Origin of the sequence: Proteus sp. HMSC14B05 (genome assembly GCF_001808035.1) — a bacterium.
In the GTDB taxonomy this organism is placed as follows: Bacteria; Pseudomonadota; Gammaproteobacteria; order Enterobacterales; family Enterobacteriaceae; genus Proteus; species Proteus mirabilis.
In genome coordinates, this window is record NZ_KV791969.1 from 56,597 (window position 1) to 114,267 (window position 57,671).

General features: G+C 38.4%; 48 protein-coding genes and 6 tRNA genes (1 of these 54 cut by a window edge). 35 read left to right on the plus strand and 19 right to left on the minus strand.

Going from position 1 to position 57,671, the window contains the following annotated elements; genetic code table 11:
• Positions 1 to 161 precede the first annotated feature (161 nt).
• The 10 genes from HMPREF3129_RS02695 to HMPREF3129_RS02740 all read left to right on the plus strand — a co-directional run bounded on the left by HMPREF3129_RS02695 (position 162) and on the right by HMPREF3129_RS02740 (position 5,885).
• Positions 162 to 725 carry a LuxR C-terminal-related transcriptional regulator gene (locus HMPREF3129_RS02695; RefSeq protein ID WP_109024023.1) on the plus strand — a complete coding sequence of 188 codons (564 nt, stop codon included), beginning with the start codon at positions 162 to 164 and terminating at the stop codon, positions 723 to 725.
• A complete protein-coding gene (uvrC, locus tag HMPREF3129_RS02700) occupies positions 709 to 2,541 on the plus strand; it encodes an excinuclease ABC subunit UvrC (RefSeq protein WP_004243286.1) in 1,833 nt (610 codons plus the stop codon). Before HMPREF3129_RS02695 ends, uvrC begins: the two co-directional genes overlap by 17 nt.
• A gap of 55 nt (positions 2,542 to 2,596) precedes the next feature.
• Positions 2,597 to 3,145 carry a CDP-diacylglycerol--glycerol-3-phosphate 3-phosphatidyltransferase gene (gene pgsA / locus HMPREF3129_RS02705; protein ID WP_004243285.1) on the plus strand — a complete coding sequence of 183 codons (549 nt, stop codon included), beginning with the start codon at positions 2,597 to 2,599 and terminating at the stop codon, positions 3,143 to 3,145.
• A gap of 141 nt (positions 3,146 to 3,286) precedes the next feature.
• A tRNA-Gly gene (locus tag HMPREF3129_RS02710) sits at positions 3,287 to 3,362 on the plus strand.
• A gap of 25 nt (positions 3,363 to 3,387) precedes the next feature.
• Positions 3,388 to 3,461, plus strand: a tRNA-Cys gene (locus tag HMPREF3129_RS02715).
• Between the two features lie 5 nt (positions 3,462 to 3,466).
• A tRNA-Leu gene (locus HMPREF3129_RS02720) sits at positions 3,467 to 3,553 on the plus strand.
• A gap of 113 nt (positions 3,554 to 3,666) precedes the next feature.
• Positions 3,667 to 3,753, plus strand: a tRNA-Leu gene (locus HMPREF3129_RS02725).
• 197 nt (positions 3,754 to 3,950) lie between these two features.
• Positions 3,951 to 4,037, plus strand: a tRNA-Leu gene (locus tag HMPREF3129_RS02730).
• Positions 4,038 to 4,227: 190 nt separating this feature from the next.
• A complete protein-coding gene (locus HMPREF3129_RS02735) occupies positions 4,228 to 4,893 on the plus strand; it encodes a DUF1007 family protein (protein WP_036907901.1) in 666 nt (221 codons plus the stop codon).
• Positions 4,884 to 5,885: a nickel/cobalt transporter gene (locus HMPREF3129_RS02740; protein ID WP_036918462.1), complete on the plus strand. Its 1,002-nt coding sequence runs from the start codon at positions 4,884 to 4,886 to the stop codon at positions 5,883 to 5,885. Before HMPREF3129_RS02735 ends, HMPREF3129_RS02740 begins: the two co-directional genes overlap by 10 nt.
• Before the next feature lie 73 nt (positions 5,886 to 5,958).
• Here the strand turns inward: HMPREF3129_RS02740 and copM are convergent, their stop codons facing one another.
• Positions 5,959 to 6,339, minus strand: coding sequence for a CopM family metallochaperone (copM, locus tag HMPREF3129_RS02745; protein WP_020945778.1), 381 nt, complete (start codon positions 6,337 to 6,339; stop codon positions 5,959 to 5,961).
• Between the two features lie 409 nt (positions 6,340 to 6,748).
• Here copM and HMPREF3129_RS02750 point away from each other — a divergent pair, with 409 nt between their 5' ends.
• The 4 genes from HMPREF3129_RS02750 to HMPREF3129_RS02765 all read left to right on the plus strand — a co-directional run bounded on the left by HMPREF3129_RS02750 (position 6,749) and on the right by HMPREF3129_RS02765 (position 9,676).
• A complete protein-coding gene (locus tag HMPREF3129_RS02750) occupies positions 6,749 to 7,168 on the plus strand; it encodes a hypothetical protein (protein WP_135050041.1) in 420 nt (139 codons plus the stop codon).
• 470 nt (positions 7,169 to 7,638) lie between these two features.
• Positions 7,639 to 8,865, plus strand: a complete 1,227-nt coding sequence (locus HMPREF3129_RS02755; RefSeq protein WP_004248248.1) for a sugar transporter — start codon at positions 7,639 to 7,641, stop codon at positions 8,863 to 8,865.
• A gap of 137 nt (positions 8,866 to 9,002) precedes the next feature.
• Complete coding sequence (locus HMPREF3129_RS02760) at positions 9,003 to 9,335, plus strand: SMR family transporter (protein WP_004243278.1); 333 nt, start codon at positions 9,003 to 9,005, stop codon at positions 9,333 to 9,335.
• A 35-nt stretch (positions 9,336 to 9,370) separates the two neighbouring features.
• Positions 9,371 to 9,676, plus strand: a complete 306-nt coding sequence (locus tag HMPREF3129_RS02765) for a putative hemolysin (protein ID WP_004250912.1) — start codon at positions 9,371 to 9,373, stop codon at positions 9,674 to 9,676.
• 130 nt (positions 9,677 to 9,806) lie between these two features.
• Here the strand turns inward: HMPREF3129_RS02765 and dsbB are convergent, their stop codons facing one another.
• The gene (gene dsbB / locus HMPREF3129_RS02770; protein WP_004248244.1) at positions 9,807 to 10,331 is read right to left on the minus strand and encodes a disulfide bond formation protein DsbB; all 525 of its coding nucleotides are present in this window, start codon (positions 10,329 to 10,331) and stop codon (positions 9,807 to 9,809) included.
• A gap of 171 nt (positions 10,332 to 10,502) precedes the next feature.
• Positions 10,503 to 12,047, minus strand: coding sequence for a sodium/proton antiporter NhaB (gene nhaB, locus HMPREF3129_RS02775; protein WP_004243275.1), 1,545 nt, complete (start codon positions 12,045 to 12,047; stop codon positions 10,503 to 10,505).
• A gap of 235 nt (positions 12,048 to 12,282) precedes the next feature.
• On the opposite strand from nhaB, the gene fadR reads away from it, so the two are divergent.
• From fadR to HMPREF3129_RS02800, 5 genes are all read left to right on the plus strand, one after another.
• Positions 12,283 to 13,002: a fatty acid metabolism transcriptional regulator FadR gene (gene fadR / locus HMPREF3129_RS02780; RefSeq protein WP_004243274.1), complete on the plus strand. Its 720-nt coding sequence runs from the start codon at positions 12,283 to 12,285 to the stop codon at positions 13,000 to 13,002.
• Between the two features lie 541 nt (positions 13,003 to 13,543).
• A complete protein-coding gene (locus HMPREF3129_RS02785; RefSeq protein WP_004243273.1) occupies positions 13,544 to 14,848 on the plus strand; it encodes a D-amino acid dehydrogenase in 1,305 nt (434 codons plus the stop codon).
• A 13-nt stretch (positions 14,849 to 14,861) separates the two neighbouring features.
• Positions 14,862 to 15,974 (plus strand): alanine racemase, encoded by a 1,113-nt coding sequence (alr, locus tag HMPREF3129_RS02790; protein WP_036918459.1) that lies wholly within the window; start codon positions 14,862 to 14,864, stop codon positions 15,972 to 15,974.
• A gap of 49 nt (positions 15,975 to 16,023) precedes the next feature.
• A complete protein-coding gene (gene hypF / locus HMPREF3129_RS02795) occupies positions 16,024 to 18,324 on the plus strand; it encodes a carbamoyltransferase HypF (protein WP_036918457.1) in 2,301 nt (766 codons plus the stop codon).
• A 99-nt stretch (positions 18,325 to 18,423) separates the two neighbouring features.
• A complete protein-coding gene (locus HMPREF3129_RS02800; protein ID WP_004243270.1) occupies positions 18,424 to 19,176 on the plus strand; it encodes a MipA/OmpV family protein in 753 nt (250 codons plus the stop codon).
• A gap of 89 nt (positions 19,177 to 19,265) precedes the next feature.
• On the opposite strand, the gene HMPREF3129_RS02805 is transcribed toward HMPREF3129_RS02800, so the two are convergent.
• Together HMPREF3129_RS02805 and gapA are read right to left on the minus strand one after the other, a co-directional pair.
• Positions 19,266 to 20,150 (minus strand): D-hexose-6-phosphate mutarotase, encoded by an 885-nt coding sequence (locus tag HMPREF3129_RS02805; RefSeq protein WP_004243269.1) that lies wholly within the window; start codon positions 20,148 to 20,150, stop codon positions 19,266 to 19,268.
• 114 nt (positions 20,151 to 20,264) lie between these two features.
• Positions 20,265 to 21,260 (minus strand): glyceraldehyde-3-phosphate dehydrogenase, encoded by a 996-nt coding sequence (gene gapA / locus HMPREF3129_RS02810; RefSeq protein WP_004243268.1) that lies wholly within the window; start codon positions 21,258 to 21,260, stop codon positions 20,265 to 20,267.
• A 341-nt stretch (positions 21,261 to 21,601) separates the two neighbouring features.
• On the opposite strand from gapA, the gene msrB reads away from it, so the two are divergent.
• Positions 21,602 to 22,039 carry a peptide-methionine (R)-S-oxide reductase MsrB gene (gene msrB, locus HMPREF3129_RS02815; RefSeq protein ID WP_004243267.1) on the plus strand — a complete coding sequence of 146 codons (438 nt, stop codon included), beginning with the start codon at positions 21,602 to 21,604 and terminating at the stop codon, positions 22,037 to 22,039.
• A gap of 79 nt (positions 22,040 to 22,118) precedes the next feature.
• Positions 22,119 to 22,400, plus strand: a complete 282-nt coding sequence (locus HMPREF3129_RS02820) for a YeaC family protein (protein ID WP_004248238.1) — start codon at positions 22,119 to 22,121, stop codon at positions 22,398 to 22,400.
• A gap of 136 nt (positions 22,401 to 22,536) precedes the next feature.
• Here HMPREF3129_RS02820 and pncA read toward each other — a convergent pair whose 3' ends face one another.
• The 3 genes from pncA to sppA form a co-directional block, all read right to left on the minus strand.
• Positions 22,537 to 23,178 (minus strand): bifunctional nicotinamidase/pyrazinamidase, encoded by a 642-nt coding sequence (gene pncA / locus HMPREF3129_RS02825; RefSeq protein ID WP_017827786.1) that lies wholly within the window; start codon positions 23,176 to 23,178, stop codon positions 22,537 to 22,539.
• A gap of 21 nt (positions 23,179 to 23,199) precedes the next feature.
• Positions 23,200 to 24,222, minus strand: a complete 1,023-nt coding sequence (gene ansA / locus HMPREF3129_RS02830; RefSeq protein ID WP_004243262.1) for an asparaginase — start codon at positions 24,220 to 24,222, stop codon at positions 23,200 to 23,202.
• 206 nt (positions 24,223 to 24,428) lie between these two features.
• A complete protein-coding gene (gene sppA, locus HMPREF3129_RS02835) occupies positions 24,429 to 26,285 on the minus strand; it encodes a signal peptide peptidase SppA (RefSeq protein ID WP_070486765.1) in 1,857 nt (618 codons plus the stop codon).
• Positions 26,286 to 26,843: 558 nt separating this feature from the next.
• Between sppA and HMPREF3129_RS02840 the strand changes: the two genes are divergently transcribed.
• Genes HMPREF3129_RS02840 through HMPREF3129_RS02850 form a run of 3 tightly spaced genes read left to right on the plus strand, consistent with a single transcriptional unit; the run spans position 26,844 to position 30,425 of the window.
• Positions 26,844 to 27,395 (plus strand): NAD(P)H nitroreductase, encoded by a 552-nt coding sequence (locus HMPREF3129_RS02840; protein ID WP_004243260.1) that lies wholly within the window; start codon positions 26,844 to 26,846, stop codon positions 27,393 to 27,395.
• 14 nt (positions 27,396 to 27,409) lie between these two features.
• A complete protein-coding gene (gene selD / locus HMPREF3129_RS02845; RefSeq protein ID WP_070486766.1) occupies positions 27,410 to 28,453 on the plus strand; it encodes a selenide, water dikinase SelD in 1,044 nt (347 codons plus the stop codon).
• Positions 28,454 to 28,457: 4 nt separating this feature from the next.
• A complete protein-coding gene (locus tag HMPREF3129_RS02850; protein ID WP_004248229.1) occupies positions 28,458 to 30,425 on the plus strand; it encodes a DNA topoisomerase III in 1,968 nt (655 codons plus the stop codon).
• 91 nt (positions 30,426 to 30,516) lie between these two features.
• On the opposite strand, the gene xthA is transcribed toward HMPREF3129_RS02850, so the two are convergent.
• The gene (gene xthA, locus HMPREF3129_RS02855) at positions 30,517 to 31,323 is read right to left on the minus strand and encodes an exodeoxyribonuclease III (RefSeq protein ID WP_036918449.1); all 807 of its coding nucleotides are present in this window, start codon (positions 31,321 to 31,323) and stop codon (positions 30,517 to 30,519) included.
• Positions 31,324 to 31,766: 443 nt separating this feature from the next.
• On the opposite strand from xthA, the gene HMPREF3129_RS02860 reads away from it, so the two are divergent.
• On the plus strand, positions 31,767 to 32,630 hold the full coding sequence (locus tag HMPREF3129_RS02860) for a helix-turn-helix domain-containing protein (RefSeq protein WP_017628061.1): 864 nt from the start codon (positions 31,767 to 31,769) through the stop codon (positions 32,628 to 32,630).
• Positions 32,631 to 32,654: 24 nt separating this feature from the next.
• Here HMPREF3129_RS02860 and HMPREF3129_RS02865 read toward each other — a convergent pair.
• The 3 genes from HMPREF3129_RS02865 to HMPREF3129_RS02875 all read right to left on the minus strand — a co-directional run bounded on the left by HMPREF3129_RS02865 (position 32,655) and on the right by HMPREF3129_RS02875 (position 34,394).
• Positions 32,655 to 32,739 (minus strand) — tRNA-Tyr (locus tag HMPREF3129_RS02865).
• A gap of 276 nt (positions 32,740 to 33,015) precedes the next feature.
• Entirely contained in the window at positions 33,016 to 33,864 is an 849-nt protein-coding gene (gene purU / locus HMPREF3129_RS02870) for a formyltetrahydrofolate deformylase (protein ID WP_004243254.1), read from the minus strand.
• 38 nt (positions 33,865 to 33,902) lie between these two features.
• Positions 33,903 to 34,394, minus strand: a complete 492-nt coding sequence (locus tag HMPREF3129_RS02875; RefSeq protein ID WP_004243253.1) for a YchJ family protein — start codon at positions 34,392 to 34,394, stop codon at positions 33,903 to 33,905.
• Between the two features lie 122 nt (positions 34,395 to 34,516).
• Here HMPREF3129_RS02875 and rssB point away from each other — a divergent pair, with 122 nt between their 5' ends.
• From rssB to HMPREF3129_RS02890, 3 genes are all read left to right on the plus strand, one after another.
• Positions 34,517 to 35,536: a two-component system response regulator RssB gene (rssB, locus tag HMPREF3129_RS02880; RefSeq protein WP_012368013.1), complete on the plus strand. Its 1,020-nt coding sequence runs from the start codon at positions 34,517 to 34,519 to the stop codon at positions 35,534 to 35,536.
• Between the two features lie 181 nt (positions 35,537 to 35,717).
• The gene (gene galU, locus HMPREF3129_RS02885; RefSeq protein WP_004243251.1) at positions 35,718 to 36,623 is read left to right on the plus strand and encodes a UTP--glucose-1-phosphate uridylyltransferase GalU; all 906 of its coding nucleotides are present in this window, start codon (positions 35,718 to 35,720) and stop codon (positions 36,621 to 36,623) included.
• Between the two features lie 255 nt (positions 36,624 to 36,878).
• Positions 36,879 to 37,886 carry an NAD-dependent epimerase gene (locus HMPREF3129_RS02890; RefSeq protein WP_036918448.1) on the plus strand — a complete coding sequence of 336 codons (1,008 nt, stop codon included), beginning with the start codon at positions 36,879 to 36,881 and terminating at the stop codon, positions 37,884 to 37,886.
• Between the two features lie 229 nt (positions 37,887 to 38,115).
• On the opposite strand, the gene hns is transcribed toward HMPREF3129_RS02890, so the two are convergent.
• On the minus strand, positions 38,116 to 38,520 hold the full coding sequence (gene hns, locus HMPREF3129_RS02895) for a histone-like nucleoid-structuring protein H-NS (protein ID WP_004243249.1): 405 nt from the start codon (positions 38,518 to 38,520) through the stop codon (positions 38,116 to 38,118).
• A 509-nt stretch (positions 38,521 to 39,029) separates the two neighbouring features.
• Here hns and HMPREF3129_RS02900 point away from each other — a divergent pair.
• Positions 39,030 to 39,626 (plus strand): thymidine kinase, encoded by a 597-nt coding sequence (locus HMPREF3129_RS02900; protein WP_004243248.1) that lies wholly within the window; start codon positions 39,030 to 39,032, stop codon positions 39,624 to 39,626.
• Positions 39,627 to 40,802: 1,176 nt separating this feature from the next.
• Here the strand turns inward: HMPREF3129_RS02900 and adhE are convergent.
• The gene (gene adhE, locus HMPREF3129_RS02905; RefSeq protein ID WP_070486767.1) at positions 40,803 to 43,466 is read right to left on the minus strand and encodes a bifunctional acetaldehyde-CoA/alcohol dehydrogenase; all 2,664 of its coding nucleotides are present in this window, start codon (positions 43,464 to 43,466) and stop codon (positions 40,803 to 40,805) included.
• A 514-nt stretch (positions 43,467 to 43,980) separates the two neighbouring features.
• Between adhE and HMPREF3129_RS02910 the strand changes: the two genes are divergently transcribed.
• On the plus strand, positions 43,981 to 44,625 hold the full coding sequence (locus HMPREF3129_RS02910; RefSeq protein WP_004243244.1) for a YchE family NAAT transporter: 645 nt from the start codon (positions 43,981 to 43,983) through the stop codon (positions 44,623 to 44,625).
• A gap of 92 nt (positions 44,626 to 44,717) precedes the next feature.
• Here HMPREF3129_RS02910 and HMPREF3129_RS02915 read toward each other — a convergent pair whose 3' ends face one another.
• From HMPREF3129_RS02915 to HMPREF3129_RS02935, 5 genes are all read right to left on the minus strand, one after another.
• Positions 44,718 to 45,431 (minus strand): ABC transporter ATP-binding protein, encoded by a 714-nt coding sequence (locus HMPREF3129_RS02915; protein WP_004243243.1) that lies wholly within the window; start codon positions 45,429 to 45,431, stop codon positions 44,718 to 44,720.
• Positions 45,421 to 46,257 (minus strand): ABC transporter ATP-binding protein, encoded by an 837-nt coding sequence (locus HMPREF3129_RS02920; RefSeq protein ID WP_004243241.1) that lies wholly within the window; start codon positions 46,255 to 46,257, stop codon positions 45,421 to 45,423. Before HMPREF3129_RS02920 ends, HMPREF3129_RS02915 begins: the two co-directional genes overlap by 11 nt.
• Positions 46,250 to 47,080, minus strand: coding sequence for an ABC transporter permease (locus HMPREF3129_RS02925; protein WP_036918445.1), 831 nt, complete (start codon positions 47,078 to 47,080; stop codon positions 46,250 to 46,252). The genes HMPREF3129_RS02920 and HMPREF3129_RS02925 overlap by 8 nt, the downstream gene beginning before the upstream one ends.
• Positions 47,080 to 48,120, minus strand: a complete 1,041-nt coding sequence (locus HMPREF3129_RS02930) for an ABC transporter permease (RefSeq protein WP_070486769.1) — start codon at positions 48,118 to 48,120, stop codon at positions 47,080 to 47,082. Before HMPREF3129_RS02930 ends, HMPREF3129_RS02925 begins: the two co-directional genes overlap by 1 nt.
• A 74-nt stretch (positions 48,121 to 48,194) precedes the next feature.
• A complete protein-coding gene (locus tag HMPREF3129_RS02935; protein ID WP_170827679.1) occupies positions 48,195 to 49,760 on the minus strand; it encodes an ABC transporter substrate-binding protein in 1,566 nt (521 codons plus the stop codon).
• A 334-nt stretch (positions 49,761 to 50,094) separates the two neighbouring features.
• On the opposite strand from HMPREF3129_RS02935, the gene nirB reads away from it, so the two are divergent.
• From nirB to oppA, 5 genes are all read left to right on the plus strand, one after another.
• Complete coding sequence (gene nirB / locus HMPREF3129_RS02940; RefSeq protein ID WP_004243235.1) at positions 50,095 to 52,641, plus strand: nitrite reductase large subunit NirB; 2,547 nt, start codon at positions 50,095 to 50,097, stop codon at positions 52,639 to 52,641.
• On the plus strand, positions 52,638 to 52,970 hold the full coding sequence (gene nirD, locus HMPREF3129_RS02945; protein ID WP_004243234.1) for a nitrite reductase small subunit NirD: 333 nt from the start codon (positions 52,638 to 52,640) through the stop codon (positions 52,968 to 52,970). Before nirB ends, nirD begins: the two co-directional genes overlap by 4 nt.
• Before the next feature lie 26 nt (positions 52,971 to 52,996).
• A complete protein-coding gene (gene cysG / locus HMPREF3129_RS02950) occupies positions 52,997 to 54,379 on the plus strand; it encodes a siroheme synthase CysG (protein ID WP_004243233.1) in 1,383 nt (460 codons plus the stop codon).
• Between the two features lie 650 nt (positions 54,380 to 55,029).
• Positions 55,030 to 56,670, plus strand: coding sequence for an ABC transporter substrate-binding protein (locus tag HMPREF3129_RS02955; RefSeq protein WP_004243232.1), 1,641 nt, complete (start codon positions 55,030 to 55,032; stop codon positions 56,668 to 56,670).
• 268 nt (positions 56,671 to 56,938) lie between these two features.
• Positions 56,939 to 57,671, plus strand: the start of a protein-coding gene (oppA, locus tag HMPREF3129_RS02960) for an oligopeptide ABC transporter substrate-binding protein OppA (protein ID WP_004248215.1). The gene runs 905 nt beyond the window's last position; only the first 733 of its 1,638 coding nucleotides appear in the window; the start codon lies at positions 56,939 to 56,941; the stop codon falls past the right edge of the window.

The window sequence follows — 57,671 nt, forward strand, 5'->3', positions numbered from 1 at the left end:
CATTATAAATTTTATTACCTTGATTTATTTTTAATTTTATTAAATATTTTTAAGGATTGATATCGTTGATAAATACTCTAGTAATCAGTCAAGTTGAAATATTTAGTTTAGGTATAGAAAAATTACTTTGCCAGATTAAAAAAATTAACATTCGTAAGATTATGAATGATGAAAGTGAAGCTTTTCGTTATTGCAGACAATATTCTGTCAATCTTATTATTTTTTATTCTTTACCTACTGTCTCTTTAATAGATGTAATAAAAAGAATTAAACGTTTTTCTCCCATTATAAAAATAGTGGTTATTTCGCCTAAAATAGACTCAATACTTTCCGTCACATTGCTACAGTTAGGTATTGAAGGGTTTATCGTTATAGATTCCTCTGCTGCGAATGTGCTTCAGGCCATTCGACAAGTCTGTATTGGTCAACGTTATATTAGCCCAGAAATTGCTATGGATATTGCATTAACGAAAGTTCAAGCAGACTTAAATCCGCTACATCATCTTTCTGAAAGAGAGTTACAGATAATGTCGATGATTATAAGAGGGAAAAAAATAGCACAAATTGCACAAGAGCTGAATATCAGCACTAAAACAGTAAATAGCTATCGTTATCGAATGTTTAGTAAACTTAAAATCTCAGGTGATGTAGAATTAACTCATATAGCAGTTCGTTATGGGTTAATCGAGATAGAGAGTTACTTACAAAGTGGAAAACATATTTGATGCTAAAGCATTTCTAAGTCGAGTAACGAGTCAACCGGGTGTGTATCGAATGTATGACGCCTCAGGCACCGTTATTTATGTTGGAAAAGCAAAAGATCTGAAAAAACGATTATCAAGCTACTTTCGTGCTCAGGTGAATAGTCGTAAAACAGAAGCATTAGTAAAATGTATTGCCAATATTGATGTTACCGTGACACATACGGAGACAGAAGCGCTACTTTTAGAGCATAGCTATATTCAGCGTTATCAGCCTCGCTATAATGTGTTACTACGAGATGATAAGTCCTATCCGTATATTTATTTAAGTGCAGACAAACACCCAAGATTGGCGAGTTATCGTGGTGCTAAACATGCTAAAGGGGAATACTTTGGCCCTTTCCCTAACTCTTTGGCGGTGAGAGAAACATTAGCTTTGATGCAAAAATTATTTCCTATTCGTCAATGTGAAGATAGTGTTTACCGCAATCGCTCACGCCCTTGTTTGCAATATCAAATAGGCCGTTGTCTCGCCCCTTGTGTAAAAGGTTATGTCTCTGATGAAGAGTATGCACAGCAAGTCAATTATGTGCGTCTTTTTTTATCCGGCGATGACAGCCAAGTGATTGAAGGCTTAATTAAACGAATGGAAGAGGCAAGCCAAGCGTTACGCTTTGAAGAGGCTGCGCGTATTCGTGACCAAATTCACGCGGTAAGACAAGTCACTGAAAAACAGTTTGTGGCTAATATTGGCGATGATCTCGATGTGATTAGCGTGGCATTTAATGGTGCGATTGCTTGTGTGTATGTGCTCTTTTTCCGTCAAGGTAAAGTGCTTGGTAGTCGTAGTTATTTTCCTAAAGTACCGGCAAATACATCATTAGACGAAGTGGTACAAACCTTTATTGGACAATTTTATTTACAAGGCAGTGCGATCCGCACTTTACCCACAGAAATTTTGCTCGATTTTAATCTTGAAGATAAAACGATTTTAGCGGAGTCAATTTCTTCGATAGCAGGACGTAAGATCCATATCCAAACTAAACCCCGTGGTGATAGAGCACGCTATTTAAAACTAGCACGAACTAATGCAGCTACGGCATTAGCCACTAAGCAAGTTGAACAATCAACCATTTCTCAACGTTATAACTCGTTAATGTCACTTTTAGAGATGAAAGAGATAAAACGAATGGAATGTTTTGATATTAGTCACACTATGGGAGAGCAAACTGTGGCTTCATGTGTCGTATTTGACATGAATGGCCCATTAAAATCGGAATACAGGCGCTATAATATTAGTGGGATCACTCCGGGGGATGATTATGCCGCGATGAATCAAGTATTGACTCGTCGTTATGGCAAGTCATTAGAAGAGAGTAAAATACCTGATATTATTTTTATCGATGGTGGTAAAGGGCAATTAGCACAAGCCATTGACGTATTTCAATCACTTGATGTTGATTGGGATAAATCACACCCTAAATTAATTGGTGTCGCGAAGGGGAGTGATCGTAAAGCGGGGTTAGAGACACTATTTTTTAAACCAGAAGGCGAAGGTGTGGCACTTCCTTCTGATTCACCCGCGTTACATTTGATCCAACATATTCGTGATGAGTCGCATCGTCACGCAATAACGGGGCATCGTCAGCGTCGTGCTAAGGTTAAAAACACCAGTTCTCTAGAATCGATTGAGGGGGTGGGACCAAAACGACGTCAAATGCTATTGAAGTATATGGGTGGTTTACAAGCTTTACGTGATGCAAGCGTTGAAGAAATTGCGAAAGTTCCCACAATTTCGACCGCGTTAGCAGAAAAAATTTTTAATGCGTTGAAACACTAAGTGTATTGATGCACCATATTAATAACTCTCACTTTTCTAGGTCGTGTAGAACGCTATGCAACTAAATATTCCAACTTGGCTAACTTTATTTCGTGTCGCTTTAATTCCATTCTTTGTTCTGGTGTTTTATTTACCATTTAAAGATGCTCCCCTTATTTGTGCCATTATTTTTATGGTAGCAGCCGCCACAGACTGGTTTGACGGTTTTTTAGCCCGCCGTTGGAAACAAACCACTCGCTTTGGGGCTTTCCTTGATCCGGTTGCGGATAAGGTAATGGTTGCTACAGCATTAGTATTAATTACTGAACACTATCATGTATGGTGGATCACTTTACCGGCAGCGACCATGATCGCACGTGAAATTATCATCTCATCACTAAGAGAGTGGATGGCTGAATTAGGTAAACGTAATAGTGTGGCAGTTTCTTGGATCGGAAAAGTGAAGACTACCGCACAAATGGGTGCACTTGTTGTGCTATTATGGCGTCCGACTATTGAAGCTGAGTGGTTCGGATTTGTATTGTTATACATTGCGACGGTATTAACATTCTGGTCTATGTTCCAATATTTGAGTGCTGCATGGTCAGATTTGCGTGAAGCTTGATCGAAATGACTGAAAATTCACCGAACAGTCAAAAAGATGCAAATATAGTGTTGACTAGATTCAGGAAATCAGTAGAATGCAACGCATCGAAAGGCACAACGGTTTACAGAAATAAATAAGTAAATCAGCAAGTTCGGTAAAGCGGGAATAGCTCAGTTGGTAGAGCACAACCTTGCCAAGGTTGGGGTCGCGAGTTCGAGTCTCGTTTCCCGCTCCAATCTCTTAAGAGATTGAGCAGTTGAGGCGCGTTGGCAGAGTGGTCATGCAGCGGATTGCAAATCCGTGTACCTCGGTTCGATTCCGGGACGCGCCTCCATAAATGCCCAGGTGGTGAAATCGGTAGACACAAGGGATTTAAAATCCCTCGGCCTTTAGGCTGTGCGGGTTCAAGTCCCGCCCTGGGCACCACTCCTAATTGAGAGAGTGGTGTAAAAAGACCATAAATAATGGCATTGGGAAGTAGTTAGTCGTCCTTACCAGTAAAAATTAGTTATAATTTTACGGACGCACCACAGAATTTAGCCCAGGTGGTGAAATCGGTAGACACAAGGGATTTAAAATCCCTCGGCCTTTAGGCTGTGCGGGTTCAAGTCCCGCCCTGGGCACCATATAAAATACGGACCTTAATTTAGGTCCGTTTTTTCTTCTAACCACAACGCTGATGGTTGGTATAGGAAAAGTAGTTTTAGCGTAATAAATATTGTTATTAGCTACATAAAGTTAAAACAAAAAAATGATTTAAGTTTATTTATTATGTACTTAACTAATAAATAAGTACCAAAAATAAATAAATAAATACAATTTAGCCCAGGTGGTGAAATCGGTAGACACAAGGGATTTAAAATCCCTCGGCCTTTAGGCTGTGCGGGTTCAAGTCCCGCCCTGGGCACCATATAAAACTTTACTACTACTTTAGTAAGTTAAAAATACTAAGCCATCCAATAGGGTGGCTTTTTGCTTTCTAAACACCTCGCTTTCACTAAACCAAGTTATAACACACCTAGAATAATTTCATAAAATGACTATCATTTTATAAATCCGTGATGTTATATTATAACAAAATGTCATGGGTGGTTTTGTTTATGTGGATAGTTAATTTTAAAAATTTCTCTTGGCGAGCAGTTTCGATATTGATGTCTTTCTTTTTATTGATGACTACACCAAAAGTTTTAGCACATCCTCATAGCTTTATTGATATGCAAACAACTTTTAATACACAAGATGATAAGTTAATTGGATTAACTTTTTCTTGGGTTATGGATCCGATAACCTCAATGGATATTCTGTACGATATATATAATGCGCAACCAGAAAGTGATATTTGGAAAAAACAGGCGGCGAGATTAATGAGCAATATATTGTCTCAGAACTATTTTTCCGAGTTTTATATGGATGGGAAAAAACAAAAGTTTCGTCGTATACCAAGCCATTACACTCTTATAAAAGAGAAGTTACAGGTGAAGTTTAGCTTTGATGTGCTATTTATCACCCCATTGCCATTCGCTAAACATCATTTTGAACTTTTAACTTATGATCCCACTTTTTATGTCAGCATGACCTATCGTGACAATACACAGATCATATTGCCTTTAGAAATGATCGCTGATTGTAAACACAAACTGATTGAACCTTTTGCTGATGAAAGTTTAAAAGAATATGCACAATCATTAGATATCAATGGCTCTGCTGATAGTGATTTAAATTTAGGGCTCTCTTTTACACAACGAGTACAAGTATTATGCCAATAAATATAACGAAGGAAAGGGGATTACTAATTAGCTTACTCACAGTGATAGCCAGTTGTTTGTTATTGATTGCTTATTATTGGTCTGAACTAACTTATTTTAATGTTCAATGGCAAAAAGTTATCAATAGCTATCTTGCAGAATTAATGCAAGATATTAGCGAAAATAATTGGCAAGTAGGCTTTATATTAATAGGTGTTAGTTTTTTGTATGGGTTACTGCATGCTGTTGGCCCTGGGCATGGAAAAGTCATTATTAGTACTTATATTGCTACTCACCCGACTAAATTAAAACAAAGTGCGTGGTTAAGTGTCCTTGCTTCATTGCTACAAGGTACAGTTGCCATAGTTATCATCACTGTTATATTAATAATATTAAACCTATCAAGCTCTCATTTAAAAATAGCGAGTCATTACATTGAAAATAGTAGCTATTTATTAATTTCATTATCTGGCATTATTATTTTTATCCAGTCTATTCGTCGTTTATTGTCAGACTATAAAAAGCGAGCTTTTTATATTAAACAGGCAACACCTATCATCAAGCGATCTAGATATCTCTATAAACATAAAAGCAACCAAACAATCTCACAAACATCATGTTGTGGTCATAAACATGTGGTGACTTCCAATGAATTACAAGGGAATTGGTCGGCACAATTGTTGGTACTATTCGCTATTGGCAGCCGCCCTTGCTCTGGCGCATTGTTAGTATTGTTATTTTCTTATGCATTAAATATCTATCTTTGGGGAATAGCGGCTGTCATTGCAATGGCAATAGGAACGGCTTTAACCATTACTGCAATTGCATTAACAGTTTATTATATGCGAAATGTTGCTTATCGGTTTTCGGTAAAAAATACTAACTTATCTTTTAGGTATATGGCGGAGTTACTACGTCTATTAGCAGGAATATTGTTTATATTTTTAGGTATAGTTATGTTTAATAGTGCAATAACGTTAAATAGAGAAGATATAATGCCGTTATTTCGCTAATAGTTACAGGTTAATGACATGGCAATGTAAGAAAACGCAGACTTTCCTTAATAGAACGCCTGCGTTTCAAATATTAGTTATTTTGCATATTGGTATTATTTTTTTCTAACCATTTTTGCATTTGTTCAATTTCAGGGCCTTGTGCATCAATAATAGCTTGTGCTAATTTGCGCATTTCAGGATCAGTACCATACTTTAGCTCGATTTTTGCCATATCAATTGCTCCCAAATGGTGAGCGATCATTCCCTGCGCAAATGCAACATCTGCATTATCACTATTCATTCCTTTTGCCATATTTTCATGCATTTTATTCATTGAATCCATGAGCTCTTGGTTCATAGGAGAGTTACTCTGTGCCACATTAGTACTCATATTCATATGTGAATTATTGGCTATTGCACCAAAAGAGAGTGAACCCATTAAAACGATGGCGATAGGTAAAACTTTTTTCATCAGTGTTCCCTTTATATTGTATGAATTATTCTTATTCTAAAGATCCCCCTTAGGGGAAGGTCAAGGTTACAACTAAAAGTTTAGAATACTTTACTTTTAATGACATTTTATCTTATAAAGTATTATCAATAGACTTGAATAAATAATTGTTATAATAGCTATAATGAAAACCAGATATACTTGCGATAAATCTTATTTTTAACGCATGTCCAAATAATAATTAAAATCAGAATTTAAGTATAATAACTTAACAATATTTAAATTATAATAATAAATTATTTCTTATGCCAATAGGGCTACATGTCTGCGTAATAAAATGTAAAAATTAAAAAGAATTGTAATCAATATTGAATATGAATGACTTTAATTATATATAGATATAAAGGTGATTAGTGATGTGGGGGCTTTCATGAAACAAATAATTATTATTGCAGGAGGAATTATATCATTGACTATTATGATTGCTATTTTTGTTGCAATCTTAGTTGTTTCTGTATTTAAAGAAGATACCGTTGCTGCTTGGAATAATAGCCGTAATGTTATTGAAAACTCCTCAACACAAATCAACGATATGTTTTCTTTTGTCAAAGGTAAGCGTGATGATGTCATGGCACGTTATCAATCATTAGAAAACAGTGAAAGTTGTAATCAACTCGTGTCTAAATTAGACAGTGTTGAAAAAGCACTAGCGGAAGGTAGTTTGTTACTTCCTCGGTCATCAATTGAGCAAATTTTTGCTATTAAAAATAGCCTTAATGATAGCTCATCTCCAGCCCAAAGCTTTGCCTGTGAGCAAGCTATTCAATTTATAGACAGAATTAATCCATAAGTATTAAGCTACTGTATAGTTATTCTCTTTATTTTTATAATATAGACTCTCTATTATTAGACTAACTGCAACAATAAGCCCGTGAAGATCTATTTATAATAGCATGAAATGGTTATCATTTTTTATTAATAAAAATGTGATTCAGTAACGCTATTTTTCCTTGCCAATCTCCCTTTTGCGATCTAAATAAAATGTTAACGTTAAAAAGAAGCCAATGTAGGGATTTAATTTAGCGTTATGCCTATGCTAACATAATAGGCTGATTCGTTTTAGTCAGATGTTTTTCTATTCATTAGTTTGTTTTTATCTTTACTTATCGCTTTATAAAACACACTTTATTATCTATTCTATTTAGATGTTATAAAATATAACGATGGGTATTTGCGCTTCTTTTTATGAAATTCACTGGCAGTAGTACATAAGTATCTTTTATCTATTTATAAAATTCACTGAAAAGTATTTAAACAATTATGAATATCACCACACCCAATAGCGTTAATGAAGTAAGCCGTAAAACGGCGTGGATCAGGGTAATTATTCTATCATTTGCTGCTTTCGTATTTAATACGACAGAGTTTGTACCTGTTGCATTGTTAAGTAATATTTCTGAAAGTTTTGCCATGGTGCCGGCTCAAACAGGGTTGATGATCACTATTTATGCTTGGGTTGTTGCCCTAATGTCTTTGCCATTAATGATAATGACCAGCAAAGTAGAGCGACGTAAGCTACTGATTATTTTGTTTATTGTATTTATTCTAAGCCATGTCTTATCTGGCGTGGCATGGGATTTTAATTCGCTAATTGTAGGTCGGGTTGGAGTCGCCTTTGCTCATGCTGTTTTTTGGTCGATTACTGCCTCATTAGCAATAAGAATGGCACCCCATGGTAAAAAAGCACAAGCATTAAGTTTATTAGCAACCGGTGTTGCACTAGCTACCGTGCTGGGTTTACCTCTGGGAAGGGTGGTTGGACAATGGTTAGGATGGCGAGCTACCTTTTTGGGTATAGGTGTACTGGCGCTGATAACCATGCTTGCTTTAATGCGCTATTTACCTTTATTACCTAGTGAACATTCCGGCTCGTTAAAAAGTGTCCCAATATTGCTAAAACGAGCACCATTAGTGGGTATTTTCTTACTAACGGTGATCGCAGTAACCGCTCATTTTACTGCTTATAGTTATATTGAGCCTTTTGTTATTGATATTGCAAAATTAGATGAAAATTTTGCCACTATTGTATTACTGATTTTTGGCGGTGCAGGAATTTTGGGGAGTGTGTTATTTAGTCGCTATAGTACCAAAATGCCAACCTCATTCTTATTCTTTGCACTTATTCTCTTAACCGTATGCTTAAGTACGCTGATGATGAGTAGCCAACATACACTCACATTTATTGCCTTAATCATCTTTTGGGGGATAGGCTTTATGTGTATTGCGTTAGGATTGCAGGTTAAAGTGATTGACTTAGCACCTGATGCAACAGATATCGCCATGTCGATCTACTCAGGTATCTTTAATATCGGTATTGGGGCAGGGGCTTTGTTAGGTAATCAAGTAATATTGCACGCGGGAATGCCAAATATCGGCTATGCAGGAACAGCCTTAAGTATTATTGCACTAGCGTGGTGTGGCTTTATTTTTACCCGTTATCGTGTTGCGATGGGAGGCAAACCTCGCGAAAAAAACCGGCTCCATTAAACAAAATCTATAAATAGCATTTTAAGGCATCTATTGCGCTGAATAGATGCCTTTTTTGTTGTTCTAAAATAGATATCACAGAAATATCTTGTGATAGAATTCACAAAATTGAATTTGGATCTTAGTAGGGCGAAGAAATGAATGGATTAACTTACCTAATATTAGCCATTATATCTGAAGTTATTGCAACAACGGTGTTAAAAGCATCCGATGGCTTTAGTCGATTATATCCATCTATTGTCGTCGTGGTGGGGTATTGTTTTTCTTTTTGGGCGCTATCTCAGGTTGTGAAAGTCATGCCACTGGGTATTGCATATGCAATTTGGAGCGGATTAGGTATTGTTTTAGTTTCTGTTGCGGCTGTTTTTGTCTATCAACAAAAACTCGATTTACCCGCCATCGTCGGTATGACATTAATTATTGCCGGCGTCTTAGTGATTAACTTACTTTCCAATAGCACCTCACACTAATCAGAGATAACAGAGATAATTTAGGTGTTTTTATAATGCAAAGAAAAATGAAAGCAACGTGTTTTTTGTTGATGTTGACCAGCTTTGCGTTGCTTACTGGTTGTAGTCAATCTAAACAAGCACAAAATACCACCGCTCAAGTGATTAATAGCAATAAAACGATAGCGACCACACCTTCTATTCCTTTAGAGGAACCAGCAAAAGAGACCTGTATATTTTCTGGTGGAGTGCCTGCGTTAACTTATGAATTACACGGCGGTCAAACACCCGTTTGTCAATTTGCTAATGGTAAACGTTGTAGTGAACAAGCGTTGATTGATGGTGCCTGTATTCCAGGTTAATACGCTTGGGGATATGCATAAATAAATGATAATTAGAAAAATAGGCGCTTAATGTCTGATTAAGCGCCTATTTTTGTGATGATAATAATTTATCTGCACTCTATCTTTCTATAGCTAACAGTAGCGTATGTTAGTCTTTTTTGGAAAAAGAAGAGGTGACTTGGCTGATTAATACTAATAAACCAACAATAAAATAAGCAGAAAAGATAATTAACATCCATTGTGGCATTTCTAATGACAAGAACCGCCATTGGCTAACAGAACAATCCCCTGATGCTTGGAATACGGCAGGGAACCAATCTTGCAATGCAAACCAAGAAGGCAAGGTAACAAAGAAATCACAAGTTGCAAAAGGTGATGGATTAAGAATAAGTTGCGTATGTTCCCAAGCTAGCTCAATACCGCGGTATGAGGCATAAAGCCATAAAAAACTACCCGCCATGCGCATTAGTGTCAGTTTTGGCGAAGAAAAACCAATTAATGCGGCAACTAAGATCCCTAATACAGCAATGCGCTGATAAACACACATCACACAAGGCATTAATTCCATTCCGTACTGAAAATACAATGCCGCACCTTCAAGACCAATTGCCGTTAATGCCAGCAGTAACCATGAAAAACGACTTTGTGACCAGTGACGAAGAGCACTCAACATAACAATGTCCATGATAATATTGAAATAAGTTGTTATTCTGCCTAAAAACTAGACTAAAAAAAAGGTAAAATCTCTTATTTCACAAATATTTACATTAATAGGTGTTTTTATGAAAAAATAGGGCTTTTAAACATTAAAAGCCCTAAAAAATACTCATTTCATGATGGTTTTTTATGGAATAGCGATTAAGCCAATTTCATATAACCAATGTGTCATAGGCACGAGCCAGAATTCTACAGCCAGTAATCCTAACAGTGTCATAACGATGGTATAAGGAAGTGCCATCATCACCATACGTCCATAAGATAAGCGGATCAGCGGGGATAATGCAGAAGTTAATAAGAATAAGAAAGCCGCTTGTCCGTTTGGCGTTGCCACTGACGGTAAGTTAGTCCCAGTATTAATTGCGACACCAATATGTTCATATTGAGATTGGCTAATTAATCCTTCTTGCAATGCGCTTAATGCTTCACTGATATAGACCGTACCCACAAATACATTATCTGAAATGGCAGAAAGTAGGCCATTAAAGAGATAAAAGAGTGACAGTTGTGAAGATTCTGATGCCTGTAGAACAAATTGAATAATAGGACCAAATAGCTGTTGATCAATAATCACGGCAACAACGGAGAAGAATACCGTAAGTAATGCGGTGAAAGGCAGTGCTTCTTCAAAAGCTTTACCTAAAGCGTGCTCTTCAGTGATACCACAGAAAGTGGTGGCTAAGATAATAACAGAAAGACCAATAATACCAACCTCAGCAAGGTGTAAGGCCAGTGCAACAATTAACCAAATACCAATTAATGCTTGGATTAATAACTGGGCTTTTTCTTGTTGAGTTCGTTTTTCACTGTTCTTTTTATCGTAGTCAGTGAGAACTTTACGCACTAATTCAGGTAGCTCGGCACCATAACCAAACAGCTTAAAGCGCTCAACCAAATAACATACTGCAAGTCCAGCAAAGAAAACGGGAATAGTAACGGGTGACATCCTGATAAAGAAGGTGACAAAATCCCATTCTAAGTGTTTTGCAATGATCAAGTTTTGTGGCTCACCAACCATCGTCATCACACCACCTAATGCTGTACCAACACCGGCATGCATCATTAAGCTACGTAAGAAAGCACGAAATTGTTCTAAGGTCTGTTTTTTCTCTGTGCTATCAATAAAGCCATCATTGCTTAACTCTGCATCAGCCTGGTTAGAAGCAAAGTTATGGTAGATGGAATAGAAGCCTAAAGAAACACTGATCACCACGGCAATCACGGTTAAAGCGTCTAAAAAAGCAGATAAAAAGGCACTAGCAAAACAGAATGCTAATGATAATAAGCGTTTAGATCGAATAGAGAGGAGTAATTTTGTAAAAGCAAATAGAAGTAATTGCTTCATAAAATAAATACCCGCAACCATAAAGACCAGTAATAAAATGACTTCAAGGTTGTTGGCTATTTCATGACCTATTTGTTTCGGCGTTGTCATACCAATAATGACGGCCTCAATAGCAAGTAATCCCCCTGGTTGTAGCGGATAACATTTTAATGCCATGGCTAAAGTGAAGATAAACTCAACAACGAGTAGCCAGCCAGCAATGAAAGGGTCAACAAAGAAAAAAATCAGTGGGTTGATGATTAAAAAAGTAATAATAGCAAGCTTATACCAATCAGGGGAGTTCCCCATGAAATTTTTCAGTAATGCTTGTCTTATACTCATATCCATTATGTTTTTTATCCTCCGAATAGAGATTTTAGGCGCCTAAAATGCGCAATCTAGTCATAATACGCTCTAATCGCTGTGAAATTAAGCGTATTCGTAAATAATAAATTGATAAAACAGTGTCATGTTTTATGATGCCATTCACTATTTAGCGATGGTTGAGCTATATCAAAATTAAGCATTCTGATATTATCTTTTCTATTATTAGCAGAAAAAACGCTTCGGAAGAAATAAAAATATGGTTATTAAGGCTCAAAGCCCCGCAGGTTTTGCGGAAGAGTACATTGTTGAAAGTATTTGGAACAACCGTTTTCCACCAGGTTCTATTCTGCCCGCAGAACGTGAGCTTTCCGAATTAATTGGTGTGACAAGAACGACATTGAGAGAGGTTTTACAACGTTTAGCTCGTGATGGTTGGTTAACTATCCAGCATGGAAAACCAACCAAAGTGAATAACTTTTGGGAAACGTCAGGTCTTAATATTCTTGAAACTGTCGCGCGTCTTGATCATGATCGCGTGCCACAATTAATCGATAATTTATTAGCCGTAAGAACGAATATCTCAGCAATTTTTATTCGCACGGCATTTAAAAATAATCCAGAAAAATCCCTAGAAGTGCTGACTCATCAACTAACGACTGAAAATAGTGCTGATGAGTTTAGTGAGTTGGACTATAACATTTTCCGTGGTTTGGCATTTGCCAGCGGTAATCCTATTTATGGATTGATCTTAAACGGACTTAAGGGATTATATACCCGTGTAGGGCGTTATTATTTCTCTAATGTTCAGGCGAAAGAGTTGGCGCTATCATTTTATAAAAAATTGGCGTTGCTATGTGAACAAAAAGATACTGAGCATGTTATGGACTGCGTTCGCCAATACGGAAAAGAGAGTGGCATTATTTGGCATGAGCTTCAATCGCCACTACCTAGTGACTTAGAAGAAGTAAAACGTTAATTCATCGCGTTTATCCTGTCTTAACATCAGCATTGGATCTTATTGATCCAGTGCTGATTTTTTATTATCCAGAAAATGGTAGTAATAGAAATATGATGACTATTATTGGAGAAGTGAAAGAATAGCGGGCTAAAAACAGCAAGCCTAGTTTAACCATCCATTTTTAGGTGATACTTTAATTTGGCTATTTTTAGTAAAAAAAATTTGAAACATATCTCATCTTAATATTATATTCTGATAATAATAATTTTTTTGGTTTTTAATAAAAATCGCATGATGGGTTTTTATTAGCTTATTTCATTTATATTTGAATAATATATTTATGTATTATTTTTATAAAAAGTGCTAAATACTCTATCAACTTGATTTTTAAATAGAATTAATAATTACTCTGCAAAACTAACACTGTTATTACTAATTAAATGTGATTTGACTCTAAAATTTGCTTTTTTGTGGTGCTAGATGATTATTCTGTGCTGGCTTTTTGTGTATGGAATATTATTCTTATGTTATATCAATGTAAATTATTTGGAGTCTAGCCATGAAAGTGATCATCTTAGGTGGCGGCGTTATTGGTGTAACAAGTGCGTGGTACTTAGTACAACAAGGGCATGAAGTCATTGTTGTCGATAGGCAAAGTAGTGCGGCAGAAGAAACGAGTGCAGGTAATGCAGGGCAAATATCTCCGGGTTATGCAACACCTTGGGGTGCTCCGGGTATTCCATTAAAAGCAGTAAAATGGATGTTTCAAAAACATGCACCTTTAGCGATCCGACCTGATGGCTCACTGTTCCAATTACGCTGGATGTGGCAAATGCTACGTAATTGTGATGCTTCTCATTATGCGATGAATAAGAGTCGTATGGTGCGTATTGCTGAGTATAGTCGTGATTGTATCCGTCAATTACGCCAAGATACCGGTATTGAATACGAAGGGCGCCAAGGGGGAACGTTACAGCTATTTCGTGATCAAAAACAATTTGATAATGCCGCTAATGATATTGCTGTATTAAAGCAAGAAGGTGTGGCTTATGAACTGCTAACAGCCGAGCAACTAAAATCAGCAGAACCCGCTTTAGAGCATGTGAGTCATAAACTTACCGGAGGATTACGTCTTCCTAATGATGAAACGGGTGATTGCCAAATCTTTACTAAGAAGCTGGCTAAAATGGCTGAAGAGGCAGGGGTTACTTTCTTATTTAATAAAGAAATAAAACACCTACTTTTTGATGGTGATAAAGTCACCGGTGTGCAATGCCATGATGGTTTATTGACCGCAGATCACTATGTTGTCGCCATGGGATCGTACTCGACTGAATTTTTGAAAAACAAAATCACAATTCCGGTTTATCCTTTAAAAGGCTATTCATTAACCATGCCTATTATTGATGCAAGCAGAGCACCAACATCCACTATTTTAGATGAAACATATAAGATTGCGGTGACTCGCTTTGATAATCGCATTCGTGTGGGCGGTATGGCGGAAGTGGTAGGTTTTAATTTGAATATTTTAAAATCACGTTGTGAAACGCTCAAAATGGTTGTTCAAGATCTCTATGAGGGTGGTGGTGATATCAGTAAAGCGACATTCTGGACAGGCTTAAGGCCAATGACGCCAGATGGTACACCGATAGTTGGGCCAACCGCATATCGTAATTTATCCCTAAATACGGGGCATGGTACATTAGGATGGACGATGGCATGTGGCTCAGGACAACTGTTAGCTGATTTAATATCAGGTAATAAAACGGCAATTGCTGCAGATGATCTCTCCGTGTTCCGTTATATCGATGGATTTAATACTAAATTGCTCCGTCCAGGGCAAAAACTTGACGCTGTTTATTAATTAAGGAGAGACGATGTCCAGACCTGCCAAAATTAGCATAAATTTAGATGCGCTGAGTCATAATCTTTCGGTGATCAAATCGAAAGCGCAGGGAAGTAAAGTATGGTCAGTGGTTAAAGCTGATGCTTATGGACATGGTCTTTCTTGTGTTTGGCCTGCATTAAGTCATACCGATGGTTTTGCCTTAATTGAATTAGATAAAGCAATTATGCTAAGAGAGCAAGGATGGGTAGGCCCCATTCTTTTGCTTGAAGGTTTTTTCAAACCAGATGATGTGTATTTATTAGAGCGTTATTCATTAACGACGGTTGTGCATGCTGATTGGCAATTTGAAGCCATTGAGCAAGCGCAATTAGAGCGGCCTATCAATATTTATCTGAAACTCAATAGTGGCATGAATCGGTTAGGTTACCGACCAGAAGACTATCAGCAAGCCATACAAAGAGCAAAACGCATAACTAATATTGGCTCTATTGTACAAATGTCCCATTTTGCCAATGCTGATACAGGGCTGAATATGGCGACACAAAAACAGATTATTGATAGCTCAATGGTAAATGATTTACCGCGCTGTTTAGCCAATTCTGCGGCTATTTTATTTGAACCACAAACCCATCATTCATGGGTTCGTCCCGGTATTATTTTATATGGTGTATCCCCCTCTGGGGTGTGGCAAGATATTGCTGATTTTGATTTGCAACCTGTGATGACCTTTAACAGTGAAGTATTAGCTATTCAGTCAGTAAAAAAAGGTGAGCAAATTGGTTATGGTAGCCGATATACCGCACAACGTGATATGAGAATTGCTGTTGTCGCTTGTGGTTATGCTGATGGTTATCCAAGGCATGCCCCAGATGGTACACCCGTTATCGTTAAAGGACATAAAACACAATTAGTTGGGCGTATTTCAATGGATATGCTTACTATTGATGTAACCGATTTGCCGGATGTTGAACATGGAAGCCCTGTTGAGTTATGGGGAAATCAATTACCGGTTGATGAAGTTGCACTGGCTTGTGGCACTATTGGTTATGAATTACTGTGCGCTATTGCACCGCGAGTGGCGGTTGAGGTGACGATAAATGTAGCAAACTCTACTTTTTCTGATCTAAATGAAAGTTGTTAATAATCACTAAACTAGAATAAGCTTAAACTTATTTTGATTTGGTGATCCTATGAGTAACGGCATTACATTGCGTGTGAAAGGAAAGGTTCAAGGTGTTGGCTTTCGCCCCTTTGTTTGGCAATTAGCACATCATTTTGGTTTATTAGGGCAGGTGAGTAATGATAGCTTAGGAGTATTGATACACTTAACATTATCACCGCAAAATCAACACTTTATTAATGCATTAACGGCTCAATGTCCTCCTCTTGCACGCATTGAACGTATTGAACAAACACCTTATCAATGGGAGCAACTCCCCACGAACTTTACTATTGTAAAAAGTGGTGGTGGAGAAATGGATACACAAGTTGTACCTGATGCAGCGACTTGTCAGGCTTGTATTGATGAGTTGTTTGATCCACAAAATCGTCGTTATCATTATCCTTTTATAAACTGCACCCATTGCGGCCCCCGTTTTACTATTATAAAAAAAATGCCTTACGACAGGCCTTTTACCTCTATGTCTGCGTTTCCATTTTGTCCGATTTGCCAACATGAATATCAAGATCCCGCAGATAGACGTTTTCATGCACAACCTAATGCCTGTCCTGTCTGTGGACCTCATATTTGGTTGGCAGATCATCAAGGGCAACAACTTGCAATAAAAGAGCGGGCATTAACGCAAGCTTGTCAGGCGTTATTAGCGGGGAAAATTGTTGCTGTAAAAGGCATTGGTGGCTTTCATTTAGTCTGTGACGCACGCAATAGTGAAAGTGTTGCGCGTTTAAGAGCGCGTAAACATCGTCCAGCCAAACCACTTGCGGTGATGTTAACCGGGACTGAGCAGATCCAAAAACCGGGCGATAATGCCGAGTTTTACTCAAAAGTGATAGAAACATTAACCAGTACCGCAGCACCTATCGTACTTATTCCTAAAGAAATCGCCCCTATTTCATTAAGTGAACTTATTGCACCTGGATTAACAGAAGTGGGTGTTATGTTACCAGCTAATCCTTTGCAACATCTTCTCGCACATGAAACACAAATTCCATTAGTCATGACCTCTGGTAATGCGACGGGGCACACTCCTGCATTAACCAATGAAGAGGCGTTAATTCAGCTTGGTGATATTGCAGAATTATTTCTAATGCATAATAGGGAGATTATACAAAGAGCGGACGATTCATTAGTGCGTATTGAAGATGATCAGTGTGTGATGATCCGCCGTTCACGGGGTTATGTACCAGATGCTATCGCATTGCCAACCACTTTTGATGCACAACCTGCAATTTTGGCTTTAGGAGGGGATCTGAAAAATGTGTTTTGTCTCTTAAAAGAGCACCAAGCTATTATGGGGCCGCATTTAGGTGATTTAGATGATTTAAGTGTGAGGCAACAATTACTGAAATCACTCACGCTGTTTCAACAGATCTATCGTTTTACGCCCAAAGCGATTGCCATTGATGCTCATCCTAATTATATCAGCCATCAAATAGGTAAACAGCTAGCTGAACAGCAACAGATCCCTGTTATAGAAGTTCCCCATCACCATGCACATATTGTCTCTTGTTTAGCAGAGCATGGACATACACAGCAACAAGGCGCAGTAATTGGTATAGCCCTTGATGGTCTAGGGTATGGACAAGATGGCTCTTTATGGGGAGGCGAGTGTTTGCTGGTGGATTATAAAAAATCCCAACGTATTGGCGGGCTACCTGCGGTTGCTATGCCGGGAGGAAATTTAGCTTCAATACAGCCTTGGCGAAATTGGTTCGCACATTTAGCTACTTTTACAAAAGATTGGCAAGGTAGTGTTATCACCCAAGCAATTCCGCTCACTGAGTTACAGATTTTGAGTAAGGCAGTGGCTCGTGGTTTAAATTCACCGCTAGCATCATCTTGTGGACGATTATTTGACGCAGTTGCTTGCTCTTTGGGATTATCACCTAAACAAATAAGCTGGGAAGGCGAAGCGGCATGCTACTTACAAAGCGTTGCGTTACAGTGTCACGTAGATCGGTATGCTGATATCATCAAGCAATATGGACATTTAATGCCTGTAAAAGATAAGCATGTTGATTTGTCCATTTTCTGGTCACAATGGGAAAGCATCACATTGAATACCAGTGAGAAGGCTTGGTTATTTCACTATTTATTAGCCGAAAGTTTGGGTGATATTGCTCTGCAAGCTGCGCAAGAACATCAGATTGATACTATTGTTTTAACAGGAGGGGTATTCAATAATATCTTACTTAAGGATCTGTTTAAGCAAAAATTAAACAATAAAAAGGTATTAACCCCTATGATATTGCCATCTGGTGATGGTGGAATTGCATTAGGACAAGCACTTATTGCCAGTCATTTTATGTAAAAAATAAAATGATTGTAATCTATTAGCTAACTTTTAGTGCACCATAACAACAGTCGTTTTTTGGTCACTGTTTTATCAAAGACAATATGGAAAATCATCGTGAGTAAAAAGAAAATTGTTATTTCTTTAGCCATAATCGCTGGATTGAGTACACCGACAGCCTTCGCGGGAGAATGGTCAATAGGGGGTTCTGTATTATCACAAGTAACACCTTATAAGGGTGCTAAATCTAAAGACTATTTATTACCTGTACCTTTGGTTAATTATCAATCTGAAAATTTCTATTTTGCGACATTAGCCGCAGGATATTATTTATGGAATTCACCGAAAGATCAGCTGTCTGTCGATGTTCACTATTACCCACAAGCATTTAAACCAAGTGACTCTGATGATGAGCAGATGAAAAAACTTAATCGTCGCCGTGATACCGTCATGGGTGGATTTACCTATAAACATCATGAGTCATGGGGAAGTTTACGAGGGATTATTTCTGGTGATCTTTTAGGTAAAAGTAATGGCATTATTGCTGATGCTGCTTACCTTTATCCTTTTGAACTAGGCAATTGGTCACTTCAACCGGGAATTGGTGCTGTTTGGGAAAATAAAAAGCAGAATCGTTACGCATATGGGATTAGTCAGGGAGAATCTCAGCGTAGTGGTTTAGCTGAATATCGACCAAATGATAGCTGGAGACCTTATGTTGAAATCTCAGCTAACTATAAGTTTGCTGAAAACTGGGATTTCTTCGCGATGGGACGAGTGGATCGCTTACCCAGCGAAGTTAAAGATAGCCCGATGGTAAATAAATCGGTAACGGCTATTTTATGGACAGGTGTCACTTATACTTTCTAACGGTAAAACGGTAAGTTAAGTTGCTTTCGATAACTAAAAGCTTCGAATTTGTTCGAAGCTTTTTTCGTTCGACAAAGTAGAGTGGCAAACTATTTTTCAGCAATATTTTTGCGTACGCGTATTACAGCAGATAAACGTCCAGGATGAACATTATCCGGTTTAAGTGGACGATGAATACGAGCTGTTTCAACACATGCCATTTTACGGTAACCACCTGAGCTCATATCTTTCATTGAACTGGCGAGTTCTGCACCCGGATTCCAACAAACGACATCACTGTGATGATAATGGTGAACCTCAATAGTACGATCCCAACCATCATCATGAATAAGATTAAAATCTTCAGGTTCAGTATAAAGTCTGTCAGTACGGCCGTTAAAGCGTAGGGCTGTTTCGTCGGTATAAACTTCTTTATCCGCCACTGTGTCAATATAGTGACCACCAAGGCCTGTAATGGAAACTTTATCGATATCACTGACATTAAAATAGGAGTGTAGCGCCGCAGTGGCTTCATAGTCACCGTATGACTCTAATTCAATTTCACAGGTATCACCTAATTTAAATCGAGCAATAACAGTAAATTCATGAGGCCAATACTTTTGAGTTTGTGCACTTTCTTTGAGTGTCATGGTGATAAGCACTCCGTCTTCTTGTTCAGAATGAGCACTAAATTCCCAAGGTAAGATACGTGCAAATCCATGGCTTGGGGTTCCCGCTGAGGCAAACCAAGGCCAACAAATAGGGATACCACCACGAATAGCAACACCGGGAGTAAATAAGGCATCTTCACTGAGCCACAAAACGGGATGCGTTTGTGCGGGTTGCCATGCGATAAGATGGGCACCTTGAAGACTAATAGCCGCACGTACTTTGGGGTGAGAGATCACCAGAATAGGGAGTTCACCTAATTGGCGTCGACTTAAGTAAGGTGATATTTGTTCAATAACCGGCAAAGAAAAAATTTTCTCATTCATTATTTTATAACCTTATGTCGCGGACTATTTGAATACAATAAACTGCCGAGTAAAAAAATAAAAGAGCCACCGAAAGGGTGGCTCTAAAATCAATCTTGGCTTTCTAAACTCTAATTATTTAGAGATATGAGAAATCAGATCTAGAACTTTGTTTGAATAACCAACTTCGTTATCGTACCAAGAAACTAATTTAACAAAGTTGTCATTCAGCGCGATACCTGCTTTAGCATCGAATACTGAAGTTAATACTTCACCGTTGAAGTCAGTTGAAACAACTGCATCTTCAGTGTAACCCAGAACGCCTTTCAGTTCGCCTTCGGCAGCTTCTTTGATTGCTTCACAGATTTGAGCATAAGTTGCTGGTTTTTCCAGACGTGCAGTTAAGTCAACAACAGAAACGTTAGGAGTAGGAACACGGAAAGACATACCAGTCAGTTTGCCGTTCAGTTCAGGAATAACTTTACCTACTGCTTTAGCAGCACCAGTTGATGAAGGGATGATGTTTTGAGAAGCACCACGACCACCACGCCAGTCTTTCATTGAAGGACCATCAACAGTACGTTGAGTTGCAGTTGTTGCGTGAACAGTTGTCATCAGACCTTCAACGATACCGAATTTGTCGTTGATAACTTTTGCTAAAGGCGCTAAGCAGTTAGTTGTACAAGATGCGTTAGAAACGATATCTTGACCTGCATATGATTTGTGGTTTACACCCATAACGAACATAGGTGTGCTGTCTTTTGAAGGACCAGTCAGAACAACTTTTTTCGCACCAGCTTGGATGTGTTTACGTGCAGTTTCGTCAGTTAAGAACAGACCAGTTGCTTCAGCAACAACATCAACACCAATTTCGTTCCATTTCAGGTTTGCTGGATCTCTTTCTGATGTTACGCGGATGGTTTTACCATTAACAACGAGGTGGCCATCTTTTACTTCAACAGTACCGTTGAAACGACCATGAGTTGAATCGTATTTCAGCATGTATGCCATGTATTCTGCGTCTAACAGATCGTTAATACCTACGATTTCGATATCTGAACGTTCTTGTGCAGCACGGAAAACGATGCGGCCGATACGACCAAAACCATTAATACCTACTTTGATAGTCATATGTATTCCACCAGCTTTATTAGTGAATTAAAAAGTTGCTTCTAAAGTTACCAAAACCGCGCCAGTCGTCAAGCGGAATCGTGTCAATAATTGCAAAAAATCAATTAAAAAAACACTTTTTGCTTAAGGATTGGTCGTTTTAGATAAATATTACGCTGTGTATTATCGGGATCATTGCCGATAAATGAAGTTACCTTTGCTCCGTTATGTGAAATGTATCACATTTCAAAAACTAAAGATTACTCTCATTGATTTTAGACTATATTTTCCAGATTTGTTGTTAAATCTTTGTTATTATTTGCTGTTGTTTTAAAAAACATTTTTGTCAGTGTGAGGTGTTTATGAGCAATAATGAAAAAAAAGTGCATATTTCAAGTGATAACAATCACATTGATTTATCAAACCTCAATGAAATGCAGCATTATGTGACGCAACAGCGGGGTACTGAACCGCCGTTTAGTGGTAAATTATTACATAATAGAGAAACAGGTATTTATCATTGCTTATGTTGTTCTGCGCCTTTGTTTTATTCGGAAACTAAATTTGATGCAGGATGTGGCTGGCCAAGTTTTTATCAACCTGTAAGTGATGATGCAATTCTTTATCTTGATGATTTTTCGCATAATATGAAAAGAACAGAGATCCGCTGTCATCAATGTGGTGCTCATTTAGGGCATGTATTTAATGATGGCCCAGCACCGACAGGACAACGTTATTGTGTTAATTCTGCCTCTTTGGCATTTAGCAATACAGAAACAGGTGAAGTGCAAAAGGGCTAAACAGTCACTATTAACAATAAATTAACAAATAAAAAAACGATTCAGCTTTTGCGTGGTAATTTGATATATGGAGCAATCAATGGAAGTTAATGATTTAATTTCAATGGTCACACCTGAGATTTATCAACGTCTTTCTACCGCAGTTGAGCTAGGTAAATGGCCAGACGGCGTTGCACTCACTGCAGAGCAAAAAGAGCATTGCATGCAAATTGTTCTCTTATGGCAAGCACAGAATAACCATAATCCGGAACATATGACGGTTGGCACAAACGGACAAATTACGATGAAAAGCAAACAAGAGCTAAAAGCGCAATTTCAAGCTGAACGTTTAGCCACATTAACACCAATGGATGATGATTAAGACGTTTTTAAATTTAAATAATGAAAGTTAGCGTAACGGTGGTGATTTATTAGTTTATTATTTGGATAAATCACCACTTTTTAGTTCTACTACTCATACAAGTAGAGAATGATAATTGCTAATCATGTTGTTTATATTATTTGTCACTTTTAAGCATTGTTACTGAATCAACTAAAACTGCCCCATGTTGTTGCATTTGATTAAATGCGAGTTGGCTATCATCTGGTTGAATATTGACACCTCGACAACCATCCATAACCACCGATACTTGATAACCCAATTGTAATGCATCTAACACGGTAAATTTAACGCAATAATCAGTTGCTATCCCTAAAATGGTGAGATGCTCGATCTGCATGCTTTGTAAAAGAGTATGCAATCCTGTTTGATATTCATGGTCATTATCAAAAAAAGCACTATAACTATCGATAAGTCGATTTTGGCCTTTATAAATAATATGACTAATTAAATCATCCCTTAATAAGGGATGAAAATCAGCGCCATGGCTATTTTGTACACAATGCACTGGCCACCAAACTTGTGGGCGGCCATTTAATTGGCCAATTTCGCCAACAACAGTACCTGAATTTTTTGCAAAGCTGAGATGATCTGCGGGATGCCAATCTTTACTCGCAATAATAGGACGCTGATGGCGTTGAAAATAATCAATAAGTCGATTTGCCGTATCTATGACGGTATCACTTTCCTTAACAGCCAATGCGCCACCGGTACAGAAATCATTTTGTAGATCAACTAATAATAACGCTGAATTTTTCACAGGAGTTACCTTTGATTAGACCTAGTCGTCATCGTTTAATGTCATTTCACCACGGAGGTTTTGTTGCATTAAACGGCAGATCTCAGTATAGCTATATTGCTGACTAAGTAGATAGTGGAGTTTAGTTAACGCTGCTTCAAAAGTCATATCATAACCACTGATCACCCCAACATCGGCAAGTGCTTGTCCTGTTGCATAGCCTCCCATATTGACACGACCAGAAATACATTGTGTTAGGTTAACAACGACAATACCGCGCTCAGTTGCTTCGCGTAGCGTTGATAACAAGGCAGGATGAGAAGGAGCATTACCCACACCATAAGATCGCAAAATAAGTGCCTTAACGGGTTGCATTAAGATATTTTTCACCACCTCATCAGAAAGTCCCGGATATATTGTTACCACACCAATTGGTTGAGGGGTAATATGATGAGCAATAAACTCACCTTTTGGCTTAGGTAATGGGTTTATTTTAAACGTTTTAATATTAATGCCTGCTTCTAATAAAGGTGCACTATTAGGAGAAGCAAAAGCATTGAAGCCATCTGCATGTGCTTTTATCGCACGATTACCACGATACAGAGTATTGTTGAAAAACAGTGCAACTTCATTAATCGGATGATGTGCAGCAATATAGAGAGCATTTAATAGGTTAGTTTGTCCATCTGAGCGTAAAGCTTCTAATGGAATTTGAGAGCCGGTGACGATAACCGGTTTTGCCAGCCCCTCAAACATAAAGGAAAGTGCAGAAGCGGTAAATGCCATGGTATCGGTACCATGCAAGATGACAAAACCATCATAGTGGCAATAATTCTCGCTAATATCATCAGCGATAGATTGCCAATCTTCGGGGGTAATATTTGATGAATCAATTAAAGGAAGGTGCTCTTTGATTGTGAAATTGGGCATCTCTTCACGATGGAATTCGGGCATCTTAGCTAATTGGCGTTGTAAATGTCCTGATACAGGTATATAGCCGTGATCAGAATGTTGCATACCGATAGTTCCACCAGTATACACAACGTAAATGGATTTTTTTTGCATCAGACCTAACACTCTTATGAATTAAGCGATAAGAAAGAGTTGATTATAGGGGGTTTGCAGAATAAAAAAAGAAAGGGGAGACAAAAAGCACAATTGAAATACAGTAATTGATGTTTTAAATCATTATTTACACCATTTAGCAAAATAACTAAAAAATAATCAAAGGCTAAGATAATCCCGCTCATATTGAGCGGGAGCACACTTATTTATTGAATATCACCACAAGATAAACAATACGCATAGCGGTTTTGCGGATCGTTCATATTACGATAAAACTCAGTTTGTGTTTTAACTTCTTTAAATACCGGTGCAGGTAAATAGGCTTGTAATGGATCAGGAATAATGGCTTTTGCATTGGCCGATAAGCTCATTAATATTTGCTCTGATAAGCTTAATTCCGGTTTCATCCAATCAATGACTGGTTGTTTGATTTTTGCCATGGTTGCTGCTGCATTAATAGCATCATCGAAATCACCAAATTCATCAACTAATCCTACTTGTTTAGCATCAACGCCAACCCAAACACGACCTTGCGCAATACGATCAACTTGTGCCGGTGTTTTATTACGTGATTCAGCTACTAATTTCAGGAATGTTTTATAGCCACTTTCAATATTAAGTTGGAATAGCTCTGAAAAATCTTCTGGTAATTTATTGGTTACCGAAAGCCCTGCAAGAGGTGATGTACTCACGCCATCACTATGCACACCTATTGATTCTAAGCTATTTTCAAAGGTATTGATGACACCAAATATACCAATAGAGCCTGTTAATGTTGAAGGGCTAGCGATAATTTTACTCGCAGGTGTAGAGATCCAATATCCCCCTGATGCAGCCATTCCGCCCATTGAAACCACGACATGTTTTTTCTCTTGTTTAAAGGCGGCTATTTCACTGCGGATCTGCTCAGATGCAGACACACTACCACCGGGGCTATTAACTCGTAATACTAATGCTCTAATATTAGGATTTAAACGCGCTTGACGGATTTGATTAGCAATGGTTGAACCACCTGCGGAGCCAGGAATGCTTTCACCATCAATAATTGCGCCTTGAACGACCACAACCGCAATATTGCCGTCTTCGTTTTCTGGGGCGAATGCGGTGAGGTTATCAGCATAATCATAAATACTAATATTGTTAAACTGCTTAGCTTCATGATCCCATTGAAAGGTCTCTTTCATATCCGCTTCAAATTGGGCATAAGAGCTAACAGTATCGACCAATTTGCGATTAAGTGCATAAGTAGCATTATCGCTATCGGCTTTACGCAGCTCAACTATCATCTCTTTTGCACCAGGGAAAACATCTTCCTTGGTAATACTACGATTTTCTGCAACTTGCGTTAAATAATTAGACCAGAGTACGGAAACTAATCGACTAGATGCGGCTCGGGCTTCATCAGACATATTATCGCGCATCAGCGGTTCAACAGCTGATTTATAGGTTCCCACACGGAATATATGGGTATTAACTTTAAGTTTTTCTAATAGCGATTTGTAATAGAGATTACTAAAACCTAAACCATAAATACCCACAGCACCTTGTGATGCTAAATAAATTTTATCTGCATAAGAGGCTAAGTAATATTGCGGTTGGCTATAATAACCACTAATCGCATAGATAGGTTTACCTGTTTTTTTAAATTCAGTCAGCGCTTTACCAACATAATTGAGTGAAGGTTGGTCTGCCCCAGCAAATTCGTCAAGTTTTAGTACCATTCCTTTAATTTTGGGGTCAGTCGCTGCTTTGCGTAAGGTATCAACGACTTCGAATAACGAATTTTCTTGTAACTGGCTACCCGAAACACCCAAAAGCTCTCGGCTCATTTGCCCTAAAGGATTTTGGTTAGCTGTTTGGTCAACAATAACGCCTTTTAAATCAACCAGTAATGCACCTTGATAATCGGTAGGTTTTTGCGTTTCTTGGACGATGAAATAGAGTCCCACACCCATAAAAAGTAGAAAGAAGAAAATAACGTTTAAGATTAGTTTCCTGATAAAGTTAATCGCCTGCCAACTAAATCGAAAAATAGTGCCGATTAACTCCATAATTTTACTCATATTATCTCCACATCATGTAAAGCTAAAAATTAATCCTAAACAGTTATGCTAGAATTGATGGTAAAGGTTTAAGTTTCTATTATTAAAGTATTTATTTCAATATTGAGCGACTCAAGAAATTAGCTGTATAGCCACAACATACCTTATTTACATGAGAGTATGCCTTGCAGGTGAACAATAGACAGCAAAGGTCACGGCTATTTTTAGAATAAAAAACGCTAATATTCCCTACATCTCACTTCGATCCTTTAATAACAAAACTCGATTGACTACTTAGACTGCAAATATTTAAACACCATTCTAATATAGCGACTAGCGAAAGTCTGTCACGTATTTTATTGCGCTTGGGCAGTGTATTACACCTAAAAGCTAACACATTCATATTTTGAACAAACGCTCAATATTGGCTTAAGTACAATCCTATTTTAGCTAAAAATATCCGCTTAAATTTCTCGGTGGTGGTAATATAACATTTTGTTATACTGCGAATTGATAACAACTGTCTATCCCTGCCCTTAAGGGATTTTGCTACAATAATACTGACAGGAGAATACAAAAATGGATGCATTAACACTGCTTTTAAATCGACGTTCAGCGTCTCGACTGACTACTCCAGCCCCAAATAACCAACAGCTTGAAGCTATTTTACAAGCAGGTATGAGAGCCCCCGATCATGGCGCCCTTAAACCTTGGCACTTTGTCGTGATGAAAGAGGATGGTATTGAGCGTTTTAGTCAATTATTACATAAAGCGGCGGTGGTGAGTCAACTAGGTGCTGAGGTAGAAGAAAAAGCAAAAAACGCACCTTTTCGTGCACCTTTAATTATTACCGTGATTGCCAAAGTTAAAGCGCATCCTAAAGTTCCTGAATGGGAGCAAATTGTTGCGGCAGGCTGTTGTGTTCAGGCGATGCAAATGGCTGCAGTGGCACAAGGTTATAGTGGTATTTGGCGTTCAGGCTCTTGGACTCATGATCCAGTGGTAAGAGCGGGATTAGGTTGTGGAGAGCACGACCATATTGTTGGTTTCTTATATCTTGGTACTCCCGCATTGAAAGCACCTACAACGGTTTCTCCTGCTGATTTAACTGATTTTGTGACTTATTTTTAAAAGGATGACATGTTATGTCTGAAGCAATTCGTTTAACACAATACAGTCATGGTGCCGGATGTGGCTGCAAAATTTCACCAAAAGTTTTGGAAACGATTTTACATAGTGAACAGGCTAAGTTTCACGATCCCCATTTATTGGTTGGTAATGAAACGAAAGATGATGCCGCTGTTTATGATTTAGGTAATGGCACTGGAATTATCAGTACCACTGATTTTTTTATGCCAATTGTTGATAACCCCTATGATTTTGGGCGTATTGCGGCGACTAATGCGATTAGTGATATTTTCGCTATGGGGGGTAAACCTATTATGGCAATAGCAATTTTAGGTTGGCCAATTGATAAACTTGCGCCTGAAATTGCTCGTGAAGTTATCGAAGGTGGGCGAGCCGCCTGTCAAGAAGCGGGGATTTCCCTTGCTGGTGGGCATTCGATTGATGCCCCTGAGCCTATTTTTGGTTTAGCGGTAACGGGCGTTGTACCGGTGAGTAAAATTAAGAAAAACAGTGCTGCTAAAGCAGGATGCCAACTTTTTTTAACTAAACCTTTAGGTATTGGGGTATTAACTACCGCAGAGAAAAAAGGCTTATTAAAACCTGAGCATCAGGGCCTAGCTACTGAAATTATGTGCCGTATGAATAAAGCGGGTACTGATTTTTCTGATATTGAAGGGGTCACGGCAATGACTGATGTGACAGGTTTTGGTCTATTAGGTCACCTTAGCGAGATTTGTGAAGGCTCTGGATTACAAGCCACTATTCACTTTTCACAAGTACCACGATTACCTGAAGTAGAAGCGTATATAGAGCAAGGATGTGTACCGGGCGGTACTGGACGTAATTTTGAAAGTTATGGCCATTTGATTGGTAATATCAGCGAAATGCAACGTAAATTATTATGTGATCCGCAAACTTCAGGTGGCTTATTACTGGCAGTACAGCCAGAAGCCGTTGAGCAAGTAAAAGAAGTTGCTAAACGCTTTAATATTGATTTGACCTCGATCGGTGAATTAACAGAGCCGAAAGCAGGAAGATCGTTAATTGAAGTGACAAACTAACGTAATGAGATTATTTATTGCAGAAAAACCCAGCCTTGCTCGAGCTATTGCTGATGTATTACCAAAACCGCATAAACGTGGTGATGGTTTTATTGTTTGTGGTGATAACCAGTATGTGACGTGGTGTGTTGGTCATTTACTTGAGCAGGCTGAGCCGGATGCATATGATCCGCGCTATGCGCGTTGGTCGTTAGATGATTTGCCCATTATTCCGAATAAATGGCAACTCAAACCGCGCGCTGATGTGAAAAAACAGCTAGAGACGATCAACACATTACTAAAACAAGCCGATGAAGTGATCCACGCAGGAGACCCCGATCGCGAAGGGCAACTGTTAGTAGATGAAGTACTTAATTACCTTAATATTAGTGATGCTCAAAGGAAACAGGCACGCCGCTGCCTGATTAACGATTTAAACCCCGCCGCGGTATCTCGAGCAATTGATAAGCTCCGCTACAATCATGAATTTATTCCATTATGTGTTTCTGCCTTAGCAAGAGCGAGGGCGGATTGGCTATATGGCATTAACATGACACGCGCTTACACGTTATTAGGACAGCGCAATGGTTACCAAGGCGTACTTTCTGTTGGGCGAGTACAAACCCCGGTGCTGGGTTTAGTCGTACGCCGTGATGAAGAAATTGAAAACTTTGTACCGAAAGATTTTTTTGAAGTCAAAGCGCATATCGTTACTCCTGCAGATGAGCGATTTACCGCTATTTGGCAGCCGAGTGAACACTGCGAGCCTTGGCAAGATGAAGAAGGGCGTTTATTACATCGCAAATTAGCAGAGCATGTTGTTGATAGAATAGCTGGCAAGCCTGCTAATGTTACCGATTATCAAGATAAACAAGAGTCTGAAATCGCACCTTTGCCTTTTTCATTATCTGCTTTACAAATTGAAGCGGCGAAACGCTTTGGTTTAAGCGCTCAACAAGTGTTAGACACATGTCAACGCTTATATGAAACGCATAAACTTATTACTTATCCACGCTCCGATAGTCGCTATCTACCTGATGAACACTTTGCTGGGCGTCATGCGGTGATGAATGCCATTAGTGTGCATGATAATAGTCTTTTACCACAAGAAACATTAGATATTGATAAAAAGAACCGTTGCTGGGATGACAAGAAAGTAGATGCGCACCATGCCATTATTCCTACTGCGAAAACAGGTAATATTTCATTAAGTGAAAATGAAAAGAATATTTACTATTTGATTGCCCGACAATATCTAATGCAATTTATGCCAGATGCGGTGTACCGCAAATGTGTGATTGAACTCGATATTGAAAATGGAAAGTTTATTGCTAAGGCACGATTTTTAGCACAAGCCGGCTGGCGTACCTTATTAGGTAGTAAAGAGCAAGATGCGGAAAATGATGGTAGCGCCTTACCTATTGTGGCTAAAGGTGATGAGTTACTTTGTGAAAAAGGCGAAATTGTTGCCAAGCAGACCCAACCACCAAGACCTTTTACAGATGCTACGCTACTTTCGGCTATGACCGGTATTGCACGTTTTGTGCAAGACAAAGAGCTAAAGAAAATCCTAAGAGCGACGGATGGGCTAGGTACTGAAGCGACTAGGGCTGGTATTATTGAATTACTGTTTAAACGCGGCTTTCTGCAAAAGAAAGGGCGAGCTATCAACTCGACACCAGCAGGAAGAGCATTAATTCATGTTTTGCCAGATATGGCGACATTACCCGATATGACCGCTCATTGGGAATCAATATTAACGCAAATTAGTGAGAAGCAATTTAAGTATCAAGATTTTATGATGCCATTAAGTAACACACTATTTGAATTAATTACTCAAGCTAAACGTCGTCCTAATATTCAAGCATTTAGAAACCTGCCTGCGCCTGCGCAGAATAAAAAACGTAAAGGTGCGACGAAAAAAAGTGCACAAGGGAAAAGTCGTTCAGCGCAGTCTCAATCTACGAATCGCAATATAAAGAGTGATGCTTAGTTGATTGTGTAAGACGCTAACTAATATATAAATAAACCCCACTTTTAATCTATTTGAAGTGGGGTTTATCAATAAGGGGGGAGAGAGGGAATTAAAGCTTAAACTCGGCCCAAACAGGTGCGTGATCGGAAGGTTTTTCCATCGCACGAATATCGTAGTCAATGCCGGTTGAAATACAATTATCTGCTAAGCAACGACTTGCTAGCAGTAAATCGATACGTAAGCCTCGGTTATCATCAAAGCCTTTTGAGCGATAATCAAACCAAGAAAATTGGTCTTCGACTTCAGGATGTTGGGCGCGGTAAGTATCGGTTAATCCCCAACCCATAAGCGTTGCTAACCACTCTCGCTCTTCCGGTAAAAATGAACATTTACCCATTTTTAGCCAACGTTTCATATTATTTTCGCCGATACCGATATCTTTATCGGTTGGACTAATATTTAAATCCCCCATAATCAGTACGGGAGAGGAAGGCGTTAAGCTGGTGGTCAGATACTGCTGTAGATCAGCATAGAATTTTGCTTTAGCAGGGAATTTTGTCTCATGATCACGACTTTCACCTTGAGGGAAATAACCATTCATTACCGTTAATAATCCAGCGGGGGTTTCAATGTCCGCCATGATCATACGACGCTGAGCTTCTTCACCATCACCAGGGAATCCTTTACGTATCGCGACAGGTTTCGCCTTAGTTAACAAAGCCACACCATAATGGCCTTTCTGTCCATGATAAAAAACGTGGTAGCCCAAGGCACTGACAGTTTCTAATGGAAACATATCATCATGAACTTTTGTTTCTTGCAGTCCAATAACATCGGGTTGGTGTTTTTCTACAATGGCTTCGAGCTGATGAGGGCGAGCACGTAATCCATTAATATTGAATGAGACAAATTTCATGTGACTATAACCATTTATAGATTGAATAATAGGATAACTTATACTAACAGGATAATGAAATAAATGTAAGTCGGTTACATACCAATGTTAATACCTGTCATCGAGATATAATCGCGTGATATAGATAAATCGTAGCCAAATAGCAAAATGTATGGCAACTAATAATATTAATAAGTTTATGCCTAACAAAAAATATTAATTAAATAAAGTAGAAACATAAACTATTCTTTGATAGAAGAATATAAGTATTATCATTTTTTATATGTAAAGCAAAATGACAGAATAAAAATATCAATTGAATTATAAATTATATTTATAGGAGGTGAAGATAATTAAAAATAATATTTATTTCGCATGGATTTCTTTCAGTTAATATGTGTTTTATTTATATTAATAAAATTAATTTAATTGTTTTGTTTAACACAGCAAAGGAATGGTGGATTATGTTTTTTTCTCGTAAATTAGAGGCCTTTATGGCCGTCGTTGAAAATGGATCCTTAAGTAAAGCTGCTCGTGTGATGAACCGAACGACACCACCTGTAGCGAAATCAATCAAAGATTTTGAAGCCGTGCTAGGGAAGCGCTTGTTTAAGCGGGAAAAGTTTGGTATGAGTTTAACGCAAGAAGGGTTAGAACTCTATAATGATTTAAAATCACTTTATCTGCAAGAAAAAGAGATAACAAAAAAACACACATCGGGCGTTATTAATAATAGCATTCATGTTTATTATGATTGGGGTAAAAGTCAATATTTAACAGCACTCTATCAAGCAGCCAATAAGAATTGTTCACATATAAATATGATGAGATTTTCGAAAGATAATTTTGAAGAGATACCAGATTATGATGGAAACACGTTAATCTTAAGCTCAGATAAAATTATTAGTGAAAAGTTTAGCTTAATACATCAAGTTAAAAATAAATATCTAGGAATATGTTGCCAACAAATCTTAGCACAAAAAGCACAAGAGAATATCAATACATTGCTAAAAGAAAATATTTGGTTATGTGATCCCGCTTTATATAAAACAGCAAAAATAAAGAAATTAGAAAATGAAATAGCGGATCAGGGTAAACCTGTCAGTATTAGATTGATGGATGATTTAAATTGTTGTTTAAACTTTATTCAAACTCACCATTCGCTATTATTTACTGATGAAAACCCGATTAAAAGTGAGGATGAAAAGCAACTGTGCTTTATACCTTTAACACAAACGGAGCTGATTTATAATTGTTATATCTATAAATCCAAATATCACTCGAGTATATTGAACAGGTTTGTTGATTTAATAAAAGAATTGGAATGAAAAAATAGTGAAGAGTATTGAAGATGGTGGTGGGAGAAGGATTCGAACCTTCGAAGTCTGTGACGGCAGATTTACAGTCTGCTCCCTTTGGCCGCTTGGGTATCCCACCAACATTAAATTGTCTTGCTGTCCGTGACAGCGGGCGCAATAATACCAAATACCTGAGATGTGTAAAGTGCTATTTTAAGAAAAAGCGATCAACTGCTGTAAAAATATCCGCTTTGCTTAACTGTTGTGCTATATCGTATTGATTTTAGATAGAAAGCTATAGTGATTGACTTGGATGTGTAACAAAAAATAAAAAGAGCCTGTGATAAAATAACTATCTCAGGCTCTTGTTACTTTAGGCTTGTGTCGTAGTTACACTAATTTAAAACGGGTAAGCCTACAAAATAATTGTTCTGTTGCCATAGACAAAAACACGTTGCGAGAGCACCCAATAGAGGGCGTGGCTTAGTACGTTTTTCTCTACATCCCGTCCTGCGCGCATCATATCTTCTGCTGAAAAAGTGTGGTCTACGTTTATTACATTTTGAGTAATAATAGGGCCTTCATCTAAATTATCATTTACATAGTGAGCTGTGGCGCCAATAATTTTTACACCACGTTCATAGGCTTGATGATATGGGCGGGCGCCAATAAATGCCGGTAAGAAAGAGTGATGTATATTAATAATTTGATTTGGGTAATGTTGTACAAATGCGGGGGTTAATACACGCATATATTTAGCTAATACCACATAATCAGGTTTGTATTGGTCAATTTGTGCTATCAGTTTTTCATCATGCTGATCACGGGTTAACCCTTCATGACTAATGAGATGGAAAGGGATCCCAAATTGCTCAACAAGGTGTTTTAGCGTGTCGTGATTACCAATAACTGCTGCAATTTCAACATCCAGATCACCAAAAGCACTTTTCATTAAGAGGTCACCAATACAATGGGCTTCTTTAGTGACCATAATGACGATACGGCGGCGACCGGCAGTATTAAGCTCTCGCTGTGAGCCTTGTGGAAGTGCATCATCTAAATCGGCTAAAAAGGTTTCATCATTAAAAATACCTTCTAGCTCAGTGCGCATAAAAAAGCGGCCAGTGCGATGATCAACAAACTCATTATTTTGAACAATATTGAGTTGATGTTTATAACAAATATTAGTAATTTTTGCGATAAGCCCTTTCGCATCTGGACAAATAGTACGTAGTATTTTCTTTTGAGTATTTTGGTGTTGCATGTATGGATAAATCCTTTAATTTACTTCTGTGTTTGCAATTATTTTCTGTTGTGTTCACAACATTTTTTGTATTTACGGCCTGAGCCACAAGGACAGGGATCGTTTCGTCCTACTTTAGGCTGTACACCATCAATATAAAACCAGCAGTCGTCTATTTTTAGAAAACGAGAGCGTTCATGTAGATACTGCTTATCATCAGCATTTATTTCAATAAAGCAAGCTGAGAATTCAACAAAGGCTTCGTTATCACGAGGGTTTTCTTGTGCCGATATAATATGTAACCCTAGCCATTGTGTATTGGGAAACGTGGCGATTAACTCATCCCGTAAAGAAGGTGTACGACACGAAGGGTGCCATGTTTTGATTAGGTGATCTGCATTATGAGTCACAAAAGCACTATAGCGAGAGCGCATTAACGCTTGAGCTGTAGGGGCATTTTTTGTCCCTAATAAGTAAGGCTCACAGCACTCACTATAAGGCAATTGGCTATTGCAGGGGCATAAATTTGACAAGGTAATGTCCTGATCCATTTTTATACGACGATCCCCATCAGAAAAATAGCGATTAGGAATAATAAACGTCAATGTTGAACTAAACTAATAATGTAACGCTAAATAAACCGCAAGTGAAATGATAGTTATGGGTATTACTAATGAATAAAGCCTTAGTCGGTAAAAAAATTCTCATTATTGATGATGAGGTTGTATTTCGCACAATGCTCACTGAGTATTTTTCACACGAAAAGGCTTGCGTTTATGCGACTGACAATGGTAGCCAAGCATTGTTGTTACTTGAAGAGGGGCTAAGACCTGATCTTATTTTATGTGATATCAGAATGCCTGTTATGAATGGGCCGACTTTTTTATGTCATCTAGAGCAGCGTCATTGGTCTTTTCCTGTTATTGCTATTTCATGTACTGACAACATGGCTGAAATTGATGATATGTTGCGCTTTGGCGCTCAGGACGTTTTTCTTAAGCCCGTAACTAATTTAGCTAAGTTAAAACAGAAGGTCATTGAAGTATTATGTCCAGGTTTTTTTGAGTCTGAATTAATTGCAAGGGGACAACTTGGACCTCTTTGGAATAACTTACGAGAACAGCCTCATTATATTCAATCCTTTGTTAAACAGATGCAACCGCAAGTTAAACAAATTGTCGCAGGATATAATGTTAATTATCGTCAATTAAATGATGCATCCCAAATGGGGTTGTTATTTGATATAGCGACTTTATCAAAAGATCAAATCATTTTTTACTGTGTTGACGTCTCTAATGATGAAGAAAATGGGTTACTCGTTGCGCTGCTTTTAAGGGTGGTTTTTAATCGTTTCCTAAAAGCTACTGAGAAAAGACGCTTCTTACCTAGTATGTATAACATATTGAATAAAATCAATAAAATGCTTGAGGATATGGGGGTGAGAGGATCATTCCCGCTGATTTTAGGTTATTACCACACCAAGGAAAAAAATATATTATTAGCGTCAGCAGGACTACGAGCTGAAATAAAAACAGAGAATAAAAAATATGTTTTAAATAGTGGTATACCTTTAGGAACACTACACTCTTTATATATTAACCAAATAAAGTGTGTGGGAATAGATTGGCAATGTAAAATTTGGAATCAGCACCATAAAATTAATTTAATGTTCTCACCTATACATAAACGTTAAATTTAGATTAAATAAAATCTGTTATTGCACATATATTAAACATAAATGAAGAACAATCTCAATTAAGCGATGATGCTCTGTTTATCCGTAGATATTAGCTGGTATACTCTGGCGATTATTTTTTTATATGTACCATAACATCATAGGAATATCATGGTACTTAATTTGTAGGAGAAGAGTAATGTCATCAGTGGTGCGTAAAGTAAGAAAAGCGGTGATCCCTGTTGCAGGGCTAGGAACAAGAATGTTGCCTGCCACCAAGGCTATCCCAAAAGAGATGCTACCTGTTGTTGATAAACCTTTAATTCAATATGTTGTTAATGAATGTATTGCAGCTGGCATCAATGAAATTGTGCTAGTTACACACTCTTCAAAAAATTCTATTGAAAACCATTTTGATACCAGTTTTGAATTAGAAGCTATTTTAGAAAAACGAGTTAAACGTCAGTTGTTGGAAGAAGTACAAGGTATTTGTCCAAGTCACGTTACTATTATGCAAACTCGCCAAGGAATAGCAAAAGGGTTAGGCCATGCCATTTTATGTGCAAAACCTTTGGTGGGTGATGAGCCTTTCGCTGTTATCTTGCCGGATGTTATTTTAGACCGATATAGTGCGGATCTGACTAAGGTTAATTTAAAAGAGATGCTTTCTCATTTTGAACAATCTGGCGCAAGTCAAATTTTAGTAGAGCCTGTTCCTGAAGAGGAAGTATCTAACTACGGGATTGTTGACTGCATGGGAGAACATTTACAGCCTGGCGACAGTAAACCCATTACTCGTGTGGTAGAAAAACCGAAGAAAGAAGAAGCACCTTCAAATTTATCTATTGTTGGTCGTTATGTGTTGTCTGAAAACATTTGGCCTTTATTAGCCAAAACGGCACCAGGAGCAGGGGATGAAATTCAATTAACTGACGCGATTGCAATGTTAATTGAAAAAGAGCCTGTAGAAGCTTATCACCTACAAGGGAAAAGCCACGATTGTGGTAATAAATTAGGCTATATGAAAGCTTTTGTTGAATATGGTTTACAGCACGAAGAGTTTGGCGAAGAGTTCACGAAATGGATAAAATCACTGCAAGCTTAATGTGTTGAGTAACAAAATTTAACGATTTATCTTGTTAATAGTGTCGCACTGTCATTTTAATTTTATAATGTGGTGCGGCATTTATTTATGGCTTAAAGCTTAAAAGTACCGCTATAAAAGATGATAAATTACAGTGCTAATATTGATATATATATCGGCATTGACTAGGTTAAGCGTTATGATGTTAATTGAGGTGATATTAAGCATGATAGCGTTTAGCGCAGAAATCAATTAATTGGGTTATTTGAGTATAATATGAAAATATTAGTAACAGGTGCAGCAGGATTTATTGGCTATCATTTAAGCCAGCGTTTGATAGAAATGGGTTATCATGTTATCGGGATAGATAATCTCAATGATTATTATGATGTGCGCTTAAAAGAAGCACGATTAGCTAAACTTAATCAGTTGGATAACTTCCAATTTGAGAAAATTGATATTACAGATTCAGTGAGTATTGCGCAATTATTTGCTGATCACTGTTTTGATCGAGTTATTCACTTGGCGGCTCAGCCTGGCGTTCGCTATTCAATTGAAAACCCAATGGCATATATCGATGCTAATATTGTAGGCCATATTAATATATTAGAAGGTTGTCGCCATCATAACGTTGGGCATTTGATTTATTCGTCATCAAGCTCGGTATATGGTTTAAATCAAAAGCAACCTTTCTCTACAGAAGATAGTGTTGATCATCCGGTGTCACTTTATGCTGCGACGAAAAAAGCAAACGAATTAATGTCTCATAGCTATTCTCATTTATATCAGCTACCCACAACAGGACTGCGATTTTTTACCGTATATGGCCCTTGGGGGCGTCCTGATATGGCTCTATTTAAATTTACTAAAGCTATGTTAGCGGGTGAGCCTATCGATGTTTATAATGGCGGAAATATGACCCGTGATTTCACTTATGTCGATGATATTGTCAGTTCTGTGGTACGTTTAATTAATATTATTCCTGAACCCAACCCAAATTGGACCGTAGAGCAGGGGGAAACTTCATCAAGTTCTGCACCTTATAAAATATATAATGTGGGTAATGGGCAACCTACAAAGTTAATGGATTTTATTACAGCAATAGAAAAATCACTCAATATTAAAGCTAAATTGAACTTAATGCCGATGCAAGATGGTGATGTACTTTCAACCTGTGCTGATTGTAGCGATTTAGCTCAGACAACAGGTTTTTCACCCAACACTGCAGTAGAGTATGGTGTGAAGCAGTTTGTGGATTGGTATGTAGATTATTACCAGCAATAATCAGAGCATAGATATAATGCACAAGACAAAAAGGAGCCTTAAAGCTCCTTTTTTATTATAAAATTAACTAATTAATTTTATCAATACATTCACTATATTTGTAAAGCCCTTTTTATTTAAAAGCTTCATCAGCCTATTAAAGTTAAACGCTCGTTTAATAAAAATGACTAAACAAGAAAAATACCCTTTTAATTTTTAAAAGGGTATTTTAAATAGAGTATGCATTAAATTAGATGAGGAAATCTTCTAGAGATTTGCCTTCTTCTTCAATTGCACGTTTGATTACAGCTGGTGTACGGCCTTGGCCTGTCCAAGTTTTAGTTTCACCATTATCATCAACGTATGAATATTTAGCAGGACGTGCTGCACGTTTAGCACGACCAGTTTTGCTTGCGCCAGCAGCTTCAAGCAGGTCAGTTGGATCAATACCATCGGCAATTAATAGCTCACGGTATTTTTGTAATTTTTGCTGACGTTCTTCAATTTCAGCTTGCATTGCTTGTTCTTCTTCGCGGCGTTCATTAACAACGACTTCAAGTTTCTCAAGCATTTCTTCTAAAGTTTCTAAAGAAGTTTCTCTTGCCTGTGCACGAAGAGTACGGATGTTATTTAATATTTTTAAAGATTCGCTCATTTTCCTGGTCTCAAATAAATGTTGTTGGCTGATGTAATACTAATAATAGATTGCTATTTAAAATTCTGCAATAGCTAAATACAAACCAAACGTAAATTTTCTTTTTTTAAAACGAATATCTTTACAAAAAAATATTAAAAGTTGGGGCATCTTTCGCCAATAAAGGAAATATTAGTAATGATATACATCTTTTAACTGGTGATAGCGCTAATGTAAAAGAATAGAAAACGTTGTCTACTTTTTTATAATAACGGATTTTTTTCTAAAAATGCGCTTAGAGTAACTTTCATAGTTTAATAACTGTATATCAAAGGCGGGGTTAATATGTTAAGTACCTATTAAGGCTATTTATTTTTTAAACAAAAAATTTGCCTCATCAGTGTTCCTGCGCTTTTTTCGCTATATCTTTTATAGAAATAAAGGCTATAAATAGTTGTCGTTGATAACTTCTCGTTTGTTTATGTTAAACTGCTTCCCGCGATAATACACACTATTTAAGGAGAGAGCTGATGGCTCAGCTTTACTTTTATTATTCAGCTATGAATGCCGGAAAATCAACATCTTTATTGCAGTCTTCTTATAACTATAATGAGCGAGGAATGCGAACTTTGATTTTTACGGCAGCGATAGACACGCGTTTTGCCAAGGGAAAAGTAACCTCAAGGATAGGGTTAAGTGCTGATGCATTGCTTTTCAGTGATGATATGAATATTCGTGATGCTATTTTAGCTGAAAATAATAAAGAGCCTATTCATTGTGTTTTGATTGATGAATGCCAATTTTTGACTAAAGCACATGTAGAGCAACTTTGTGAAATTACCGATAGTTATGATATACCCGTTTTAACCTATGGCTTAAGAACGGATTTTAGAGGTGAATTATTTACCGGTAGTGCTTATTTGCTTGCATGGGCTGACAAGCTCGTTGAGCTTAAAACAGTTTGTTACTGCGGGCGTAAAGCAAATAAAGTATTACGCTTAGCGGCAAATGGGAAAGTACTTTCAGACGGCGCACAAGTGGAAATAGGTGGTAATGAAAAATATGTTTCAGTGTGCCGCAAACATTATACAGAGGCTACGTTAAAAGGACGAATTGAACAGTTATAATGCAAAATTCCTCTTCTCTATTGTTAATTGGTGCGGGAATAGAGAGGGGGAAATATAATCGTCTAAATAAATGTTATCTCTTGTTATACTAAAAAAAGGTTATCTATTTTTAGAAGTTACGTTTTATATTTACTGTATTTTATAATTCATAACTGAAAATAGCATCAATAATGTAAAAAAATGTTAGTTTTTTTCTAGAAACATTTATTCGTTTTCTCCGTTTCATTATCTTTAATCAATAAAAAGGTAATCAGATATACGTAGGTTCTTTGTTTTGTGATGTAGATATTGATTTTTACAAATGTTCTAAGATGATGACATTTGATACTTCGCCATTATTTATAGTTTAATAAAACTGAATAAAGAAGAGAAAAAATGCTTGTGAGTGAAAAAATATTTCAACCATTTAATGGCTCAGGTGAAATGTTTATATCTAAATATTCATATTGGTTATGAGTAAAAAAGAGGAAACTGTGCTTAATAGACCAAATATAAACATGTGGATTACCACTAAAGTAGTATTTATTAGATAAAAAATACACAAATAGCCCCTACTTTGAATGTTATATACTGCTTAATAAGCAAAAGTGAGTTCGATAATATTTTATTGAAATTTTATTTTTATAAGTTTATTCCTTTCTTCGATAGATCAAAATCTTTTGATATTTCTCTTTTTTATTGTGTTGCGGTAAAAAGTGCTTATTAAAAAATAAGCACCTCATTTTATTACATTAATAGTGCCTACTTTTGCTAAACTCTCATTTTTGTGTGATAAGCCTTATCATAGGAATAATTGTGTCGTGTGGTTTAACTCAATGAGAAATTTTAGCGTTTTCATTTCTAGGTAATCAGATATCAAGGCGCTGTAAAGCACGTTAAGCACTTAATCACGGTTAAGCTGAATAAAGAGATGGATATTGATAAAAATGAGGGAGAGGGCGATTGGTGCTGTTTTAGCAACGTATACCTAAAAGTGATAATCATAAGGCGGCTATCTCATCTATCTTGCTGGACGTCATATTAAATACAAGGAAGAAAAATAAATTGAGAGATAAGGGGATTAGAACATTATTGTTATCCATTGATAGACAAAATAAAACCAGCCACAAGGCTGGTTTTATAGTAAAGCAATCATCGAAGATTGAAGGCTAATCTGTTAATACAGAGATAGCGCTATTATTTCTTACTGCTTTTTTTCGCAGGCTTCGCTTCTTTTACCTCAGCAACAGGGTGCTCGTTAAATTCGCGGCCGTAGTAAGAATCTAATAACAGTTGTTTTAACTCAGAGATCAGCGGATAACGTGGGTTAGCACCAGTACACTGATCATCAAACGCATCTTCTGATAATTTATCCACTTCCGCTAAGAAATCACTTTCTTGTACGCCTGCCTCACGGATAGAAGCAGGGATACCTAATGAAGATTTCATCTCTTCTAACCAAGCTAACAGTTTTTCAATCTTAGCTGCAGTGCGATCACCAGGAGCAGACAGTTCTAAGTGATCAGCAATTTCAGCATAACGACGACGTGCTTGTGGACGGTCATATTGGCTAAATGCAGTCTGTTTTGTTGGGTTATCATTCGCGTTATAACGAATAACGTTAGAAATTAATAACGCATTGGCAAGACCATGAGGAATATGGAATTCAGAGCCTAATTTATGCGCCATTGAGTGACAAACCCCTAAGAAGGCGTTAGCAAATGCAATACCTGCGATGGTGGCTGCATTGTGGACACGCTCACGAGCAACCGGATTTTTTGCACCTTCATGATAGCTTGCTGGCAGATATTCTTTCAGCAATTTCAGAGCTTGCAGTGCCTGACCATCAGAATACTCATTAGCTAATACAGAAACATAAGCTTCTAATGCGTGAGTCACCGCATCTAAACCACCAAAAGCACAGAGTGATTTAGGCATATTCATCACCAGATTGGCATCTACAATCGCCATATCTGGCGTTAATGCGTAGTCTGCTAATGGATATTTTTGGCCTGTTTCATCATCAGTCACAACAGCAAATGGTGTAACTTCAGAGCCTGTACCTGATGTTGTGGTAATTGCTACCATTTGAGCCTTCACACCCATTTTCGGGAATTTATAAATACGTTTACGAATATCCATAAAGCGTAATGCTAATTCTTCGAAGTGTGTTTCTGGGTGTTCATACATTACCCACATAATCTTAGCCGCATCCATTGGTGAACCGCCACCTAATGCGATGATCACATCAGGTTTAAAGCTGTTCATCTGCTCTGCACCTTTGCGTACGACACTTAATGTGGGATCTGCTTCAACTTCAAAGAAAACTTCCGTTTCAACACCAAATTTTTTCAGTACATTGGTCACTTCATCAACGTAACCGTTGTTGAATAAGAAACTGTCTGTAACGATAAATGCGCGTTTTTTACCATCAGTTGCAATCTCTTCCAGTGCAATAGGTAAGCAACCACGGCGGAAATAAATTGATTTAGGAAGTTTGTGCCACAACATATTTTCTGCTCTTTTCGCCACGGTTTTAGTGTTGATAAGGTGTTTTGGCCCTACGTTCTCAGAAATGGAGTTACCACCCCATGAGCCACAGCCTAAAGTGAGAGAAGGAGCGAGTTTAAAGTTGTATAAGTCACCAATACCCCCTTGCGATGCCGGTGTATTGATTAAAATACGGGACGTTTTCATTTTGTCGCCAAAGTAGGCAACATGTTCAGGACAGTTGTCTTGATCGGTATATAAACAAGAAGTATGACCAATACCGCCCATTTCAACTAATTTTTCTGCTTTATGTACCGCATCTTCAAAGTTTTGTGCATGGTACATTGCTAACAGAGGCGATAGTTTTTCGTGAGCAAAAGGTTCTGCATCAGTAGTTTCTTTAACTTCACCAATTAAAATCTTAGTGTTAACAGGCACTTCAATACCGGCCATTTCTGCGATTTTCACTGCCGGTTGACCAACGATGGCCGCATTCAAGTTACCATCTTTTAAGATAATATCTTGAACAGCTTTTAACTCTTTACCGGTTAACATGTAGCCGCCGTGAGTGGCGAAACGTTCACGAACTTGTTTATAGATACTGTCTACGACGATAACAGATTGCTCTGAAGCACAAATAACCCCATTATCAAAGGTTTTTGACATCAAAATAGAAGCAACTGCACGTTTAATGTCTGCTGAGTCATCAATAACAACAGGAGTATTACCTGCACCAACACCGATAGCAGGTTTACCTGAACTGTAAGCGGCTTTTACCATTCCTGGGCCACCTGTTGCTAAGATCAGGTTAATATCATCATGGTGCATTAATGCATTGGATAATGCCACTGAAGGTTCATCGATCCAGCCGATAATATCTTTTGGTGCACCCGCGGCGATTGCAGCGTTTAACACAATTTCAGCCGCACGGTTTGTGGCTAATTTCGCCCGTGGATGTGGAGAGAAAATAATACCGTTGCGTGTTTTTAAGCTGATTAATGCTTTAAAAATAGCGGTAGAAGTAGGGTTAGTTGTTGGCACGATACCACAGATAATACCGATAGGTTCAGCAATAGTGATAGTACCGTAGGTTAAATCTTCAGACAAAATACCGCAGGTTTTTTCGTCCTTATACGCATTGTAGATATATTCTGAAGCAAAGTGGTTTTTGATCACTTTATCTTCAACGATACCCATGCCAGACTCTTCAACAGCTAATTTTGCAAGAGGAATACGGGCGTCAGCGGCAGCTAATGCAGCAGCACGAAAAATTGCATCAACTTTTTCTTGAGAAAAGTTAGCAAATTCAAGCTGAGCTTTTTTTACACGAGCAACCAGATCATTGAGTTCAGTAACGTTAGTTACGGACATAAAGAGACTCCTGATAAAATGTTAAACTTTTTAAGCAAATTAGCCGGTAAAATCATCACTAAATAAGAATAGCTCAAATCAAAATTTCTATACTTATTTAAGTCATTATTATTAGAAGCCCTAATTTGCTTAAAAAGCTAAGAAAAAACAATAACAAATACAAATATATTTTAAAAAGATCTCCTTTTTCTGAATGATGACAGCTTATCATCTTTCTAATTAATTAAAGTGATCTGCATCACAATAATAGCAAGCTGACACCTTTCAGCAAGCGTTTAAATGGTAATGATAATTAATTACAAAAATAAATGGACTATTTTTTTGTTGTAAGACTCTCTAGGATATAAAATTAAATCACTAGAGTTATGGTTGTTTACTAGCGAAAAATTTAGCCAAAATAATGTTAAGTAATAGAATTAACTGGTTTATTGATTTAAAGTAACGCGCATTTTTTGGAGTTACTCTATCTTTTAGAGCATAATTCGCATGTTTATTAGCCAAGAAGGGGCTTTTCATGGGGGCACTGCTGGATTTATCCGGTTATATTAAATTTTTTGTCGGTCTTTTTGCTATTGTAAACCCGATAGGGATCTTGCCTGTATTTATCAGTATGACGAGTTATCAAACGGATGCAGGACGTAATAAAACAAACTTAATTGCCAATGGCTCCGTTGCGATTATTTTGGTTATTTCCCTATTAATAGGTGATTCGATACTGAGTATTTTTGGCATCTCTATTGACTCATTTCGTATCGCTGGGGGGATGCTGATAGTGACAATCGCAATGACCATGATAAATGGGCGCTTAGGAGAAGATAAACAAAATAACCAAGAAAAAAATGAATCAGCAGTACGTAGCAGTGTTGCGGTGGTGCCTTTAGCATTGCCATTGATGGCAGGTCCTGGCGCAATTAGCTCCTGTATTGTTTGGAGTTCACGTTGGGAAGGGGTGACTAATTTCTTAGGTCTTGCTGCGACCAGTATCTTTTTTGCTTTTTGTTGCTGGTTACTGTTTCGTAGTGCCACTTTATTAGTTAAATACTTAGGTCAAACCGGTATCAACGTTGTCACGCGTATTATGGGGTTATTGTTGATGTCGTTAGGTATTGAATTTATTGTCACCGGGTTACGTTCTATTTTTCCGGGATTATTAGTATAAGCACAGTGTAATATTACCAAAGGAGCAGTATTGATATTTAATACTGCTCTTATCATTTCTCTCTTTGTTATCTTTTTTGTGGCTATTTTTAATTAATCAAGACGATGAAGCCCTTGAGAAAGCGCTTTTCTATCATAATAGCAAGTCAATTGACCCTCTTCCATTAGCGCTGCGCTATCCGACATATGTGCAATAACATCTGCATCATGGCTGACCAAAAGGTAAGTCATGTTATGTTGTTTTTTTAAGGTATTAAGCAGATTTAAAATTTCTGCTTGTACCGACATATCCAGTGCAGAGGTTGGCTCATCTAACAATAACAACTGTGGTTGCAACAGTAATGCTCTGGCTATAGCCACACGTTGACGTTGTCCACCTGATAGTTGATGTGGATAACGATAAGCAATATCGCCTTCTAAACCGACTTGCTCTAACGCTGAGGTTATTGTTGTTTTATCATAAGCAATATGATGAATTTTTAACGGCTCAATAAATGCTCGTTCTATCCGATGTTGAGGGTGTAATGAAGCATAGGGATCTTGAAACACCATCTGTATGTTACGGCGTAACTTACCTTGAAAGCGTTGCTGTGGCTTAATTGCTTGCCCTAACAACTTAATATCCCCTTGCCAATGATGTAATAATCCGGCTATAACCCGTAATACAGTTGATTTACCGCAACCAGAACGACCAATTAAACTAAAGGTTTCGCCTTGTTTAACTTGTAGATTGACACCTTTTACCACCTGCTTAATCTGTCTATTTTGTTCAAATTGAACGCGTAAATGATGAATATCAATTAGCATAAGGTGTACCTTTAAAATTCAGTGTTCTATCTAATACCGGTAATTGTGTGCCATAGGTACTCGCATTAGGGCGACAGGTCCATAAGGTGCGGGTGTATGGATGTGTGGCTTGAGGTAATGCTTTTGCCTCAAGTTCATCCACTTGCTCCCCTTGATACATGACCATAACACGATCACAATATTCAGCCACTAAAGGTAGATCATGGCTAATTAACAACAAAGCCATATCTCGTTGTGCGCATTGGGTAATGATAAGTTCTAATATTTGATGTCGTAGCTGTGCATCTAGTGCGGAAGTTGGCTCATCCGCAATCAGTACCGTTGGGTTATTAATCAGCGCAATAGCGATCATCGCGCGTTGCCCCATACCGCCCGATAATTCACCGGGGTAGCGAGAAATACTCTGTTCCGGTAATCCCACGGAAAGCAAAGTTTCAGTAATTAATGCATGTCGATCTTTATGGGATAATTTTTGATGGAGTTTTACCGTTTCTTCTACTTGCTGATAAATGGTTTTCACTGGGTTTAATGCATAACGAGGATCTTGTAATACCATTGATATTGTTTTTCCTCGTAACTGGTTCCATTGCTTAGGAGAATAAGCGAGGAGATCGTCCCCCATAAAATGCAATTTATCAGCAGAAACTTTGCCCGGCTTACGCACTAAGCCCATTAATGAGCGTGCCGTCATCGATTTTCCTGAACCAGATTCACCCACCAGCGCTAACCGCTCTTGTCCTAACTGAAAGGAGACATTATTCACCACTCTAGCACGTGGAAAATCAATACACAGATTATCGACTTCGATTAAAGGGGCTTTATTCATGGCTTTCTCCTAATACATCGCGTAATCCATCACCCAATAAGTTAAAAGCAAGGCTACTGATTAAAATTGCCGTACCCGGAATAGCTGCCACCCACCACTGATCAAAAATAACGGGCATCCCTTCGGCAATCATTGCTCCCCATTCCGCCATGGGAGGGCGAGCACCTAGCCCAAGGAAACCTAAACCTGCTGCAGCAAGAATGATCACCGCTAAATTAAGGGCTAAACGTACAATGGCAGAAGGTAAACATAAAGGAAGAATGTGCCCCCATAATAATCTAATACCTTTAATTCCCATCATTTCAGCGGCTGCAAGGTAATCACTTTTGCGTAAGTGTTGAATTTCACTACGGGCTTGGCGGGCATAAGCCGGCCATGCTGTAAGTGCAAGGGCTAATGCACCGTTAAGTAATCCCGGCCCTAACATGGCGACAAAGGCAAAGGCTAAAATTAAGGAGGGCATAGACATAATGATGTCGGTAAAACGCATTAAAATCCGCTCTGTCCAACCGCCGTAATAACCGGATAAAATGCCAATAAATAGCCCTAATGGTAGTGTTATCAAGGCAACAAGACCCACCAAACCTAACATTGGGCGTGTACCATAAATTAAGCGTGAAAGAATATCGCGACCATAACTATCAGTACCTAACCAGTGTGCAGCATTGGGGGCTAATAAGCGTTGTGCAGCGTGTTGCCAATTTGGATCATAAGGCGCTAGCCAAGGGGCAAAAATGGCAATTAGTAGCAGAAGAAGCAACAATGACAGACCGATAAACGCTGAAGGTGAACGCGCTATTTTTGTTAAAAAGGAGAGTGACATTAGCGTAACCTCGGATCAGTCAAACGAATAACGATATCTGTCATATTATTAATCAGCACAAAACATAGACCAATAACAAGTGTGCCCCCCATAATTGCGGTGGTATCACCCGCAAAGAGAGCCGTTGTGAGATAACGGCCAATCCCCGGCCAAGAAAATACCGTTTCTGTTAATACGGCACCTTCTAACATCCCTGTATAAGACAAGGCGATAATGGTCATCAACACACCGCGAATATTAGGTAATACATGGGTAAATAAGAGACGTAATTCGCCAATCCCTTTTGCTCTGGCGAGAGTGACGTACTCTTTATTCATCTCATTTAAACAGGCAGAGCGTGTTAAACGGGTAATAGATGCCAGCGCAAAATAGGCTAGCAGAGAAACCGGTAATATGAGATGTGATAGGGCGTTTAGAAAGGCATCTTTATCACCTGCCAGTAGGGTGTCAATCAAGGCAAAGCCGGTTACTGGCTCAATGGTAAATTGATAAATATCATCCAAATGTCCTGGGCCTGCAGTCCATTGCAATGTGGCATAAAAAATAAGGAGTAGTATTAAACCTAACCAGAAAATAGGGACTGAGCTACCTAATAGCGTTAAAAAGCGTAAGATAAAATCAAAGGGGGTGCCAACAAAACGCGCACATAACACACCAAATAAAACCCCCAAACTAGCGCCAATGATTAAGGCGACAGTGGCTAATTCTAAAGTGGCTGGAAAGGTGGCAATTAAATCATCAAATACCGGTTGACCCGTTGACGTCGCCGTACCTAAATTTCCTTGCAATAGTGCTTCTACATAGTGGAAAAATTGCATGTAGATGGGTAAATCTAACCCTAACTCATGTTTTACTTGATTATAAGTTTCAATACTGGCGTGATCACCAACAATTTGTAAAACAGGATCCACAGGGGAAAACGCAGAAAGCGTAAAAGTAATAACCAGTAACCCTAAAAGTGTTAGCGCCAATGTCAATATACCTTGAACCAAGGTAAACAACTGGCTTTTTAGGCGAGTGGATATCGTGAGTGTATTCATACGGCAACAGCCTTGAAATCGCAAAAAATAGACCACTCACAATAGCATGATTGTGAGTGGCGGCAGGAAAATGATCACTTAGTGACTTTGTCGTAATAGACCATATCGGCATTTAGACCTTGAGCATAACCTTTCACGTTATCCCGTAATACAATCTGATTTTTGCCTTGGTCGATAAACACGTAAGGTGAACTGCGTTGTAGCTCTTTTTGCATTTCAGTATAAAGGGACTGACGTTTAGCCTTATCCGCTTCATTCAGGGCGACGAGTGTTTGTTTACTTAACTCAGGAATATTCCAATTATTTAACCAAGCCACGGTATTCGATTGCCCGTCATTATAGGCAAAAGCGCTAGCATTGGAGTGAGCATCAAAATAGTCGGGGATCCAAAAACGGATCGCCGCTTGGTGCTGCCTTGCTCTCACTCGGCTATAAACTTGACTACCGGCAGCAGGTAACAGATCAACCTGTACACCCGCTTGTGCAAAGCTTGCTTGAATAGATTGTGCAACGGTGATGTAAGGAACTTTGTTTTCTACATCAAGAGTAAAACGTGCATGAGTAATTCCTGCTTTTGCTAAGATATCTTTCGCTTTTTGCGGATCAAAACTAAATGGATTATCTTCTAATGCCCCCGGTAATCCCACCGGCAAGAAACTTTGGTGAATAAAATATTGCCCACGCATTAAGTCATTGGTGATCCCTTTATAATCGACCAAATAGCGCGCTGCTTGCCAAAATGCCGGATTGCTAAGAAGCGGATTTCCGCTACCGGTATTAAACGCCATATAGACTTGCTCAGCAGAAGGGATATTTAAAATTTGAATGCCCGGTTTACCTGCTAATGCTGCAGTTTGGTCTGTACCTAAGTCACGGGCAATATCCGCATCGCCTTTTTCAATTAACAGACGACGTGAAGCGGGATCGGGCACATTTTTGATAATAATATTGGCTATCTTAGGCGCACCGGTCGGTGAAAGAGGGTTAGCTTCTAACACAATGGCTTGGCGAGGTTTGTAGGCACGCATTTTATAAGCACCACTACCAGCCGAATTCATTTTTAGCCAATTATTACCAAAGTCATTATTTTTAATATGTGCGGCAATCAATTTCTCATCAACAATAGAAGCGATTGGTGTAGAAAGGATGTTAAGTACCACATCAGGGCTAACATCTGCTGTCCAACGTACTTCAATCTCTTTATCACTGACTTTTTTCAATAGGGTATTAATATTATCTGCTTTCCAACCTAGCACATTTAAAATAAAAGCAGGGGATTTATTCATCGTCACTGCACGCTGGTAAGAGAAGATAATATCTTCTGGGCGTACGCTATTACCGGAGGCAAATTTTGCATCCTGTTTAATTTTAAAGACGATAGATTTTTGTTCAGGGTGAGCCTGCCAACTCTCGACTAAAATTGGCTCGTTAATTTCTGGATTGTCACGGTTAGGCTGAACAATACGTTGATATAAACTTGGTACGGTCTGAATACTTGATAATTCGTTACTTTCGGCAGGATCAAGGCTAACAATATCATCAAGGCCTTGTACTACAATCAATGTATTGGCGGGTGTTGCTGCCAATACAGGGGCACTGAGAGCACCCATCACAAGTAATGATAATAATTTGGTTTTCACTTTCATTGGACGCTCCCTGAAATAGTCTCGCTTTCGTTATTATGTCAATAACTTATTAGTTATTACTTTTGGAAATTAACTTAGGCAAAATAAGCGCATTTCGCAAAGTTTTTATTACACTTATATATAACACCTCGTTATAAGCCTTTTGAATTAATTATGGTTGAGGAATAATTAATCGCAACAAACGACGAATAAAATACTACTTTGGTAGTAATATGTTGACTATTAAGTTGTATTGGCTGAATTGATTAAGCTGTATTTGATATTCATCAATATCTCTTATGAGTAGCCTCGTATTTTAACCTTAGATACCTTTAGATCTGAGGCAAAAATGAGCAAGAAAACACTCGCAATCATCGGTAACGGCATGGTTGGACACCGTTATATAGAAGAATTGATTGATAAGGGCGGCAATGAAACGTTCAATATTATCGTCTTTTGTGAAGAACCTCGTATTGCATATGATAGAGTCCATCTCTCTTCCTATTTTTCTCATCACACCGCTGAAGAGCTCTCGTTAGTTAAACCCGGTTATTACGAGAAACATCATATTGAAGTATTAGTGGGTGAGCGTGTGATCACCATTAATCGTGAAGAAAAAGTGGTGCACACCAATACCGGGCGTTGTGTTAGCTACGACAAATTGATCATGGCAACAGGCTCCTACCCATGGGTTCCTCCTATTAATGGAAACAACTCACCAGATTGTTTTGTTTACCGAACTATTGAAGATTTAAATGCGATTGAAGCTTGTGCTCGTTTAAGCCGTAAAGGGGCGGTTATTGGCGGCGGGCTGTTAGGTTTAGAAGCCGCTGGTGCGCTAAAAAGTTTAGGTATTGAAACCCATGTGATTGAATTTGCGCCAACGCTAATGGCAGAACAGCTTGATAGCATGGGAGGAGAGCAACTCAAACGTAAAATAGAGCGCATGGGGGTTAAAGTACACACAGCGAAAAACACCCAAGCGATCTTATCGACAGGGGAAAATGCGCGTAAAACATTACAGTTTGCCGATGGCTCCTCACTTGAGGTTGATTTTGTCGTATTTTCAACCGGTATACGTCCGAAAGATAAATTAGCACGCCAATGTTCTCTCGATATAGCACCACGAGGGGGGATTGTGATTAATGACTATTGCCAAACCTCAGATGCAGATATTTATGCCATTGGGGAGTGTGCTTCTTGGCATAACCAAACATTTGGGTTAGTTGCCCCAGGTTATAAAATGGCTCAGGTAGCCGTTGATCATCTATTAGGTCAACAGACAGCATTCCAAGGGGCGGATTTAAGTGCAAAATTAAAACTACTCGGGGTTGATGTAGGGGGAATTGGTGATGCTCATGGTCGCCAAGCAGGTTGTCGTAGCTATATTTATCTTGATGAAGGTAAAGAGATTTATAAACGCCTGATAGTGAGTGAAGACAATAAATACCTATTAGGTGCGGTATTGGTTGGGGACACGGAAGATTATGGCAATCTGTTACAGTTAGCATTAAATACAATTGAGTTACCAGAACATCCTGACACATTAATCTTACCTGCTCATGCTGGAAGTAAACCGGCAATCGGGGTTGATTCATTACCTGAAACAGCACAAATTTGCTCCTGTTTTGATGTAAGCAAAGGCGACATTATTCAAGCTATTGAGCGTGGTTGTCATACGGTTGCGGCGATTAAAGCAGAAACAAAAGCGGGAACGGGGTGTGGGGGATGTATTCCGCTTATCACTCAAGTATTAAATGCGGAACTCACAAAACAAGGCATTGAAGTTAACCATCACCTTTGTGAACATTTTCACTATTCTCGCCAAGAGCTTTATCATCTTATTCGTGTTGAAGGGCTGAAAAGCTTTGATGAACTATTGAAAAAACATGGTCAAGGCTATGGCTGTGAAATTTGTAAACCGACCGTCGGCTCTCTGCTGGCTTCGTGTTGGAACGACTATATCTTGCGTGATGACTTAGTTGCGCTACAAGATACGAATGATAACTTCCTCGCCAATCTGCAAAAAGATGGCACTTACTCTATTATTCCACGCTCCCCCGGCGGTGAAATTACGCCAGCGGGTATTATTGCGATTGGACAAATTGCGCAAGAATACAATTTATACACCAAAATCACAGGCTCTCAACGTATGGCGATGTTTGGTGCACAGAAGCAAGATTTACCGGCGATTTGGCAGAAATTAATTGCCGCGGGTTTTGAAACAGGCCATGCCTATGCCAAAGCGATCCGTATGGTAAAAACTTGTGTAGGAAACAGTTGGTGTCGTTTTGGGGTTGGCGATAGTGTTGGATTAGGTGTCTTTTTAGAACATCGTTATAAAGGGATCCGCACGCCGCATAAAATGAAATTTGGGGTATCTGGTTGTACCCGTGAATGCTCCGAAGCTCAGGGGAAAGATGTAGGGATTATTGCCACAGAAAAAGGCTGGAATCTCTATTTTGGTGGTAATGGGGGCATGAAACCACGTCATGGCGATCTATTCGCGGCGGATTTAGATGAAGAAACGCTGATCCATTATATTGACCGCTTTATGATGTTCTATATCCGTACTGCAGACAAATTACAACGAACCTCCGTTTGGTTAGAAAGCTTAGAAGGGGGCGTTGAATATTTACGTGAGGTCATTATTCACGACAAGTTAGGCTTAAATGCACAGTTAGAAAAAGAGCTTAAAGTTTTACAAGAGCGCGTAGCCTGTGAGTGGCAAGAAACCCTTGATTCACCACAAGCATTGAAACGTTTTGCGCACTTTATTAACAATCCGAAGCCCGATCCTAATATACAGATGGTAAAAGAGCGTGCTCAGCATCGTCCTGCCCGCGTGCATGAACGTATTGATATCAAAATGGTAACAGAGGAGACGCAATCATGAGTCAATGGATAGCGGTTTGCCAATTAGATGACATCACTGTGGGGACTGGCGTTTGTGCGCTGGTGGAGCAAGATCAGGTGGCTATTTTCCGTCCATACCAAGATGAACGGCTCTACGCATTAAGTAATATTGATCCCTTCGCGCAAGCGAGTGTTTTATCAAGGGGATTAATTGCAGAGCATGACAATGAGTTATATATCGTCAGTCCACTGAAAAAGCAGCATTTTCGCTTAACAGATGGTTATTGCCTTGAAGATGAGCACTATTCAATTACTCATTATGAAGTCAAAGTCGAAGGCAATACCGTCAGTGTGCGTTCGCGTCATTGATAAAACCAATAAATAGGGGAACCCAGATGGATTATTTTCCAATATTCTGTCAGCTCAACAATAAACCTTGTTTATTAGTAGGTGGCGGTGAAGTAGCAGAGCGTAAGGCACGTTTACTGATGGACGCGGGGGCGGTTATATCCGTCGTTGCACCGACATTCACACCACAATTTATGCAGTGGCAAAACGAGCAACGATTACAGTGTTTCACGGCTGAATTTAGTGTTGCTGATTTAGCTGACAAATGGCTAGTCATTGCGGCCACAGATAATGAGCAAGTGAATCAACTCGTCTATCAGCAGGCCACAGAACAACGCATTTTTTGTAACGTGGTTGACTCGCCCAAGCAAGCTAGCTTTATTATGCCCTCAGTGATTGACCGTTCCCCTATTATGGTTGCAATTTCTTCGGGAGGAAAAGCCCCTGTACTTGCACGTATCTTACGTGAAAAAATGGAACAGTGGTTGCCCAACTCGCTAGGCGCTTTAGCGCAGTTAGCAGGGAAATTACGTGAGCAAGTTAAACAACGTTTTGCCACCATGAGTGCTAGACGTTATTTTTGGGAGCGTTTTTTTGCAGATAAAGCGCTACAAGCGGAAATTGATGCAGGTAGAGATAACGGTATTCAACAACGTATCAGCACATTGCTAGCGGAAAATAACCAACCCCAAGGGAGTGTGGTGTTGGTGGGAGCAGGCCCTGGAGATGCAGGATTAATGACTATTAAAGGGCTGCAACAATGTCAGCAAGCCGATGTCGTGGTTTATGATAGATTAGTCTCTGATGAGGTTATGCATTTAGTGCGCAGAGATGCGGAGCGTATTTATGTTGGTAAACGAGCTGGTTTTCATTGTGTCCCTCAAGAGGAGATTAACCAAATTCTTATTAATCACGCTAAGGCAGGGAAAAGGGTAGTGAGGTTAAAAGGGGGTGATCCTTTTATATTTGGTCGAGGAAGTGAAGAGTTAGAAGCTTTAATTGAGCATCAAATACCTTTTTCTGTGGTGCCCGGCATTACCGCGGCATCAGGCTGTACCACTTATGCCGGTATTCCGTTAACACATCGGGATTATGCACAAAGTGTGCGTTTTATTACTGGGCATGGAAAAGGGCTGAACGACGCACAATGGCAATGTATCGCACAAGATAACCAAACTTTGGTTTTTTATATGGGGCTAAGTAAAGCCGATTACATTCAGCAAATGTTACTTAATCAGCATATGCGTGCCACTATGCCAGTGGCAATAGTAGAAAAAGGTACACTGGCGACACAAAAAGTGGTTGTTGGTCAATTACAGCAACTGGCTGAAATGGCAAACTCAATGCAAAGTCCTGCATTAATTATTGTTGGTGAAGTCGTCAGTTTAAATCAAAAGCTACAATGGTTTGGTACGACTTTAGCCAATTAAAGCAAAAATTTTGAAGAAGTAGGCTAACGCTCAGAATATCCTTTATGGTTCATAACAACGATAAAGGATATTTTTTTGCTAATTCATCGGGATATAAATGAAAATAGTACTGATTTTAATTGCATTTCAAAAAATATATTAATTTTTAAAAACAAATAATAAAAATGTTTTTTTATTAATCTACCGTTATTTTTAGATTAGCCAGTTTCTGTCATTTAAAGACAGATTTGTTATTGTTTATAATCAAGTTGTGTGAAAAAAAACTTACACCGAACACATCATAAAGTTCTGTATCCTCGCTAAAAACCCATCTGATTATATTAATTTTGTGAGCTATGTAGGTTTTCTATCTATAAAAGTTGCGCGGTGTTAATTAAATGTTTATTTGTTGTTGTAGATAGCGTGATGAGAATTTTCTTTTTTCATAAGATAGAAGTCTACTGGGCTTAGTAAAGTTTAAGTGATAATAACACCGCACTAATTGACAAAATTCACTATAAGTGTAAAAAAGAAGAATATTGTTATTAATTTTATCTAACAATTATCTCAACATATTAAATAGCATGAAATATCTGAATATTATTTAAAAATAATTTATATGTAAATTGAGTAACCCCGCTATAGATGATTATTTATTAGGAGAGGTACCCATGAAAAAGAAAGTTATGTTAAAAATGATGTTTCCTGTCAGCATTATATCACTTGCGCTGACCTCTTTTCTTTCTCATGCGGTAATACCTCCAGAAGGTACTCTTCTTGCGAAACAACAAGATATTGTTATTAATAATGGCACTGAAGTTTCCTCCCTTGATCCACATAAAGTGGAAGGGGTACCAGAAAGTAATATTATTTTAAATTTATTAGAAGGGCTCACTTATATGGGGCCTAATGGCGAAAGTATGCCGGGGGTTGCCGCTAAATGGGAGAGCTCAGAAGACAATAAAACATGGACTTTCTATTTACGCGATGATGCGAAATGGAGTGATGGTACACCGGTTACTGCAGATGATTTTGTTTATAGTTGGCGTCGATTAACTGATCCCCAAACTGGCTCGCCTTATGCCAGTTATCTTGAATATGCCTATGTGGAAAATGTTGCAGATATTCTGACAGGCAAGAAATCCCCAGAGAGTCTAGGGGTAAAAGCAATTGATCCACATACTTTGCAAGTTACGCTCACACAACCGGTTCCCTATCTGGTGGATATGCTAAACCACACCTCATTAAAACCAGTTAAAAAAGAGATTGTTGAAAAATATGGTGTCAATTGGACTCGCCCGGAAAACTTTGTCGGTAATGGGGCGTATTTAATTGATAATTGGGTGGTTAATGAAAAAATCACTTTAAAACGTAATCCGCTTTATTGGGATAACAAAAACACCATTATTGAACGAGCGACTTTTTTACCTATTAGTTCAGAAACCAGTGATATTAATCGCTACCGTAGCGGTGAAGTTCAAATCACCAATAGCGCTATTCCTCCTACGCTTTATCGAAAGATGAAACAAGAGCAACCGGAGGCTCTACATATTACGCCTTACCTATGTACTTTCTTTTATGAGCTTAATAATAAACGTCCACCTTTTGATGATCCCCGTGTGCGTGAAGCGGTAAAATTAAGTTTAGATAGAGAAATTATCGCGGAAAAGATCATGGGGCAAGGGCAAATACCGGCTTATTCTTTTACTCCACCTTTTATTAATAATGGCAAGTTTAAACCCCCTAAATGGGCAGGTTGGACGCAACAACAGCGTCATGAAAGAGCGCGTGAGTTATTAAAAGAAGCCGGTTATGACAGCCAAAACCCATTATCGTTTACATTGTTGTACAACACATCCGATCAGAATAAGCAACAAGCTATTGCTGCCGCTTCTATGTGGAAAAAGAATATTGGTGCTAATGTCACTTTACAAAATCAAGAGTGGAAAACGACGTTAGAAAATCGTAACCAAGGTAATTACCAAGTAGCAAGGGCAACATGGTGTGCCGATTACAATGAACCAACATCATTTTTAAACTCTTTCCTCTCCACTAGCAGTCTAAATACTATTTTATATGAAAATAGTGATTATGATGCTGCATTAAAGAATGCGTTACTGGCCACTGATAATGAAGCGCGTCACCAACTGTATCAACGTGCTGAAGCCTTGTTAGACAAGGACTCCGCTATTGTACCAGTCTATTATCGTGTGAGTGTCAGAATGGTCAGTCCTAAAGTGGGCGGATTTACCGGTAAAGACCCCTTTGATTATACGGACTTAAAGCGCTATTTTATAAAGGCAGATAAATAAAACTGGTAAGTTATAACGCATCTATAGCTATATCTGATTTTAATTAGCAAAAGCAATTTAAAAAAGTACAGCATAAAAAGTACTACACAAAATATAACGGCACAAAAATGATAAAGACATCATGCAGTTAAGCATAGATAGTCAATCCGAAACAATATTTTATTTTTTTTGTAAAACAATAAGTTGTGTAAAACGTTCCAAAAACACAGCGAAGCATCACAGGAAGGCCGAACAATGGCCGACTCACTAACTGGGAGTATTTGATAAGATGATAAATGTAACTAAAAAAAGTGCGCTAGCGATCGCCATTGGTACTATCTTTGGTTTTACGGCGCTCAATGCTACTGCGGCTGTTGTGCCTGATGGGGTAAAACTGGCTGATAAACAAGAGTTAGTGCGTAATAATGGCTCTGAGCCACAATCACTTGATCCTCATAAAATTGAGGGTGTACCTGAATCAGCATTAGCACGAGATCTATTTGAAGGGATCACAATTGTAGGGCCTGATGGTGAAATTCTACCGGGCTCTGCGACTAGCTGGGAAAATAAAGATTTTACTGTTTGGACGTTTAAAATTCGTGAAGACGCGAAATGGTCAAACGGTGACCCTGTAACAGCGCAAGACTTTGTTTATAGCTGGCAACGTTTAGCAGATCCGAATACAGCATCACCTTATGAAAGTTATCTACAATATGCCCATATTGTTAATATTGACGATATTATCGCCGGTAAGAAAAAACCGACGGAACTAGGTGTTAAGGCGCTTGATAATAATACCTTAGAAATTACATTATCAGAGGCCGTACCTTATTTACCTAAATTGCTAGCTCACTCCTCGATGTCGCCAGTGAATCAAAAAGTGATTGAAAAATTTGGTGAAAAGTGGACGCAACCTGCGAACTTTGTTGGCAATGGTGCTTATGTACTGAAAAATTGGACGGTAAACGAACGTATTGAATTAGAGCGTAGTCCAACCTATTGGGACAATAAAAATACGGTTA

Coding starts and splice junctions, on each gene's coding strand:
- pgsA (WP_004243285.1), top strand. CDS start 2,597: ATGCAACTAAATATTCCAACTTGGCTAACTTTATTTCGTGTCGCTTTA.
- HMPREF3129_RS02695 (WP_109024023.1), top strand. CDS start 162: ATGAATGATGAAAGTGAAGCTTTTCGTTATTGCAGACAATATTCTGTC.
- gapA (WP_004243268.1), bottom strand. CDS start 21,260: ATGACTATCAAAGTAGGTATTAATGGTTTTGGTCGTATCGGCCGCATC.
- copM (WP_020945778.1), bottom strand. CDS start 6,339: ATGAAAAAAGTTTTACCTATCGCCATCGTTTTAATGGGTTCACTCTCT.
- cysG (WP_004243233.1), top strand. CDS start 52,997: ATGGATTATTTTCCAATATTCTGTCAGCTCAACAATAAACCTTGTTTA.
- nhaB (WP_004243275.1), bottom strand. CDS start 12,047: ATGGATATGAGTATAAGACAAGCATTACTGAAAAATTTCATGGGGAAC.
- adhE (WP_070486767.1), bottom strand. CDS start 43,466: ATGTCCGTAACTAACGTTACTGAACTCAATGATCTGGTTGCTCGTGTA.
- msrB (WP_004243267.1), top strand. CDS start 21,602: ATGAGCAATAATGAAAAAAAAGTGCATATTTCAAGTGATAACAATCAC.
- HMPREF3129_RS02930 (WP_070486769.1), bottom strand. CDS start 48,120: ATGAATACACTCACGATATCCACTCGCCTAAAAAGCCAGTTGTTTACC.
- HMPREF3129_RS02890 (WP_036918448.1), top strand. CDS start 36,879: ATGAAAATATTAGTAACAGGTGCAGCAGGATTTATTGGCTATCATTTA.
- nirD (WP_004243234.1), top strand. CDS start 52,638: ATGAGTCAATGGATAGCGGTTTGCCAATTAGATGACATCACTGTGGGG.
- dsbB (WP_004248244.1), bottom strand. CDS start 10,331: ATGTTGAGTGCTCTTCGTCACTGGTCACAAAGTCGTTTTTCATGGTTA.
- HMPREF3129_RS02740 (WP_036918462.1), top strand. CDS start 4,884: ATGCCAATAAATATAACGAAGGAAAGGGGATTACTAATTAGCTTACTC.
- HMPREF3129_RS02785 (WP_004243273.1), top strand. CDS start 13,544: ATGAAAGTGATCATCTTAGGTGGCGGCGTTATTGGTGTAACAAGTGCG.
- HMPREF3129_RS02915 (WP_004243243.1), bottom strand. CDS start 45,431: ATGCTAATTGATATTCATCATTTACGCGTTCAATTTGAACAAAATAGA.
- HMPREF3129_RS02910 (WP_004243244.1), top strand. CDS start 43,981: ATGGGGGCACTGCTGGATTTATCCGGTTATATTAAATTTTTTGTCGGT.
- ansA (WP_004243262.1), bottom strand. CDS start 24,222: ATGCAAAAAAAATCCATTTACGTTGTGTATACTGGTGGAACTATCGGT.
- HMPREF3129_RS02900 (WP_004243248.1), top strand. CDS start 39,030: ATGGCTCAGCTTTACTTTTATTATTCAGCTATGAATGCCGGAAAATCA.
- hypF (WP_036918457.1), top strand. CDS start 16,024: ATGAGTAACGGCATTACATTGCGTGTGAAAGGAAAGGTTCAAGGTGTT.
- HMPREF3129_RS02920 (WP_004243241.1), bottom strand. CDS start 46,257: ATGAATAAAGCCCCTTTAATCGAAGTCGATAATCTGTGTATTGATTTT.
- HMPREF3129_RS02755 (WP_004248248.1), top strand. CDS start 7,639: ATGAATATCACCACACCCAATAGCGTTAATGAAGTAAGCCGTAAAACG.
- fadR (WP_004243274.1), top strand. CDS start 12,283: ATGGTTATTAAGGCTCAAAGCCCCGCAGGTTTTGCGGAAGAGTACATT.
- alr (WP_036918459.1), top strand. CDS start 14,862: ATGTCCAGACCTGCCAAAATTAGCATAAATTTAGATGCGCTGAGTCAT.
- HMPREF3129_RS02765 (WP_004250912.1), top strand. CDS start 9,371: ATGCAAAGAAAAATGAAAGCAACGTGTTTTTTGTTGATGTTGACCAGC.
- HMPREF3129_RS02750 (WP_135050041.1), top strand. CDS start 6,749: ATGAAACAAATAATTATTATTGCAGGAGGAATTATATCATTGACTATT.
- HMPREF3129_RS02735 (WP_036907901.1), top strand. CDS start 4,228: ATGTGGATAGTTAATTTTAAAAATTTCTCTTGGCGAGCAGTTTCGATA.
- HMPREF3129_RS02955 (WP_004243232.1), top strand. CDS start 55,030: ATGAAAAAGAAAGTTATGTTAAAAATGATGTTTCCTGTCAGCATTATA.
- HMPREF3129_RS02840 (WP_004243260.1), top strand. CDS start 26,844: ATGGATGCATTAACACTGCTTTTAAATCGACGTTCAGCGTCTCGACTG.
- rssB (WP_012368013.1), top strand. CDS start 34,517: ATGAATAAAGCCTTAGTCGGTAAAAAAATTCTCATTATTGATGATGAG.
- xthA (WP_036918449.1), bottom strand. CDS start 31,323: ATGAAATTTGTCTCATTCAATATTAATGGATTACGTGCTCGCCCTCAT.
- sppA (WP_070486765.1), bottom strand. CDS start 26,285: ATGAGTAAAATTATGGAGTTAATCGGCACTATTTTTCGATTTAGTTGG.
- HMPREF3129_RS02875 (WP_004243253.1), bottom strand. CDS start 34,394: ATGGATCAGGACATTACCTTGTCAAATTTATGCCCCTGCAATAGCCAA.
- purU (WP_004243254.1), bottom strand. CDS start 33,864: ATGCAACACCAAAATACTCAAAAGAAAATACTACGTACTATTTGTCCA.
- HMPREF3129_RS02860 (WP_017628061.1), top strand. CDS start 31,767: ATGTTTTTTTCTCGTAAATTAGAGGCCTTTATGGCCGTCGTTGAAAAT.
- nirB (WP_004243235.1), top strand. CDS start 50,095: ATGAGCAAGAAAACACTCGCAATCATCGGTAACGGCATGGTTGGACAC.
- HMPREF3129_RS02820 (WP_004248238.1), top strand. CDS start 22,119: ATGGAAGTTAATGATTTAATTTCAATGGTCACACCTGAGATTTATCAA.
- HMPREF3129_RS02760 (WP_004243278.1), top strand. CDS start 9,003: ATGAATGGATTAACTTACCTAATATTAGCCATTATATCTGAAGTTATT.
- HMPREF3129_RS02805 (WP_004243269.1), bottom strand. CDS start 20,150: ATGAATGAGAAAATTTTTTCTTTGCCGGTTATTGAACAAATATCACCT.
- hns (WP_004243249.1), bottom strand. CDS start 38,520: ATGAGCGAATCTTTAAAAATATTAAATAACATCCGTACTCTTCGTGCA.
- HMPREF3129_RS02925 (WP_036918445.1), bottom strand. CDS start 47,080: ATGTCACTCTCCTTTTTAACAAAAATAGCGCGTTCACCTTCAGCGTTT.
- HMPREF3129_RS02850 (WP_004248229.1), top strand. CDS start 28,458: ATGAGATTATTTATTGCAGAAAAACCCAGCCTTGCTCGAGCTATTGCT.
- selD (WP_070486766.1), top strand. CDS start 27,410: ATGTCTGAAGCAATTCGTTTAACACAATACAGTCATGGTGCCGGATGT.
- galU (WP_004243251.1), top strand. CDS start 35,718: ATGTCATCAGTGGTGCGTAAAGTAAGAAAAGCGGTGATCCCTGTTGCA.